We start from the raw sequence: 46,774 nt of genomic DNA, 5'->3' as shown, positions 1-46,774 counted from the left end.
TTCCAGGCGCTCGCCGGGCAGCCTACCGGTGCGCGACAGACGCCGATGACCGGCCCCGGTCGTCGGCGCCGGCCGGGTCAGGCGTGGGGACGCAGCGTCCAGACGATGGTCATCTCACCGGTGACGGCGCCGTCCTCGCGGGTGAAGACGACGGTGACGGGGAATTCGGGACGTCCGCCCCCGTCGAGTTCGGCGACGACCTCCGCCACCAGCCGGTCCACGGTGGCGGTCGCCGTGACGACTCCCTTGGCGAGCTTCTTGTAGCCGATCTCCGCCTTGACGACGAGCGGTACGGCGCGGCTCAGCTGGTCGCCGAAGGCGGCGAGCACGACGGCGCCGCTGACGGTGTCGCCGAGGGTGAACATCGCGCCCGCGTGCGGGCCTCCCACATGGTTGTGGAAGGCGGGCTGGTCCGGCAGCCGTACGACGGCACGGTCGGCGGAGGTCTCCAGGAACTCGATGTTGAGGGTCTTCGCCATGGGAACGGTGGCGGCGAGCATCTCGCCGACGGTCATCCGATCAGAAGTCATACAACCTGATATTACTCACGGGTAGCATCAGTTGCCATCCTGCGACAGGGCGGCCGTAGCAGCGCGGGGACGGCCCCTCTATCGTTACTCGCCATGTGGCCAGGACAGCAGCCGCCCGGGGGCGAGCCAAACCCGCAGGATCCGAATTCGAACCCGTACCAGCAGCCGGGGTACCAGCAGCCGAATCCCTATCAACAGCCGGGGTACCAGCAGCCTGGTTACCAGCAGCAGCCCGGGTACCCGCAGCAGCCGGGACCCCACCAGCCCAACCCATACCAGCAGCCGACCGTGCCGCAGTACGCGGTCCCGGGGCAGCCGGGCGGGCCGGGCGGCCCCGGCGGTCCCGATCCCTCGCAGGACAGGAAGCGCACGAGGACGGTCGCGATCATCGCCGTGGCCGCGGTCGTCGTGGCGGCCGCCGCCACCGGCTTCTTCGTGATGCAGGGCGACGACGAGAGCTCGAACGTCGCCGAGGACCCCAAGGCGTCCGAGTCGAAGGAGCCGAAGACGAAGCCGTCGGCCCCGGACAACCCGCGCGACGGTTCGAGTGTCGGCAAGCCCACCATCGCGGGCTGGAAGGTCGTGACCAACCCCAACCACGGGACGCAGTTCGACGTTCCCGCCGACTGGGTGGTCGAGAAGCCCGACACCTTCTCGGGCTTCGAGGATGTCGAGAAGGGCGACGGCTCGCCCGCCATCACCTTCTCCGCTCCGGCTTTCCTCAAGACCAACTGGTGCGAGCAGGACAGCGACCAGGACGGCACGATGGAGGACGTCGGCCTCGGCGGTACGGGCACCAAGGGCGGCAAGGGGGCCAAGGACACGGCGACCGCCGCCAGCAACGAGTCCGGCAGCTGGGTCTGGGCCGCGTACGCCCAGGAGGCCAGCAAGGCCGAGCAGCAGAAGGCGATCAAGGTCGAGAAGTCCAAGGCCTACACGACCAAGGCCGGACTCAAGGGGCACTACTCGACGGCCGCCAGCACGGGCCTGCCGAAGAAGGAGAAGTGCGACACCGACGGCAAGTCGATCGCCTTCACCTTCACCAACGCCAAGGGCGACTTCACGACCTGGGTGCTGTACGGCGCCAGGGGCGTCGAGGACGAGATCCCGGACGAGACACTGATGAAGATCATGAGCACCGTCCGGCTGGCGAAGTAGCCGACGGGCCCCGCCCGAGGGCGGGGCCCGCGCTCTCAGCCGATGCTGAACGCCCCTTCGGGCGGCTCGGGCGACGCGACCGCGTCGGCGTCCCGTACGACCCGCGCCGCTCCGGTGAACCGCCGCAGGGACGCGCCGTGTTCGACACGCGCCGGGAAGGCGTCCGACGCGGTCCGCCGGGCCAGCGCCGCCGTGTCGATCGGCGCGTGCGAGGCGAGGAGTACGGCGTTGCCGAACCGGCGTCCGCGCAGCACGGACGGTTCGGCGATGAGCGCCGTCTCCTCGAACACCGAGGCGAAGGTGGCCAGTTGGGAGGTAAGAAAGGTGAACGGCGCGCCGTCGGCGAGGTTGGCCGCGTAGAGGCCGTCGGCCCGTAGCACCCGCTCGGCGAGGCGGGCGTACTCCACGGACGTCAGATGGGCGGGCACCCGCGAGCCCCCGAAGACATCGGCGACGAGCAGATCCACCGAGCGGTCCGGCGCCGTGGCGAGCCAGGCGCGGGCGTCGGCGTCGTGCACGGCGATCCCGGACCCGTCCGGCAGCGGCAACTCCTCGGCGACCAGGGCGAGGAGCGCCCCGTCGGCGTCGACCACGTCCTGCGTCGAGCCGGGCCGGGTGGCGTGCACGTAGCGGGGCAGGGTGAGGGCTCCGCCGCCGAGATGGAGGACGGCGAGCGGGTCGCCCTCGTCGGCCGCGCAGTCGAGGACGTGCCCGAGGCGCCGGGTGTACTCGAATTCGAGATGGGTCGGTTCGTCCAGGTCGACGTAGGACTGGGGCGCCCCGTCGACCGTCAACAGCCAGGCACGCTCGCGGTCCACGTCGGGCAGCAGCCGGGCGGTGCCGTGGTCGACGGTCCGGATGACGGGAATGGCTTCGCTCACCGTCCCATTGTGCGTGCCGGGTCCGACGGGGCCGACCGCGCCCGCCCCTCCGGGTGGAGGAGACGGGCGAGGCCCGGCCGGGCCGGTCAGATCAGCTCGGTCACCGTGCCCGCGCCGACCGTGCGCCCGCCCTCGCGGATCGCGAAGCCGAGACCCGACTCCAACGGCACGTCCCTGCCCAGCTCGACGGTCAGGGAGACCGTGTCACCGGGTCGGGCGACCGCGAGTTCGCCGAGGTCGATGTCGCCGACCACGTCCGCCGTGCGGATGAAAAACTGCGGCCGGTAGCCCGTCGTGACCGGGGTGGTGCGTCCGCCCTCCTTCGCCGACAGGACGTACACCCGCGCGGTGAATCGCCGGCTCGGTACGACGCTGTCCGGCGCGGCCACCACATGCCCCCGGCGGATCGCGTCGCGCGCCATGCCGCGCAGCAGAAGCGCCACGTTGTCACCGGCCTCGGCGGACTCCATCGGCTTGCCGAAGGTCTCCAGCGAGGTGACCGTGCTGAGCTGCGGGCCGGACTCGGCGCCGAGCACCTCGATCCGGTCCCCCACCCGTACCGTGCCGCGCTCGACGGCGCCGGTGACGACCGTGCCGCGCCCGGTGATGGTGAGGACGTTCTCGACCGGGAGCAGGAACGGCGCGTCGGTGTATCTGACGGGGATCGGCACATAGGTGTCGACCGCGTCGAGCAGCGCCACCACGGCCTCGGTCCAGCGGGGGTCGCCCTCCAGCGCCCGGAGTCCGGAGACCCGGACGACGGGGACGCTCTCCCCGCCGTACCCGTGCGCGCTCAGCAGTTCGCGTACTTCGAGCTCGACCAGGTCGGTCAGCTCGTCGTCGCCCGCGTCGGCCTTGTTGAGGGCGACGACGATGTGGTCGACGCCGACCTGGCGGGCGAGGAGCACGTGCTCGGAGGTCTGCGGCATGATCCCGTCGAGCGCGGACACGACGAGGATCGCGCCGTCGAGCTGGGCGGCGCCGGTGACCATGTTCTTGATGTAGTCGGCGTGTCCGGGCATGTCGACATGGGCGTAGTGCCGGGTGTCCGTCTCGTACTCCACGTGCGCGATGTTGATGGTGATGCCGCGCGCCGCCTCCTCCGGGGCCCGGTCGATCCGGTCGAACGGCACGAAGGTGCCGCTCCCGCGCTCGCTGAGGACCTTGGTGATGGCGGCGGTCAGGGTGGTCTTGCCGTGGTCGACATGGCCCATGGTGCCGATGTTGAGGTGTGGTTTGGTGCGCACGTATGCCGTCTTGGGCATGGCTGACGTGTTCCTTCCGGGAACTCGAAGCGTGTAGAGGACCCCCGGGGCCTTGCCGACCCTCCCCCTGCGGGGTCCGCCGGACGATCCGGGAAGGGTCAGCTTCGGGCGCCGTCGAGGGGCGCCGCCGCGGCAGCTTCCGCTGCCGCCGCTTCGGCGTCCGCTGCGAGGAATGCGGCAGCCTTCGGCGCGTCCGCGACCGCGGACGACGCTGCGTGGAAGGCGTACCGGAACATGTCGTCGATGATGTCCGACCGGTGGCGGGCCGTCGACAGGTTTTCCTCCGGCCGCGGCTCAGAGGTGTTTCAGCGCCTCGCGTACGGAGAGGGGCGAGAGCCGGTCCCTGGCGCCCGCCACGAAGTTCTGGACGGCCGCCGGGTCCGTTTTCGCGTACTCGCGCAGGGACCAGCCGATCGCCTTGCGGATGAAGAAGTCGGGGTGCCCGGACTGCCGGAGGCAGTAGCGGAACAGCCGCTCGGTGTCGGTGGCCTCTCTGTAAGCGAGCTGGTGCAGCAGCGCCGTGCGGGCGATCCACAGGTGCTCGTCCTCGATCCAGGCGTCCATCTCCCGCACCAGCGCGTGGTCGGCGGCGACGAGCCCGCCGGCGAGATGGACGGCGAGGAGGTCGACGGTGTCCCACCAGGGGACCGTGGAGACCAGGTGCCGTACGACGGGGAGGAAGCCGGACGACAGACGCCCGACGTACCGGCGGAGATAGTCGATCGCGAAGTACTGGTACTCCCGCTCGGGCAGCTCCCAGCAGCGCAGCGCGATCGCCACGCAGTCCGTCTCGTCGGGAGCGGGCAGCGAGTCGAGCACCTGCCGTGACAGCGCGCGCCGTTCGGGCGCGGGAATGCCGAGGAAGGGGGCGACGCCCTTGAGATATGCCGCCGACCGCTCGGCCCGTACGGGATCGGCGGCTGTGGCGTACGCGACGGTGAGCCGTCCGAGAACGGTGTCGGCGAGCGCGCTGGGCGGCGGTGCGAGCGTCATGACATGCAGGTTATGCGCCGCCACCGACAACGCGTGGCGGAGCGTGTACGTCCTCGGCCGGACCGCCCGGTGCCCGAGTGGCCCTTGTCTCCCGGCCCTTGACGACGATCACCACTCTTCGTCGGTTAGTCTCCCCGCATGCTCGACCCTGTCGACAGGTCGTTCGCCGGCCTCACGGTCCGCTGGACAAGGGTGCTGCTCTCACCCTGGTCCAGACTCTCTCTTCTGGTTCTCGTGCTGGCGTGCGCGGGGGCCGCTGTGCTTGTCTACGAGCCACAGAAGCTCGTATCGGCCGGCTGGCCGGAGCTGAGCGGCGGCGCCGCCGTGGTGCTGTTCTCCCTCGCGTACGGGCTCTGCACGGCGGCCTTCGTCCCCCGTCCGCTGCTGAACCTCGCGGCGGGCGCGCTGTTCGGTTCGCAGTTGGGCCTCCCGGCGGCGATGGCGGGCACCGTGCTGGGCGGTGCCATCGCTTTCGGACTCGGCCGTTTCCTCGGTCAGGAGGCGCTGCGTCCGCTGCTGCGGGGCCGCTGGCTGACGGCGGCGGACGGGCAGTTGAGCAAGCACGGCTTCCGTTCGATGATGGTGATCAGGCTGTTCCCCGGTGTGCCGTTCCAGGCCGCCAACTACTGCGCGGCGATATCGCGCATGCGCTGGGGGCCGTATCTGCTGGCGACGGCCCTCGGGACGATCCCGAATACCGCGGCGTACGTGGTCGCGGGGAGCCAGGCGGGGTCGCCGACGTCGCCGGCGTTCCTGTTCTCGATGGGGTTCATCGTGCTGACGGGGGCCGCCGCGGCGGTGGTCGCCTGGCGCAAACGCCACCGTCTGCGCCCCGCAGCGGCGCCCCGGCCTCCTACGGAGGAACGGGTTCCGGAGCCGGTGCCGTAGGGGATGTGCGGCGTCCCGTGTGACCTCCTGCGCGCGCTGGGGGGCGTGGGGCGGGGAGCGCAGTGACCCGTTCGGTACTCCGCGCGCCCTGCCGGTGCTGATCGCGCTCCGGCGATGATGAGCGGACCGCACGTGATCCAGACGACTCCGCGGCCCCGGCCCTTCGGCAGAGGGACACGCGGTGGAAGGAATCCACGGTGTTGCTCCTCATCTCTCCCGACAGTGTCGAAGAGGCCCTCGACTGCGCGAAGGCCGCCGAACACCTCGACATCGTCGATGTGAAAAGACCTGCCGAGGGCTCGCTCGGCGCCAACTTCCCCTGGGTGATCAGGGCGATCCGTGACGCGGTCCCGGCGGACAGGCCGGTGTCCGCGACGGTCGGGGACGTACCGTACAAGCCGGGCACGGTGGCCCAGGCCGCGCTCGGCGCGGTGGTCTCCGGCGCCACGTACATCAAGGTCGGCCTCTACGGGTGCACGACGCCCGAGCAGGCCACCGATGTCATGCGCGGGGTCGTCCGGGCCGTGAAGGACCACCGGCCGGACGCGTTCGTCGTCGCCTCCGGTTACGCGGACGCCCATCGGATCGGCTGCGTCAACCCGCTCTCGCTGCCCGACATCGCCCGGCGGTCCGGCTCCGACGCCGCCATGCTCGACACCGCGGTCAAGGACGGGTCGCGGCTCTTCGACCACGTACCGCCCGACGTCTGCGGGGAGTTCGTCAGACTGGCCCACGAGTCCGGTCTGCTCGCCGCCCTCGCGGGCAGCGTCAAGGTGGCCGACCTCGGCGAGCTGACGCGCATCGGCACGGACATCGTGGGGGTACGCGGGGCGGTCTGCGAGGGAGGTGACCGTACGACCGGGAGGATCCAGCCGCATCTGGTGGCCGCCTTCCGGGCGGAGATGGACCGGCATGCCGAGGAACACGCGGCCACCGTCGCCGCCGCGAGCTGACCGCCGGCATGGCGACCGGACGCCCCGCCCGCGCGACGGCGGCCGGCGGTGAGCGCTTCAGCGTCATCGATCCGGCGACGGGCGAGGCCTTCGACGACGCTCCCGCCCAGCGGCCGGACGAGCTGGACGCCGTGGTCGACCGGGCTCATGAGGCCTGGCTCGGCTGGCGGTCCGACCCCGTAGCCCGTTCCAAGGCACTGCTCGCGGCCGTCGACGCCGTCGAGGCGGCCGGGTCCGATCTCGCTCCCCTGCTCACCCGGGAACAGGGCAAACCCCTGGCGGAGTCGTACGCGGAGATCGCCCGCACGGCCGCGCGCCTGCGCTACTTCGCCGAGTTGGTGCCCGGGCCGCAGAGGATCACGGACGGCCGGCCGGTGCGGAGCGAGATCCGCTGGCGCCCGCTCGGGCCCACCGCCGCGATCGTTCCCTGGAACTTCCCGCTCCAGCTCGCGTCGGCGAAGTTCGCGCCGGCGCTCGCCGCGGGGAACACGGTGGTGCTCAAGCCCTCCCCGTACACGCCCCTCGCCACCCGTCTGCTGGGGTCCGTCGTCGCCGGCGCCCTCCCCGAGGACGTACTGACGGTCGTCACCGGTCCTGAACCGCTGGGCGCCCGTCTCGCGTCCCACCCGGGGATCCGTCATGTGACCTTCACCGGTTCGGTCCCCACCGGGCGGGCCGTCGCGGAGGGCGCGGCGGCCTCCCTGGCCCGGGTCACCCTGGAGTTGGGCGGCAACGACGCCGCCGTCCTGCTGGACGACGTCGATGTGGAGCGGATCGCGGAGCGGCTGTTCTGGGCGGCGTTCCGCAACTGCGGTCAGGTCTGTATGGCGGTCAAACGGGTCTACGCACCCGCCCGGCTCTACTCACGTGTCGTCGACGCGCTGGCCCAGCAGGCCCGGGCGGTCGTCGTGGGACCGGGGCTCGACCCGGACTCGCGGCTGGGGCCGGTCAACAACGCCGCCCAACTGACCAGGGTGGAGAGGTGCGTTGACCAGGCCCTGTCGGCGGGCGCCCGTGCCGTGGCCGGTGGTCACCGGCTGGAGCGGCCGGGCTACTTCTACGCGCCGACGATCCTGGCCGATGTCCCGGCCGACTGCGCCGTGGTGACGGACGAGCAGTTCGGCCCGGTCCTGCCGGTGCTCCCGTACGGGGACGTCGACGAAGCCGTCGAGGCGGCCAACGGCACCGGCTTCGGGCTGGGCGGCTCCGTCTGGGCCACCGATCCCGACCGGGCCGAGGCGGTGGCCGACCGGCTGGAGTGCGGGACGGCGTGGATCAACCACCACGCGGAACTCTCCCTCGCCCAGCCCTTCGCGGGCATCAAGGACAGCGGTGTCGGCGTCGCGGGCGGGCCGTGGGGGCTCTACGGGAATCTCCGGCCGTTCGTCGTGCACCGTCCGGGGGCGGCGTGAGGAGGCGTTTCGGCGCGGCGGTCCTGCGCTCGTACGAGAGGCGTTTCGCCCTTGAGGAGGTGATCCTCGACTCGGGACCGGCGGACGGCGAGATCCTGGTGAGGATCGCGGGCTGCGGGATGTGCCGGACCGATCTCGCGGTCCGCCGTTCGGCCGGCCGCTCGCCGCTGCCCGCCGTGCTCGGCCACGAGGGGGCGGGCGTCGTGGTGGAGACGGGCGGCCCGGGCACCGGTCTGAGCATCGGCGACCATGTCGTGCTGAGCTTCGACTCCTGCGGACACTGCCGGAGTTGTACGGGCGCGGCCCCCGCCTACTGCGACTCCTTCGCCGCGCTCAACCTCTTCGGAGGGCGCGCGGAGAACGCGGCCCGGTTCACCGACGCGGCCGGGGGCGTACTGGCCCCCCGCTGGTTCGGCCAGTCCTCCTTCGCCCAGTACGCGATGGTCCCGGCCCGCAACGCGGTGCGGGTCGACCGCTCGCTGCCCCTCGAACTGCTCGGACCGCTCGGCTGCGGCTTCCTCACCGGCGCCGGAGCGGTCCTGAACTCCTTCCGCGTCGGCCCCGGCGACACGATCGCGGTCTTCGGCGTGGGAGCCGTCGGCCTGGCCGCGGTGATGGCGGCGACCGCCGCCGGGGCGGTCACCGTGGCCGTCGACCGCCATCCGGAACGGCTGGCCCTCGCCGAGCGGTTGGGCGCGGTGCCGCTGGAAGCGGCGCCGACCGGTCTGCCCGGCCGTGTCCAACGGCTGACCGAGGGCGGGGCGCGGTACGCGTTGGACACCACCGGCTCCGCCCGGCTGATCAACGACGCGCTCCGGGCGCTGCGCCCGACGGGCCACCTCGGCCTGGTGGCACGGCTCCACACCGCGCTGCCGCTCGAACCGGGGACGCTGGACCGGGGCCGGCGAATCTCCCACATCTGCGAGGGGGACGCGGTGCCGGGGCTGCTGATCCCACGGCTGACCGGGCTCTGGCGGGCCGGGCTGTTCCCCTTCGACCAACTGATCCGTACGTATCCGCTCGCCGACATCAACGAGGCCGAACGCGATTGCGAGGCGGGCCGTGTGGTCAAGCCCGTCCTCATTCCGGAGGGCGGCGGTGCGACGGACGCGCGGCTTCCGCGCACGCCCCGTCCTCGGTCCCTGCTCGTACCCACGGAGGACGCATGACCGGCACACTGCATCGGAGCACCGGTACGGAAGGCGTGGACGGGGGTGTCGGGGTGACCGCCCTGCTGGTCGCGGCGGCGCGGGCGATCGAGACCCATCGCCCCGACAGCCTGGCGCAGGACGTGTACGCGGAGCACTTCGTGCGCGCCGCGCCGGCGTGCGCGGGCTGGCCCGTCCATATCCGGCAGGTACCGGACGGGGACGCGAACCCGTTGTGGGGGCGCTTCGCGCGCTACTTCGGTCTGCGGACCCGGGTGCTGGACGATTTCCTGCTCGACTCGGTGCGCGCGGGAGGCGCCCGCCAGGTCGTGCTGCTCGGGGCGGGGCTGGACGCGCGGGCCTTCCGGCTCGACTGGCCCTCCGACTGCGTGATCTACGAGATCGACAGGGAAGGCGTCCTGGCGTTCAAGCACCAGGTGCTCGGCGCGCTGTCGGCCACCCCGAGCGCGACGCGCGTGCCGATCCCGGTGGATCTGCGTGCCGACTGGGTGAGCGCGCTGACCGGCGCCGGGTTCGACCCGACCGCGCCGAGCGTCTGGCTGGCCGAGGGGCTGCTGTTCTATCTGCCGGTCACCGCCGAGACCTATCTCATCGACACGGTGGACCGGCTGAGTGCGGGCGGAAGCGCTCTCGCGTACGAGGTCAAGCTGGAGAAGGACCTGCTGGCGTACCGCGACAGCGCGCTCTACACCGCCACGAGGGAGCAGATCGGTATCGACCTGCTCACTCTGTTCGACGGCGAGCCGCGGCCCGACTCGGCGGCGGACCTGGTGGGCAAGGGCTGGTCCGCGGAGGTCCACACCCCGTTCCACTTCACCCACCGCCACGGGCGCGGCCCGCGGCCCGAGCGGAACGACGCGCTGGAGGGCAACCGCTGGGTGTTCGCGAACAAGCCCCGGCCCTGATTCCACGCGTCCTCCTTACAGAGGACGCGTGGACGAAGGCCGAGAGGCCACGCGAGGGCGAGGAGGGAAGCGAGGGCCGGGAGTGCACAGAGGCTAGGAAACGGCCTCCGGCCGTGCCAGCCCCAGGTCTCCCCCCGCCGGTACGGCGGAGAAGCGGGCCACGTCCGCGTCGGTGACCAGTTCCAGCTCCGCCGGCGCCCAGTGCGGCATCCGGTCCTTGTCGATCACCTGAGCCCTGATCCCCTCCACCAGGTCCGGCGTGCGCAGCGCCGCGCAGGACGCCCGGTACTCCGCGTCCAGCACCTCTTCGAGCGTGCCCAGCGCCCGCGCGCCCCTCAGGGCGGCGAGCGTCGCCTTCAGGGCCGTGGGGGACCTGGTGAGGATGGTCTCCGCCGTCTGCTTCGCCGCCCGGTGACCGCAGCCGAAGAGCCGGTCCACGATCTCCTCCACCGAGTCCGCCGCGTAACACGTGTCGATCCAGGCGCGGTCGGCGGCCAGTTCGCCCCCGGGCGGCGGCGCCGCGTGGCGCCCGAGCGCCACCGGCACCTCCGTGGAGGCGAGTTCGGCCGCCAGGGCGGGCAGCCGGTCCGAGGGGACGAAATGGTCCGCGAGACCGCAGAGGATGGCGTCGGCCGCGCCCACCGCCGCACCGGTGAGCGCGAGATGCGTGCCGAGTTCGCCGGGTGCCCGGGAGAGCAGATACGTACCGCCGACGTCCGGTACGAGGCCGATGCCGGTCTCGGGCATGGCGACCCTGGAGCGTTCGGTGACGATCCGGACGTTCCCGTGCGCCGAGACGCCGACGCCGCCGCCCATCACGATGCCGTCCATGAAGGCGACGTACGGGCCCTCGTGGCGGGCGATCCGGGCGTTGAGGCGGTACTCGTCGCGCCAGAACGCGGGCGAGGCCGTACCGCCCGTAAGCGCGTCCTCGTGGATCGCGCGGATGTCGCCGCCGGCGCACAGCCCGCGCTCCCCGGCGCCGTCCACGACCACCGTGTGTACGGAGGGGTCGCCCTCCCACGCGGTGAGCGCGGCGTCGATACGGGACACCATCGTGTGGGTGAGCGCGTTGAGCGCGCGTGGCCGGTTGAGCGTGAGACGCCCGGCGCGGCCCTCCCGCCGTACGAGAACGGTGTCGTCCTCCTGGGGAAGGCCGCCCGTCGAAGGCGCGTCGGGGGCCCCGGCAGCGCCCGTGGTCACCGTGCCCCTCCTTCGGCGTCCACCGGCAGCTCCAGCGCCTCGACGATCCGCTCGGCGGCCAGGGTGGCCGTCAACGTGCCCTCCCGTACCGCCTGTTCGAGCCCGGGGGCCAGGGACCGTACGCCCGGATGGCTCCGCAGCCGGTCCAGCAGATGGTCCCGGACCATCGACCAGGTCCAGTCGACCTGCTGGTCGCTCCGCTTGCCCTTGAGGCGCCCGCTGGTGTCCAGGACCTTGCGGTGCTGTTCCAGGCGCTCCCAGACGGCGTCCAGCCCCGTTCCCTCGCGGGCGCTGCAACTCAGCACGGGCGGCGTCCAGGCAGCGTCGACCGGGTGCATCAGCCGCAGGGCGCCCGCGAGTTCACGCGCGGCCGACCTGGCGTCCTTCTCGTGCGGCCCGTCCGCCTTGTTGACGGCGATGAGGTCGGCCAGCTCCAGCACGCCCTTCTTGATGCCCTGGAGCTGGTCGCCGGTGCGGGCGAGGCTCAGCAGCAGGAAGGAGTCGACCATGTTGGCGACGGCTGTCTCCGACTGGCCGACGCCGACGGTCTCGACGAGCACCACGTCGTAACCGGCCGCCTCCATCACGATGATCGTCTCGCGGGTCGCCTTCGCGACGCCGCCCAGGGTGCCCGCCGTGGGTGAGGGCCGGACGAAGGCCGCCGGGTCGACGGCCAGGCGCTCCATGCGCGTCTTGTCGCCGAGGATGGAGCCGCCGGTCCTGGTGGAAGAGGGGTCGACGGCGAGGACGGCGACCCGGTGCCCGAGGCCGGTGAGCATGGTGCCGAGGGCGTCGATGAAGGTGGACTTGCCGGCGCCGGGCACACCGCTGATGCCGATCCTGCGCGCCGTGCCGGAGTACGGCAGCAGCGCGGTCAGGAGCCGCTGGGCGAGTTCGCGGTGGTCGGCCCGGGTGGACTCCACCAGGGTGATGGCGCGCGCGACGGCCGAACGGGAGCCGTCGAGCACGCCCTTGGCGTAGGCGTCGATGTCGATGGTGTTCCGAGGAGCCACCGGCTCACCGCTCGTGGCCGAGAGCGCCGGCCAGGGTCGTGAGCAGGTCCTGCGCGGCGTCGGGGATGACCGTGCCGGGCGGGAAGACGGCCGCGGCGCCCGCGCGGTGCAGTTCGTCGATGTCACCGGGCGGGATCACACCGCCCACGACGATCATGATGTCCTCGCGGCCCTCCTTGGCGAGTTCCTCGCGCAGGGCGGGCACCAGCGTGAGGTGTCCGGCGGCCAGCGACGACACCCCGACGATGTGCACGTCGGCCTCGACGGCCTGCCGCGCGACCTCGCCGGGCGTCTGGAACAGCGGGCCGACGTCGACGTCGAAGCCCAGGTCGGCGAAGGCGGTGGCGATCACCTTCTGGCCGCGGTCGTGGCCGTCCTGGCCCATCTTGGCGACCAGGATGCGCGGGCGGCGCCCCTCGGCCTCCTCGAACTCCTCGACGGCGACCCGGGTCTGCTCGACGGCCGGTGACGTGCCGGCCTCGTTCCTGTACACACCGGAGATGGTACGGATCTGGCCGGAGTGGCGCCCGTACGCCTTCTCCAGGGCGTCGGAGATCTCACCGACGGTGGCCATGGCGCGGGCCGCGTTCACGGCGAGGGCCAGCAGGTTCCCGTCGAGGCCCCGGGTCGATCCGGCCTCGGCCGCGCCGGTGAGCGCGCGCAGCGCGTCCTGGCAGGCGGCCTCGTCGCGCTCGTCGCGGAGCCGACGCAGCTTGGCGATCTGCTGTGTCCGTACGGAGGAGTTGTCGACCGACCGGACCTCTATCTGCTCGTCGGTCTCGACGAGGTACTTGTTGACGCCGATGACCGGCTGGCGTCCGGAGTCGATCCGGGCCTGGGTACGGGCCGCCGCCTCCTCGATCCGGAGCTTGGGGATGCCCGCCGCGATGGCCTGCGCCATGCCGCCGGCCTCCTCGACCTCCTCGATGTGCTGCCAGGCGCGGCGCGCGAGGTCGTACGTCAGCTTCTCGACGTACGCGCTGCCGCCCCACGGGTCGATGACACGGGTGGTGCCCGACTCCTGCTGGAGCAGGAGCTGGGTGTTGCGGGCGATGCGCGCGGAGAAGTCGGTGGGCAGGGCCAGCGCCTCGTCGAGCGCGTTGGTGTGCAGCGACTGGGTGTGGCCCTGGGTGGCCGCCATCGCCTCGACACAGGTGCGCGGGACGTTGTTGAAGACGTCCTGGGCGGTGAGCGACCAGCCGGAGGTCTGCGAATGGGTGCGCAGCGAGAGGGACTTGGCGTTCTTGGGGTCGAACTTCTTGACGAGCCTGGCCCAGAGGAGCCGGGCCGCGCGCAGTTTCGCGATCTCCATGAAGAAGTTCATGCCGATGGCCCAGAAGAAGGAGAGCCGGGGCGCGAACGCGTCGACGTCGAGGCCCACGTCGAGTCCGGCGCGCAGGTACTCCACGCCGTCGGCGAGGGTGTAGGCGAGCTCCAGGTCGGCCGTCGCGCCGGCTTCCTGGATGTGGTAGCCGGAGATGGAGATGGAGTTGTAGCGCGGCATCTTCTGCGAGGTGTACGCGAAGATGTCGGAGATGATCCGCATCGAGGGCGCGGGCGGATAGATGTAGGTGTTGCGGACCATGAACTCTTTGAGGATGTCGTTCTGGATGGTCCCGGCCAGCTTCTCCGGCGGTACGCCCTGTTCCTCGGCCGCGACGATGTAGAGCGCGAGCACGGGCAGGACGGCGCCGTTCATCGTCATCGACACGGTCATCCTGTCCAGCGGGATGCCGTCGAAGAGCTGGCGCATGTCGTAGATGGAGTCGATGGCGACGCCGGCCATGCCGACGTCACCGGTCACACGCGGGTGGTCGCTGTCGTAACCGCGGTGCGTGGGCAGGTCGAAGGCGACGGAGAGGCCCTTCTGCCCGGCGGCGAGGTTGCGCCGGTAGAAGGCGTTGGACTCCTCGGCGGTGGAGAATCCGGCGTACTGACGGATCGTCCACGGCTGGTTGACGTACATCGTCGGGTAGGGGCCGCGCAGATACGGCGCGATGCCGGGGTACGTCCCGAGGAAGTCGAGGCCCGCGAGGTCCTCCCGGGTGTACAGCGGTTTGACGTCGATGCCCTCGGGGGTGTTCCAGACGAGGTCGGCGTCGCTCCTGCCGGTGGTCTCCTTGACGGCGGAGCGCCACTGGTCCTCGGTGGCGCCGGTGGCCGCGGCGGGGCCCAGGTCGATGCCGGTGAAATCGGGGACGGTCATGGCGCCACTCCAAGGTGGTCGAGGGCGGCGGAGAGTACGGCGACGGCGTCGACGCCCATGGCGACGAACTCGTCGACTCCGGCCCGGGTGAGGGTCTCTCGCTGTTCGCCGGGGCGGCCCGCGAGGTACACGCGGGTGGCTCCGGCCGATTTCAGTGCTTCGGCGACCTCCGCGGCCTGCTCGGCGTAGAGCGGGTCGCTGGAGCAGAGGCAGGCGATGGTCGCGCCGCTGGCGGTGAGGGCGGCCGCCACGGTGGTGGCGTCGACGGTGACCGGGTCGTGGACCGGTTCGATGCCGCCGGACTGGAAGAGGTTCGAGGCGAACGTGACGCGGGCGGTGTGCGCGGCGGCCGGTCCGAGCGCGGCCAGCAGGACGCGCGGGCGGGCGCCGGTCGCGGCGAGATGGGCGTCGGAGCGGGACCGCAGCGCCTCGAAGGCGTCGTCGCGGTGGACGGTGGGCAGTCCGCCGACGGGGGCCGGGGGCGGTGTGTCGCGTACGACGGGGACCTCGGCGAGCTGGGGGAACTCGCTGACACCGGTGACCGGTTCGCGTCGGCGGGCCAGCTTCTCGGAGCGGGTCGCCCAGGTCGCGGCGAGGCGTTCGGCGACGAGGCCGCCCCGCAGCGCGGCGCGCTGGCCGCCGGCCCGCTCGATCTCCTGGAACCAGGCCCAGGCGGCGTGCGCGAGGTCGTCGGTGAGCTTCTCGACGTACCAGGAGCCGCCCGCCGGGTCGATGACCCTGCCGAGGTGGGACTCCTCGATGAGGATGGTCGAGGTGTTGCGGGCGATGCGCCGGGCGAAGCCGTCCGGCAGCCCGAGTGTGTGGTCGAAGGGCAGCACGGTCACGGAGTCGGCGCCGCCGACCCCGGCGGCCAGCGAGGCGACCGTGGTGCGCAGCATGTTCACCCACGGGTCGCGGCGGGTCATCATCACCGAGGAGGTGACGGCGTGCTGGCGCTGTGCGGCGCCGGCCGGTCCCGCTCCGGCGACCTCGGCGACACGGGCCCAGAGCCTGCGCGCGGCGCGCAGCTTGGCGATGGTCAGGAACTGGTCGGCGGTGGCCGCGTACCTGAACTCCAGCTGGCCGCAGGCGGCTTCGACGGAGAGCCCCGCGGCGTCGAGGTCGCGCAGCGCGGCGACACCGGCGGCGAGCGAGCAGCCGAGTTCCTGGGCGGCCGAGCCGCCGGCCTCGTGGTAGGGCAGCGCGTCGACGACGAGGGCGCGCAGTCCGGGGTACTCCTGGTCGCACAGCCGGGCGAGTTCGGCGGCGGCGTCCTGGAGGCCGGGGGTCTCCTCGCCGGTGCGGGCGAGGCGTCCGAGCGGGTCGGCGCCGAGGGTGCCGCGCGCCTGGTCGCGCGGGACGTCGCGTTCGTCGTAGAGACGCAGCAACTCGGCGGCGGCGCCCGGGAATTCGTCCCCCGCGTCGAGCGCGACGGGGGCGAGGTCGAGATAGACGCCGTCGAGGGCGTCGCCGAGTGCGGAGACCGGCACGCCCGTCTCTCCGACGGCGATCCAGAGCGAGGTGGTGCCGTTCGCCAGGTCTTCGAGTACGGCCTCGTTGGTGCGCGCCGCGTCGGTGCGCGCGTGGCGCTGGCGTACGTCCCAGCCGCTCGGTGTCGGGCCGCCGGGGGTGCCGCCCCGGGTGAACGGGGCGAAGCCCGGCAGGCCGCCGTCCCCGGGATCGTCGGCGGCGGTGTAGAGGGGACGGGTGGTCAGCCCGTCCTCGATGGTTGTCGAGAGTGCGTCCTCGGCGTCGGTCCCCGAGACGTTCCGACCGGTTTTCCGGAGTACCCCCTCCACCAGACCCTGCCATTGGTCATGGGTCGGTTCGGGGAACTCAGCTGCCAGCGATAGCCCGCTGTCGGGCAGGAGCGTCATGGCCGAGATGGTAGGGCAGGGCCTTCAGGAGCCATCAGGTTGGACCCGTGTGACCTTGCCCTCTCTGCCGTACGCCCCCTGAGTGCACCCCTATGCGCCCCCTAGCGACCCCCTCAACAACCCCTTTCCGACCCTCGTTTTCGAGCCAGGTGTCGCCCTCGGTGCGGCGCCGGTCGCGGTGCGTCCCGCGGCCGGGCGGCCGGGCGTACGGCGTCCGGGCAGGGGGTTGGCGCCGTCCCATAATCATCAACGGCTACGCTGCCCCAGACCGGCGCGTGATGGGCACCCCCATACACCCGCGCAGACGAGCGATTCCGCGCGCCAACTTATCCAGTCCGCAACCCGCCACTGCCCCGTGTTCACACCGGCCGGTGCACGATCTTTTCTTGGATGGCGTAGCACCCAATGTCTTGGTTCGAATCACTCATCCTCGGACTCGTCCAGGGGCTGACCGAGTTCCTGCCCATCTCCTCCAGCGCGCATCTGCGGCTCACCGCGGCGTTCGCCGGATGGCACGACCCGGGTGCGGCGTTCACCGCGATCACCCAGATCGGTACGGAGGCGGCGGTCCTCATCTACTTCCGCAAGGACATCGCCCGGATCGTCTCGGCCTGGTGCCGCTCGCTGACGAACAAGGCGCTGCGCGCCGACCACGACGCGCAGATGGGGTGGCTGGTGATCGTGGGCTCGATCCCCATCGGTGTGCTGGGGGTGACGTTCAAGGATCAGATCGAGGGGCCGTTCCGTGATCTGCGGCTGATCGCGACGACGTTGATCGTGATGGGCATCATCCTCGGCATCGCGGACCGGCTGGCGGCGCGCGACGAGGCGGGCGGTAAGCACCGCGCCGTCAAGGAGCGCAAGACGCTGAAGGAACTGGGCGTCAGGGACGGTCTGATCTTCGGGTTCTGCCAGGCCCTTGCGCTGGTTCCGGGTGTCTCGCGGTCGGGCGCGACGATCAGTGGTGGTCTGCTGATGGGCTACACGCGTGAGGCGGCGGCGCGTTACTCGTTCCTGCTGGCCATCCCGGCCGTACTGGCCTCCGGCGCCTTCGAGTTGAAGGACGCGGGCGAGGGGCATGTCTCCTGGGGGCCGACGATCTTCGCCACCATCATCGCCTTTGTCGTGGGATATGCAGTTATCGCATGGTTCATGAAGTTCATCACCACCAAGAGCTTCATGCCCTTCGTGATCTACCGGGTCCTGCTCGGCATACTGCTGTTCGCCCTCGTCGGTACGGACACCCTGAGCCCGCACGCGGGCGAGTCCGCCGGCTGACCGGGCGGGGCCGGCTCTCCGGCCCCCTCTCCCAAACAGCGCCCCAAACCCCGTCCCAAACCCTCGTCCGGGCCGTCGTACGGGCCCGGTGTGCTCAAGGACACGTCCCGGCCGTCACCCGGTCCCGAACCGCCGGGTGACGGCCGGAACCCTTGCCACGACAGGGCTCCGAGCTGACGCACCGTGGGGTTGCGCTGTCCCCGTGTGAGCTATCCCGCTCCCGGAACGGCCCGGGAGCGGCGCGGGGGCCCGTACGGTTGCCGTATGTCCACAACTTCCTCCCCCGCGTCCGCGGCGTCCGGCGCCGTCGCGGCCAACGAGCGCATCCGCGCCCTGGTCGAAGCGGCCGACGGCACGTGGCCGGCCGAGGAGTACGAGGTCCTGCTGCTGGAATGGGCGGCGGCCCTGCACGACGCGGTCGACGAGGCCGCCTAGGACGTACGCCCAGGGGCGCGTTTCGACAGTCGGGAGTCGGGCCCGGTCTCGCGGTGACACCGCGGGCCCGGGCCTTTCGCATGGTCCGAGCCCCCGAATCGGTGACGGGCGCGGCCGACCGGACGACCGGCGGATGCGCCCACCCCTTGGCCTGGGGCCCGCGCTGCCGGAGACTGATCAGATGACGCAGCGTGTGGATCTCGCGACCGTGATGGACCGGCTGGCTGTCGACGAGGTGATCAGCGGCTACGCGACGGCCATGGACGACGGCGACTGGCCCGGCTTCCTCGCGCTCTTCACCCCCGACGGACACGCCGACCACCGGGCCGCCGGCGGGATCGAGGGGTCGGCGGCGGAGGTGGCCGACTGGCTGGCCGGCGTCCTCGGCGGCTTCCCCGTACGCCAGCATCTGATCGGCAACCGCCGCGCGACCTTCGAGAACCTCGACGGATATCCGGGCGGCGACCGCGCGGACGTACGGGCCGACTGCCTGAGCACGATGTTCCCGGTGTCCGGCGAGACGACGCTCGCCATCAGCCGCTACACCTTCGGCCTCGTCCGCACCGAGGACGGCTGGCGGCTGCGCACCGTCGTGGCCGGGGAGAAGGCGCGGCGCGGCCCCGGTGGTACGGCAGGCGGCTGACCCCCCGGCGGCGACCGCCGCCTTCCCCCCGGTGCTCCCCCGGGGGCCGGTACCTCCCCTGGCCGATGTGACAACGGGCGGACACACCGGGGTGCGCTCTGTCTCCCCGCGCCTTCTCTCCCTCACACTGATCCGGAAGGCACTGCCCACCGGCACGTTCAGTGACCCCGACCGGCCCGAGGCCGATCGGCGCCGTTGACCCGTACCGCTGATCTGCACCGCCCACGGGCGGGACGAGGGGGCGCGGCATGCAGGTTTCCGTCGGCCGGCGGGAGACATGGGTCCGGCGGCTGGAATCGCCGGTGTGGCGAGGATGCGTGGTCCTGGTGGCCGGTGCGCTGCCGGCGTTCGCCTTTCCGGAGGCGAACTTCGCGTGGTTCGCCTACATCGCCCTCGTGCCGTGGATGATGCTGCTGCGCACGGCTCCGACCGGCCGCCGCGCGTTGCTGGACGGCTGGATCGGCGGGCTGGGCTTCATGCTCGCCGTCCATCAGTGGCTGATCCCGAGCCTGCATGTGTTCATCGTGGTGCTGGGCGGGTTCCTGGGGCTGCTGTGGGCGCCCTGGGGCTGGCTGGTCCGCATGCTGCTGCGCGGGCGTCCGTCGGTCCGGCGTGCGCTCGCCGCCGTGGTGGTGATCCCGTCGGGCTGGCTGATGATCGAGACGGTGCGCTCCTTCGACGGTCTGGGCGGTCCCTGGGGGCTGCTGGGCGCCAGTCAGTGGGACGTGCCGCCCGCGCTGCGGCTCGCCTCGGTGGGCGGCGTGTGGCTGGTGACCCTTCTGGTGGTCGCCGTGAACACCGCGCTGACGGTGCTGCTGACGGTCACCTCGGCCCGTGCGGTCGGGGTGGCGGGTCTCGTGGGGTGCGCCTTCGCGGTCTCCGTCGCCTGGGTCTGGGCACCGCTTCCCGGGAACGCCGGGCACGCCCGGATCGCCGTCGTCCAGCCCGGTGTCATCGACGGGGTCGAGCGCCGTTTCGTCCGCAGCGAGGAGCTGACGCGCACGCTCGGCGGGCGGAGTCTCGATCTCGTGGTGTGGGGCGAGAGCAGCGTCGGCCGCGATCTCACCCTCCGGCCCGATCTGGCGGACCGTCTCGCCACGCTCTCACGCCGGGTGGGCGCGCCGATCCTGGTCAACATGGACGCTCCCGGCTCCGACCAGGCGGGGCGTACGGGGATCTTCAAGAGCGCCGTGCTGGTCGGTCCCGACGGCCTGACCGGCGATCGCTACGACAAGATGCGGCTGGTGCCGTTCGGCGAGTACATCCCGATGCGCGACGCGCTCGGCTGGGCGACATCGGTCGGCAAGGCGGCGTCCCAGGACCGCAGGCGCGGCGAGCATCAGGTGGTGATGGTGCTGCCCGTGCCGGGTCAGGGGGAGAGACTGCGGATCGGCCCGCTGATCTGCTTCGAGTCGGCCTTCCCCGACATGAGCCGGCAGTTGGTTCGGGACGGCGCGCAACTGCTCGTGGCGCAGTCGTCGACGTCGACCTTCCAGCAGAGCTGGGCGCCCGAGCAGCACTCCACACTGGCCGCGCTGCGGGCGGCCGAGACCGGCCGCCCGACGGTGCACGCCACACTGACCGGTGTCAGCGCGGTGTACGGCCCGGAGGGGACGCGGGTCGGACCCGAGCTCGGCACGGACCGCAGCACCAGCGCCGTCTACGACGTTCCGCTGGCGCGCGGCACGACCGCGTTCGTCGATCTGGGCGCCTGGCCGCTCTACGGCGCGCTGGCCGTGCTCGCCGCCCTCTGCGCCTTCGAGGGGACCCGGGCGCTCAGACGGCCTGGGCGCGGGCGGCAAGAACCACCCGCTCACACAGCTCATGTGTCGAAAGAGCGTCCCGGGCGCTGAGCGTCTTCCCTGCGCGTACGGCGTCGAGGAACGCCAGTACGCACTGCTCGATGCCGCGCTGCTTGGCCACCGGCACCCAGTCGCCCCGCCTGCGGACGCTGGGCTGGCCCTTGTGGTCGACGATCTCGGCGATGTTGTGGACGGCCCGCTTGGTGTCCTGCCCGGAGACTTCGAGGATCTCCTCGGTCGAGCCGTTCATCCGGTTCATCATGCCGATCGCGGTGAAGCCGTCGCCGGAGAGCTGGAGCACGACGTGGTGCGTCAGCCCCTCGCGGATCCGGGCACGGACGTCGACGTGCTCGACGGGGCCGGGGAGCAGGAAGCGCAGGGTGTCCACGACATGGATGAAGTCGTCCAGGACGAGGAGGCGGGCGTCCTCGGGCAGTCCGATGCGGTTCTTCTGCATGAGGATCAGCTCGCGGGGATGTTCCAGGCACTGCGCGTAGGCGGGCGCGAAGCGCCGGTTGAAGCCGACGGCCAGGCTCGTCCCGCGCTCCTCGGCGAGGGTGACGAGACGCTCGGAGTCGGCCAGTTCGTACGCGAGGGGCTTGTCGACGAAGGTCGGCACACCGGCCTCCAGCAGCCGGGTGACGATCTCGGCGTGGGCGGAGGTCGGAGCGTGGACGAAGGCGGCGTCCAGGCCCTCGGCGAGCAGCGATCCGAGGTCGGTGTGGCGTCGCCCGGCGGGGACGCGGTGGATCTCGCCGACCCGGGTGAGGGTGGCGGGGGTCCGGGTCTGCAGGTGGAGCTCGATCCCGGGCAGCGTGGTGAGCACCGGCAGATACGCCTTCTGGGCGATGTCCCCGAGCCCTATGCAGCCGACCTTCACGTGGGTCTCCCTGTCGCCTTGCCGCGGTCCGGATCTCGCGCGCCGGTGTGCGGGGGTCCGCCTCGCGGACCCTGATCCGCAGCATACGGGCGGTACGCCGGCGGCAGGTGGGCGACGCCCGGGTGGGGGCGGCAACCCACGGGCGGGCGGTGTCACCCGTGCGGGTCACACCGGGCCGTTACGTCCCCGACTCGGCGGCGGGTCAGCAGAGTTGGCCCGGTGACGCGGCGAACGAGAACGACAGCGGTCCTCCTGCTCGGTGTGGCGGTCGGCGGGGTGTCGGCCTGTGTGGCGGTGGAGCCCGTGGCCGGGGCGGGCGGGGGAGCCGTACGGGAGGCATCGCCCGCGGTCACCGTGGCCCCGCGGATCGCGCAGCCGCCGGCGCGCGAGGCCCTGGAGGCGGCGGGGGCGCCGTACGCGCGTACGCCGCCCCCGAAACCGCCCGCCGTGTCGGAAGCGGTCCGGCCGCCGCCCGAGCCGCCACGTCGGCGTGCGGCCGTACAGCGGTCCGTACCGCCGGCCCCCGCGCCGTCCGTCCCGGCTCCCCCGGTGGCGCTGCCGGACACGGGCGCGGAGCTGTGCGCGCTCGGTGAGCGGTACGGGGGCTGGACGCCGGACAGCCAGGTGAGCCGCGTCTGTGCGCGGACGTACGGCGGCTGACTCCGGTCAGTCGTCGAGCAGCTGCCGCTCCAGTCGGCCGATGGCGGTCCGGACCCCGTTCCCGTACCCGTCGTCCCCGAGCGCGTTCACGGCCGCGCGTGCCCGGGAGAGATGGAGCCGCGCCGCGTCGGGGCGCTGGAGTTTCATGTAGTCGGCGGCGAGGTTGAGATGGAGCGAGGGGTAGAAGGCCCGTACCGCCGGGGAGGCGCGGGACGGGGCCGGGCCCTCGGCGGCCGTGAGGGCGCGCAGGTCCCAGGCCAGTTCGTCGCCGGGATCGTCCTGGGTGTCCGCCATGTAGTGCGCGAGTGTGCAGCGGTGGAGCGGGTCGCCGGACTCGCCGATCTCGGTCCACAGGTCGCCGAACCGGTTGCGGGCCTCCTCGCGGTCACCGCCGTGGAGCAGTATGACCGCCTGCCCGATCCTGGTCAGGACGGCGTCCTCCGACACCTCGCGCCGCTCCATCGCTGCCGCCTCCCGCGCCCGTCCGGTCGATCCCGTCCGGCCCGACGCTAACCGCCCCGACCTGCAATTCCGTACAGGCTCACCCGCCCGGCGCGGACCGCCGGGCGGGGCCGGGGACGGGGGCGCCGGGCGGGGCGGGACCGGATCAGCCCAGGTCGGGGACGCGCCAGTCGATCTCCTTGTGCCCCTGTGCGGCGATCGCCTCGTTGATCTGGGTGAACGGGTGCGAGCCGAAGAACTTCTTCGCCGACAGCGGTGAGGGGTGCGCGCCCTTCACGACCACATGCCGCGACTCGTCGATCAGCGGCAGCTTCTTCTGGGCGTAGGCACCCCAGAGCACGAAGACGGCGGGGTCGGGGCGGGCGTCCACCGCGCGGATCACCGCGTCCGTGAACTGCTCCCAGCCCTTGCCCTTGTGCGAGTTGGCCTCGCCGGCCCGTACCGTCAGAACGGCGTTGAGCAGCAGCACGCCCTGCTCGGCCCAGGGCATCAGATAGCCGTTGTCGGGCACCGGGTGGCCCAGCTCCTCCTTCATCTCCTTGTAGATGTTCCGCAGGGAGGGAGGCGTGCGCACACCGGGGCGCACGGAGAAGCAGAGGCCGTGTCCCTGGCCCTCGCCGTGATACGGGTCCTGGCCGAGGACCAGGACCTTCACGTCGTCGTACGGCGTGGCGTCGAGCGCGGCGAACACCTCGTCGCGCGGGGGGTAGACCGGCCCCTTCGCCCGCTCCTCCTCGACGAACTCGGTGAGCTCCTTGAAGTAGGGCTTCTGCAGTTCCTCGCCGAGGACACCGCGCCAGGACTCGGGCAGCATGTCGGTGTCGGTCACGTCAACAACCTCCGGTAAACGATCAGTTGGGCCACTTGAGAACCTACCGGTGACCACTGACAATCGCCGCTACCAGCTGGCTTTGCGGCTGAACTCCCAGAGCTGCATGACCGTCTGCGGGTCGAGCGCGCGCTCGCCGCCGCTGATCTCCTGGGACGCGGCGACGTAGAGCTTGCCCTGCCAGAGCGGCAGCAGCCGCACGTCGTCGACGAAGATCTCCTGGGCGCGCTCGAACTGCTCGATCACCGCGCCCCGGTCGCTCTCGCGCCGCGACTGGGGCAGCAGCTCGGAGGTGATCTCGGGGCTCTCGTAGGGGGTGCTGAGCGCGTTGTTCTTGCCGACGAAGGGGGCCACGAAGTTGTCGGGGTCCGGGAAGTCGGGGAACCAGCCGCGGCCGAAGACCGGGTACTCGCCCTTCTGGAAGCCCGCCTGGAAGTCCTTCCAGGGCTTGCTCTTCAGGGTGATCTTGAAGAGGCCCGACGCCTCCAGCTGGCGCTTGAGCTCCGCGAACTCGGCGACCGTGCCGGAGCCGTAGCGGTCGGTGGTGAACCAGAGGGTCAGCTCCACCGGCGTCTCGATGCCCGCGTCCTGGAGGATGCCGCGGGCCTTGTCGATGTCCGGGTCGCCGTATCTGTCGAAGAAGCTCGTGGCGTGTCCGGAGATGCCCTTGGGGACCATCGAGTACAGCGGCTCGGCGGTGCCCTGGTAGACCTTGGCCACCAGCGCGTCGCGGTCGACGACCTGGGCCACGGCCTGCCGTACGGGCAGCTTCGCCGCCGACTCGTCCTTGGGGTTGAACACCAGGTACCGGATGTCGGCGCCGACGGTCTCGATCAGCTGGAGGTGCTCGTTCTCTTCGGTCTTCTGTTCGAGCTCGACGACTTCCTCCGAGGTCAGTCCTCGGTAGATGACGTCGATCTCCTTCTCCTTCAGGGCCTGGAACATCTTGTCCGAGTCCTGGAAGTACTGGATCTTGACGGCCGGGTTCTTACGGTCGGCGAAGCCCTTGTAGCGAGTGTTCTCGGCCAGTTCGGCGTCGCTGCCCGCGTTGTACGACTCAAGTGTGTAGGGGCCGGATCCGGTCAGCTCGCCGTCGTCCCTGAGCTTGTCGGCCGGGTACTCCGCCGGGTCGACGATGGACATCGCGGGGGCGGCGAGGACGAAGGGGAACGTGGCGTCGGGCTTGTTCAGATTGAACGTGACGGTCAGGTCGCCGGTCGTCTTGACACTGTCGAGGGAGGCGAGGAGTCCGTTGGGACCGCCGTTCACGTTGATCTTCACAATGCGGTCGAACGAGTGCTTGACGGCGGCGGCGTCGAGCTTGTGACCGTTGGAGAACGTGAGTCCATCGCGGAGTTCGCACCGGTAGACGCGGTTCGTCGTGTCGGTGAACTCGCAGCCGTCGGCGGCGTCGGGCTGCGGGGTCGTACTGCCGGTGGGGAAGGCCACCAGGGTCTGGAAGACGTTCCGGTACAACTCCCAGGAGTTGTCCCACGCGGCTGCCGGGTCGAGCGTGCTCGGCGCACTGGTGGTGCCGATCGTGATCGGGTCGTCCTCGCCGGCGCTGTCTGCGGAGAACAGGCCACATCCGGCCACCAGGGATATGGACGCGAGGGCTGCAGCCGCCTGCAGACTGGTCCGGTTGAACACGTGCACACTCCTTGTTCAGCCACGGGTCGGGCGACCATACCGCAGTGCCCCATCGCTTCAATATGCATCTGCGATGGGGCACTTGGATCATTCACCGACAAAATATGTCAGTGCACACTCGCGTTGAGAAAGATTCCGCCATCCACGACGAGTGTCTGCCCGGTGATCCAGTCCGATTGGTCGGATGTGAGGAAGGCGGCGGCGCCCCCGACATCCTCTGGCACCCCGAGGCGCCCCAGCGGGTACGAGGCCGCGGCCTCGGCCTCCCGGCCCTCGTAGATCGCCGTGGCGAACCTGGTCTTGATCACGGCGGGCGCGATGGCGTTGACCCGTACCCCCGGCGCGAACTCATGGGCCAGCTGAAGGGTCAGATTGACCATCGCCGCCTTGCTCATCCCGTACGCGCCGATGAACGGCGACGCGGACACCCCCGCGACGGAGGCGATGTTCACGATCGCACCACCGTGGTCCTTCTGCCAGGCGCGCCAGGTCAGCTGGGCGAAGCCGAGGGCCGAGACGACGTTGGTCTCGAACACCTTGCGCGCCACGTTGAGATCCAGATCGGCGATCGGGCCGAAGACCGGGTTGGTGCCGGCGTTGTTCACGAGGAAGTCGACGCGGCCGAACGCCTCCATGACGCGGTCGACCGCGGCAACCTGGTGGGCCTCGTCGTGGGCCTTGCCGGGGAAGCCGATGGCCCGGTCGGGGCCGAGGCGCTCCACGGCCTCCTTGAGCGCCTCCTCGTTCCGTCCGGTGATGCACACCCGGTCACCGCGGGCGACGAGCGCCTCGGCGATGCCGTAACCGATGCCGCGGCTGGCGCCCGTGATCAGCGCGACCTTGCCGCTGTCGGGCCGGGCCGCCTCGTTCGGCTGTTCCGTCATCTCCGCCACCTTCCGGTTCAGTTGAGGGGTCCGCCGGCGACGTACAGGACCTGGCCCGAGACGAACCCGGCGTTCTCGCCCGTGAAGAAGGCGATCGCGTTCGCGATGTCGTCGGGTACGCCGACCCGCTGGACGGGGATCTGGGTGGCCGCCGCCGCCTGGAACTCCTCGAAGCCCATGCCGACGCGGGCGGCGGTCTGCGCGGTCATCTCGGTGACGATGAAGCCCGGGGCCACGGCGTTGGCCGTGACACCGAACTTGCCGAGCTCCTTGGCCAGGGTCTTGGTGAAGCCCTGGAGGCCGGCCTTGACCGCGGCGTAGTTCGCCTGGCCCCGGTTGCCGAGCGCCGAGCTCGACGACAGGTTGACGATACGGCCGAACGTGGCCTCCACCATGTGCTGCTGGCAGGCGCGGGCCATCAGGAAGGCGCCCTTGAGGTGCACGTTCATGACGGTGTCCCAGTCGGACTCGCTCATCTTGAAGAGGAGGTTGTCCCGGAGGACGCCCGCGTTGTTGACGAGGATCGTGGGCGCGCCCAGCTCGGCGGTGACGCGCGCGACGGCGGCCTCGACCTGGGCGGAGTCGGAGACGTCACCGCCGACGGCGAGAGCCCTGCCGCCCGCGGCGGTGATGGCGCCGACGGTCTCCGCGCAGGCCGCCTCGTCCAGGTCGAGTACGGCGACGGCCCGGCCCTCGGCCGCGAGCCGTACCGCGGTCGCGGCGCCGATCCCCCGCGCCGCCCCGGTCACGACGGCGACACGCTGCTCGGTGGTGGACATGCTGCTTCTCCTCGTCCTTGGATCGCGGTGTTCGGCACGAGTGCTCTGAGCGACCGCTTAGTATTCAGCTGCCGTGACGCTAGAAGCCCTGACACCCGGTGTCAACGGCACACGGGGGCGGCGAACGTATGTCACACCGCGTGTGTACGGCCCCGATCCGGCGGCCCGTCCCGGACGGGCGGACGGGCCGGGCGGACGGGTGTCAGCGGACCAGCAGGTCCAGCAGCCGCTCGGCCTCGGACTCCGGGTCCAGCGTCAGCCCCGTGTGTACGGGGCCCGGCTGGACGACCGTCGAACGCGGCGCGATCAGCCAGCGGAACCGCCGCCCCGCGTCGTCGCGCGCCGCCTGTCCTGCGGGGTCGCCGCCCGCGCAGACGTTCTCGACGGCGCGCAGGGCGGCCCGTACGCCGGCGACGTCGGCGTCGGGCGCCAGCGCCTTGAGCCGGGACTCGTCGAGATGCGTACGGGCGGCCACGAACGACCGGGCGCGGCAGTAGACCAGCACACCCGCGTTGATGAACTCCCCGCGCTCGACCCTCGGTACCACGCGCAGCGGCGCGTACTCGAACACATCGCGTCCGTTCATCGGCCCTCGCCTCCGCCCTTCTTGGTGGGATGCGGCCAGGGGGCGAGGTGTTCGGTCAGCCAGCCGGGGGCCCGCGTGGGGCGTGGCTCGGCGGGCGCGTCGAGGGTGAGGCGTTCATGGATGGTCGCCGCGCGCGGCAGCAGCGCCGCGACGTAGGCGCGCCGCACCTCGTCGGTGGTCCCGAACCCGGGCTCGTCCACGAGCCATTCGTCCGGTACGTCGGCGGTGACCTCGGTCAGCAGCTCCTCGGTGACGAGCGGCGCGAGTTCGGCGGCGGCCGAGGCGATGTCCGGCCCGAACCGGGCGAGGACATGGTCGGAGGCGTCGTACGGCTTCGCGGCCGAGGCCTGGGCGCCGGGCCAGTTGTGGTGCCAGATCATGGTGGCGCCGTGGTCGATGAGCCAGAGATCCCCGTGCCAGACAAGCATGTTGGGGTTGCGCCAGGACCGGTCGACGTTGTGGATGAGCGCGTCGAACCACACGATCCTGCCCGCCTCGGCCGGACCCACCTCGTACGCGAGCGGATCGAAACCGAGCGACCCGGGCAGGAAGTCCATCCCGAGATTCAGCCCCCCGCTCGCCTTCAACAGGTCCTGCACCTCCTCGTCGGGCTCCCCGAGACCGATCACGGGATCGAGCTGCATACCCACCAACTCCGGCACCCGCAACCCGAGCCGCCGCCCCAACTGCCCGCAGATGACCTCCGCGACGAGAGTCTTGCGCCCCTGCCCGGCACCGGTGAACTTCATGACGTACGTCCCGAGATCGTCGGCCTCGACGATCCCGGGGAGCGATCCGCCTTCACGCAGGGGCGTGACATAGCGGGTCGCAGTGACCTCACTCAACATCTTCCCAGGCCATCCATCTCATCAACCTTGCAATCCACGGCCACCTTTGGAGGGGTGTGGCAGCGGGAATCACCCGTCGACGGGCCTGCGGAGAGTCTGGGGAGTTTCGGCCGGCCCGCCGATCTCCCCGCTTCCCGAGCAGTCCGTCGATGGCGGTGCGCCCCTTGCCTCCGGCCTCCGGCATGAAGTGAGCATAGTAACCGAGGGTGATCGCGGGCGAGGAGTGCCCGCGCCACCGCGCCAAGGCCATGACAGCCTCCGCGGCTTCGAGCATGATCGAGGCACAGGTGTGCCGCAGCACGTGGAAGCCGTCCTTCGGGCCCGCCGCCCATTGCCGGGCTTTCGCTCCCTCGGCACGCGGCGGGATGATGTCGGCCGAACGCTTCGACGTGGCGCTTCAGCTCCTCGGCCACCGAGGAAGGCATGTCGACGGTACGGGTCTTCTTCCCCTTGGGCAGGGCGAAGTACAACCATCCACGGATCGCCTGTACTTGCCGGCGGACGTGGAGGACGCCCACGATCACCGGTTTGGCTAACCGGCGATCGTGGTCCATGTTCCGCTCGCGCGCCGCTAGAGGCTCTTGTGTCCGCGCTGCCAATCCTGCCCCAATGCACCACGAAGCGCTCAGGGATTCCATTGGTGTGAACCAGGTGGCAAGTTGAACCTCCGGGGTGCGTCGCCTCCCTGCATAAGGGTGGCCCCCGGGATTGCGGCCAGGTTGCGGCAGGTTCTCGCCGAACAGGTTGGCTACGGACGCCCAGCACGTCGCGCACGGCGTCGTAATTCCTGCCCCTTGACCGAACCAGGCGTTCAGTGTGCCGAGTGCCCAGGGGGTAAGGGAAGTTCAGCGGGCGGATTGAATAGCGGAATCGGAATTCGCCCACGGATCGACATCGAGCCTCGTGAGCCCTTCCTTGCCGCAGCACACTTCTTCGCGCTTTGGCGCGCGCTCCGCTGCCCACCTGGAACCACTCGGAGGACGGCCTCGTGGTCACCTCCAGGCCGGTGGACGTGCGGGCCCGAGCGACGGTGCGCTTGACGCCGGTCGCCTGAATACCGTTCGGCGGCAGCACTGGTGAGGTGGCCACCGGACCGGACTTCAGACCCCGTTTCGGACCCACCTTCTTCTCAGATTCCTGGCTCTACAGAACACCTACAGCTCCGCGTTGATTGGCCTCCTAGCAGGGCTGGGAATGGGACAAGGGTGGCGGATCACCGGAGTACGGACGGGAACGCACGCAAGGCCGCGGCCCCGGGCATCGATGTACACCCGGGGCCGCGACCGCGCTGCGGGAGCGATCAGTTGAAGACCGTGTCCGCCGGGAGGCCTGACTGCGCGAGGACCTCCGCGCGGTTGTAGTAGTCGTCGTTCGCGACGATTTTGTCGCCGCGCATCTTGAGGATGGTGGAGGCCGGCACCGAGAACGGCTTCGGCGCGCCCTGGAGGTGGCCGCTGAACGTCCAGACGATCGCGACCTGCCCGTCGTCGGCGAACGCGCTGTTGACCTTGACGTTCGCGTCGGCGACGAACTGCTTCGTGGCGGCGGCCCACTGGGTGACCCCGTCGCGGCCCTTGAAGGTCTGCATCAGGGCGTGGTCGCTGTAGCGGCCGTCGGTGGTGAAGAGGGCGGCGAGGCGCTTGGGGTCGTCGTTGTTCCACGCGGCCTCCCACGCCTTGGCGATGGAGGGACGGCCGTGGTGGTGGTCGTGGCCGTGCCGGTCGGACTTGTTCGAGCCGGACGAGCCCGTGCCGGACGCCGTCGTGGCCGATATCCCGGCGATGCCGACCACCGCGAGAGCGAGGGCGATGGTCAGGGTCTTCTTCATGGTCTCTCCAGAGCTGTGGGTCGTACGCGTGAGTTACGTCGTGGGGTCCGGGCCCGGGTGGGCCATGCCGGCGGTGAGCACCCGCGACCAGGCAGGTTCCTCCCCGCCGTCCCGGGCCGGGCCGGTGAGCCCGGCGGCCACGATGAGATGACAGAGTTGCCCGTAAGCCATGAACTGCTGTACGGACTGGTCCGGGGCCCCGGTCCGTTCCTTGGCAAGCGTGACCACCCGCTCCAGCCCCCGCCGGGTTGCGGCGGCGATCTCCGGGACGTCCACCGCGCTGAGCGCGTGGACCTGGAGCATCAGCAGGTCGCGGTCGGAGATCAGGTGGGCGTACGCGTCGCCCATCGCCGACAGCATGGCCTCGGGTTCCTCGCCGGGCATCCGGTCGGCCGCCTCGCTCATCGCCGCGACGATCAGGTCGTGGCAGTGGTCGAGCGCCGCCAGGAAGAGGCCGAGCTTGCCGTCGAAGAGGCGGAACACGTACGCCTGCGAGATCCCCGCAGCCTCGGCCACCTCCGTGACCGGTGTTGCGCGATAGCCGCTGCGGGCAAAGACGGAGATCGCGCACGAGGTGATGTTCGCGCGGCGGGCGTCTGCTGTGGAACGGAACGTGCCGGGTTCAGGGGTCATCTGCCACCTCCTTGTGAGTGGTCGCTCAGTAAGTATGTGAGTGCGCACTCACAACTGTCAAACGTGGGTCGTTCGACGCCGCACGGCCGGCGCGACCGGGACCGGCGGCCCAGGTGTCGTACGTCGGGCCCGCAACTTCGCCACGGGCGGCCCTCCCTGCCGTGTGCTCCAGCGTGGTCTGGTCGTCCGGACATCTGCCGGGCCGCGCGCCAGGCTCCAATCGCCGTCGGCGAACATGGCGATGGCATCCACCGTCCAGCCTCCCGGCCGTACGGATCTTGCGCGCCAACCCGACTCCCTCCCGAATCTGTGATCCGTCGTCATACCAGCTGCGTTTCGGTCCCGTGCGGCGCGTCGCCGCGACCCACGTACGACAACCGCGTTCACCAATCGATTCACGCGGGCCGCCCGAACGACCACGCACTTCCGCAGACCGCATGCCAACGTACGGGGTACGAGGAACAACCGCAGGTCAAGGAAAGGTTCGTCCACTCAGGGAATCCTCCACCGCCCTTCTGCCGGCCGCCGTCGCCCGTGCCTGGAGAACCATCCGTGGATCTCCTCCGACGCAACGCGGAGCCGGTACTGGACTCCTCGAAACCCTTCGCTGGGCGATCGTCGCCGCCCAGGACACCCGCCGTCCACGCGACCAGCCACGGTCGCGGGTTGGACGATGCCGATGCCGTAGCCGCGCGGGCCATCACCGGGCTCGGCCGGGAAGAGCGGCCGGGACGGCGTCGACTCTCTGACCCGGGGCATGCCCCACCTGTCGCTGAAGCAGCGGAGACGGCACTACTGCCGACGGGACGGCCGCCGGTCCTCTGCTTCAGGCCATAACGCGTTCGAGCAGCGCGGCGTCGGCCGAGCCCGGGGGCGCGGAGTAGACAAGGACGTTCACGGCCGGATCCGGGGACTGGAGGACGTCACAGTCGAGGAGCAGCTCACCGAGGTGCGGGTGGAGCACGCGCTTGCGCTCCGTGCGGTGGCGGGCCGTGTGTCCGGCCGTCCACTGCTGTGCGAATAGCGGGCTCGCGGCACGCAGGGCGGTGACGAGGTCGGCGACCCGGATGTCCTCGGGGTGCTCGGCGACGGCGATGCGGAGGTCGGCCGTGAGCGCCTGCTGGAACTCGGCCAGCGGGCGGTCGGCGGGCGCGGCGCGCCAGCGGTCGTCGGTGAAGACCTGCCAGACGAGATTGCGGTTCCGTCCGGTCTGGTCGGCCGGATCGCCCAGCAGTGCGGCCCATCGGGCGTTCCAGCGCAGCAGCCACCAGTCGGCGGAGTACACGGCGACGGGGAAGGCGCCGAGCCGTTCGGTCAGCCGGCTGATGCTGTCGGGCACCTGACGCAGGATCGGGCCACGGGGCGCGACCAAGCCGGCGACCCGGTACAGGAGTTCGATCTCGTCGGGGGAAAGTCCGAGGGTACGTGCTATCGCACCCAGCACCTGCGGCGAGGGATGCGTCATCCGGCCCTGTTCCAGTCGGATGATGTAGTCGACGGACAGACCGGCGCGCTGTGCCAGCTCCTCGCGGCGCAGCCCGGGCGCCCGCCTGCCGCGAGCCGTGGGGTCGGCGGGCGCCGCTCGATCACGCCAGGTGCGGATCAGCGCCGCGAGTCCGACCAGTTTCTCCGTGGGTTCCTCCACAACGGGAATCCTGCCACGGCCCAGGGTGGTACCGACCGTCCTATGGATCGAGGAAGCGCTGGTTGGCGCCACAAAGGCGCCCCATGCTGGCTCCATGATCTCTGCCGCCACAAGCACCACCACACCCACTACGACCACAACCACGGGAACCACCGCGACCCATGACGTGGACGATCGGGTCGCGACGGTTCTCGACGAGTTCGCCGGTCACTTCATCGCCTCGCTGCGCGCGCCGGTCCTGCACCACCCCTCGGAGTACGGGATGGCGGCCGAGACGGTCACCTTCCCCGCGTCCGACGGTGTCCCTCTGGAAGGCTGGTTCATTCCGGCTGAGGGGTCCGACAAAATCGTCATCGCCAACCATCCGATGACCTTCAGCCGGTCCGGTCAGCCCACTCACCGCGAACCCTGGCTCTCGATGTGGGGTTCGAGCGGCAACACCATGGAAGTCGACTTCGTCCAGGACTACCGCATCCTCCACGACGCCGGCTACAACGTCCTGGCCTACGATCTGCGCAACCACGGCCTGTCCGGGGCAGCGCACGGCGGCATCCTCGGCAGCGGGCTGCTGGAGGCCCGCGACGTGCTGGGCTCGCTGAAGTACGTGCGCGAGCGGGCGGGCACCCCCTCGATGACGATCGGGCTCTTCAGCCGCTGCCTCGGTGCCAACTCGACTTTCGCGGCGATGACTCAGCAGCCTCGTGCCTTCGATGGTGTGCGCTGTCTGGTCGCCCCGCAGCCGGTCACCACCGGCATCATCCTGCAGCACCAACTGGAGCTCGCCGGCGTCTCCCGTAACCACATAAGCTCCCTCGACGAGCGCCTCGTCCTGCGTACCGGGATCTCGCTCGCCGAGCGCGACGCCCGCGAATGGGCCAAGAACGTCACCATGCCCACATTCGTCTACCAGGTGCGTGACGACATCCTCACCGAGCCCGAGGATGTGCAGACGATGTTCGACAACATCCCCCTCGACGACAAAAAGCTGCACTGGGTGGAAGGGACCACGGTGCGCTGGGACGGCTACCTCGAGTTCCAGCGCCGCCCGGAGCCGATGCTGGCCTGGTTCCGGGAGCACATGGGATGACCGGCGCCAGAAGTCCGGCGTCGCGAACGGGCCGAAGCCCGAGGGCACCTGGATGACCACTGAACCTGCATGTGCTCGGCGTGATGGCGGCCGGCCGCCCATGTTCAACCGAGCAAGCCGGAGCGGGTGCGCCCGGAGAGCTACCGAAGCCCTTCGGGCGTGCCCTTGGGTGGGCGTGTCCGGAACCGCTCAGGTACTCGACCAGTACGCGAAAAGCATCCGCGAGGATCTCCAGGCGAATCTGCGGCAACAGGAACAGCGCTGTCGTCGGCAGCCCCGGGCGACGCGGCTGCCAGCCGGGAGGGAACGCGCACCGCGTTCCCTCCCGCCGTCGCGAGCCGGAGGAGTGGGAGCCCGCCGCAGCGCGCCAGCCCGGTCGTCGGAGTGCGGGAATGCGGCGGGAGGGGGACGCGTCGTTGATCGAGATCGTCGGCAGACTGCTGAGCGGCCGGCAGGAGCCGTGTTCCGTGGTGGAGATGGTCGCCGATGTCGTCCGAGAGCGGCCGTCCACGGAACAAACGGTGCGGAACACGCTCGACCCCGGAAGAGTCGCGACGCCAGTCGGAAGCCAGGGGCTCGAACCCGGCTCAGTGGTCCATCGCCACGCCGGGACACGGTCCCCGATCGCTGGCACCGACTCCGTTCCGGCGTGATCCACGAGGCGTTCCCGCAGAGGTCCTCGACAGGAAGAAACCGTCAAGAAGTACTCAGGCTCGCTGTTGGGTGACCGTCAAGTCCGCCGATCAAGCTGTGACACGTCGGCTTCCTACCAGCGAGGGACATCTGTCATGGCTAGTTCTCTGTACCGGTTGGGCGCGTTCGCCGCCCGCCGATGGCGGGCGATGGTGATCGGGTGGCTGCTCGCCCTGGGCACGGTGGTCGGTCTGGGGCTGTCGTTCGCCGGCACCTTCACCGACAGCGGTTCCATTCCCGGCTCGTCCGCCCAGACGGCACTGACCAGGATGGACCATCACTTCCCAGCGCCGGACGCGCAGTCCGCCCGGCTGGTGTTCCAGGCGGAACCCGGCCGCGAGGTGACGGAGACGGACCTGAGCGCCGCACTGACCGACGCGCGCGAGGCCATGAGCCGGGTGCCCGGGGTGAGCGAGGTCGGCAACCCGGTCGAGAGAGGAACCGTCTCGGATGACGGCCGCACGGCCGTGGCCGAGATCACGTTCACGGCCAAGGAGGCGGACGAGGTGCCGGCCCGCACCCTCGACGCGGTGCGGACCGCGGGGGAGGGTGCCGAGCGAGCGGGTCTCAGGGTCGTGTACGGCGGCGAACCCTTCGAGACGTCGCACTCGCCCGTCGGACCCAGCGAGCTGATCGGGCTGGGAGTTAGCCTGACCGTCCTGGCACTCACGTTCGGGTCGCTGCTCGCGGCCGGACTCCCGCTGCTCACCGCGGTCCTCGGAATCGGCGGCACCCTCGCCGCGATGGCCGGCCTCGCGACCATGCTCGACATCTCCGACAACGCGCCCACTCTTGCGATCATGCTGGGGCTCGCCGTCGGCATCGACTACGCCCTGTTCATCGTCTCCCGGCACCGTACCCAGCTCGCGACCGGCATGCCGGTCCGGGAGTCGGTCGCCAGGGCCACGGCCACCGCGGGCAGTGCCGTGGTCTTCGCCGGCGCCACGGTCCTGATCGCACTCGCGGGTCTGTCCGTCGCCAGAGTACCGATGCTGACGTCGATGGGACTGGCGTCCGCCGGATCTGTCGCCGTCTCGGTCGTCACCGCTGTCACCCTGCTGCCCGCACTCCTGGCGGCTGCCGGTCGCCACCTGGTCCCCAAGGCACGTACAAGGAGGGGACACTTGGCGGCTACGGGCGGCGGACCGCCCACCACCTGGGGCATACGCTGGGTACGGGGCGTCCTTCGCCACCCCGTGCGCAATCTGCTGCTCGGCACCCTCACGCTGCTCGCCCTGTCCGTCCCGGCCACGGAGCTGAGGCTGGCGCTCACCGACGAGGGCTCCGCCGTCACGAGCGACTCGAGCAGACAGGCGTACGACATCATCAGTGACGCCTTCGGTCCGGGCGCCAACGGCCCCCTGATCGTGCTCGTCGAGGACGATGACCCGGCCACCGTCACCTCCACGGCCTCGGCCGTGGAGGCACGGCTGAGCGGGCTGCGGGGTATCGCGGACGTCAGCGGCGTAGACGTGGCCGGGGACCGAACGGCGGCACGAATCCAGGTCGTCCCGGAGGCGGGGCCGAGGTCCCAGGAGACAAGCGATCTCGTCTCGCGGCTGCGGACGCAATTGCCGCCCCTCACTCAGTCGTACGGCGGCTCCGTCGCCGTCACCGGTACGTCAGCATCGATCTGTCCGACAAGCTCAGCGGTGCGCTCGCTCCGTTCCTGATCGTCGTCGTCGGGCTGTCCCTGCTGCTTCTGATGATCGCTTTCCGGTCCGTGGCCATCCCGCTCAAGGCCACCGCCGGATTCCTGCTGTCCGTCGGTGCCGCCTTCGGCGCCACGGTCGCGGTCTTCCAGTGGGGCTGGCTCGCCGACCCGCTGGGTGTGCCCAGCGAGGGTCCTCTGGCCAGCTTCGTTCCCATCATCGTCATGTCCGTACTCTTCGGGCTCGCCATGGACTACGAGGTCTTCCTCGTCTCCGCGATGCGAGAGGACTACCTGCGCCATCACGACGCCCGAAGGGCAGTCCTCGGCGGAGTCCGCTCAACCGCCCGCCTGGTCACGTCCGCCGCCGTTATCATGATCGCGGTGTTCGTCAGCTTCCTGTTCTCCCGCGACCCCGACATCATGCCGATCGCGTTCGCCCTGGCCTTCGGGGTCCTCGTCGACGCCTTTCTGGTGCGCTTGACCCTCGTACCTGCGGTCATGGCCCTCCTCGGCGACAGAGCCTGGCGGCTGCCCCGGCGCCTGGACCGTGTCCTGCCCCATGTCGATGTCGAGGGCGGGGGCCCGTACGCCACCGACGACGCGGCCGGCCCCGGTCCGTCTTCTGCGGACAGCCGCCTTGCCGGAGCTGTCACACGATGAACGCGAGTCCGATCGGGGAAGCAGCCTGCGTCCGCCGCCCCCGGCGCCCGGACCTGACAGCGGACCGCCGACGCCGACGCCGACGCCGACAACAGGAGGACAGATGAGGGCTGTCGTCCACCGGCCCGACGCCCCCGACCGCGTACTCGTGATCGATGACGATCCGGGTATCCGACGCCTACTCGTCTCGGCCCTTCAGTTCGCCGGCTTCGAGGTGGACGCGGTGGGCGACATGACCACGGCTCTCGACGAGATCGGCCGCAGGCTCCCCGACGTCATCGTCCTGGACGTGATGCTGCCCGGCGCGGACGGCTTCGAGATCCTGCAACTGCTGCGCGACCGCGGCGTCGACGCGCCCGTTCTCTTCCTCACGGCTCGCGACGCGGTCGAGGACCGAGTCCGGGGACTGCGCCTGGGGGGCGACGACTACGTCACCAAGCCCTTCAGCGTGATCGAGGTCGGCGCCCGACTCCAGGCACTGCTCCGCCGCGCGCGCGGCGGGGCGGTGCCCGCGGTCGAGGACTCCCGCCTGCGCTGCGGAGACCTCACCCTCGACGACCTGCGGCACGAGGTGTACCGCGCAGGCGAACTGGTGGACCTCTCCCCCACGGAGTACCGCCTGCTGCGCTACCTGCTGAGCCACCAAGGACAGGTCCTCTCCCGGGCCCAGATCCTGGAGGCGGTCTGGCAGTACGACTTCGGCGGGAACTCCGTCGTGGTGGAGCGCTTCGTCTCCAACCTCCGACGCAAGATCGACCACGGTCGCACGCCCTTGCTGCACACCGTCCGCGGCGTCGGCTACACGCTGAAAGAACGGGCAGGCACATGAAGGCGCGACTTCCCTGGTCCCTCTCCAGCGTCCGCCTGCGCCTGCTCGCCGGCCTAGCCCTGCTGCTTGTCGGGGGCCTGGTCGCGAGTGCCACCATCAGCGCCATCCTGCTGGAGAGCTTCCTGGACGAACGCGACCACGACACGTTGCGGTCCAACGCCGAACGTGTCGCTCGGGTCATGGAGCGGGCGCCGCAGACTGTCGACGCAGACCAGCTCGGTGCCCTGCTCGACGCTCCGCTGGGCACGGTGCTCGTCGACAACGAGAACCAGGTCCTGCTGAGTACCGGCTCCGCGAAACGAGCCGCCGACGCGCTGGCCGTGCTCAGCACGACCGTGCCAACGGGCAGCGTATCCACGCTGGACGGAGAGAATCTCAGCCTCGTCCGTATCCCCAGCCCTGGGCTGACCGTCCCCCGCGGCTCGTACGGCGTCATGAGGCCCGCTGCGGTCGTCCTCAGCATCGACACCTCCGTCGACGACGCCACCACCAACGCACTGATCGCCCGGCAACTGAGCCTCATCGGACTCGCGCTCGTCGTGTTGCTGGCGCTGTCCATAGCCGTGCTGAGATTTGGCATGCGTCCACTGGCACAGATGGCCCGCACCGCCGACGCCATCGCGGCGGGATCCCTGACCGAACGCCTCCCCACGCACCGCAACGGCAGTGAGGCCGACCAGCTGGCCAGGGCGGTCAACCAGGCGTTCGACGCCCAGGCCCGTGCTGAAGCCGGCATCCGGTCACTGGCCGCCGATACCTCCCACGAACTGCGTACCCCACTGTCCACGATTTCCGGCTGGCTCGATCTGCACCGCCAGGGCGGCCTGTCGGGACCCGGTCTGGAATCCGCGCTGGAGCACATCGAGACCGAGGTGGGGCGCATGCGCCTGCTCGTCGAGGACCTCGCGCTGCTTGCCCGCCTGGACGCCGGCAGGCCGGTCGAGCAGGAGGCCGTGGACCTCGCGGCACTGGCAGACGGAGTGATCGACGACGCCCAGATCATCTACCCACAACGGGACATCGCGATGGCCCCCGCACCGCCCGCGCCCGTGGTCGGGGACGCACTCCGCCTCCAGCAGGTCCTTCGCAACCTTGTCGGCAATGCTGTCCAGCACACCCCGGAACACACCTCCGTCCGCGTCGAGATCACCGCTGGTCCTCAGCATGTACGGCTGAGCGTCACCGACGACGGGCCCGGCATCGCCCCTGAGGATCTGCCCCGTGTCTTCGAACGCTTCTGGCGGGCCGAGGCGAGTCGCAGCCGTGCGTACGGTGGTTCGGGACTCGGCCTGGCCATCGTCGAGGCCATCGTCCACGCCCACCGGGGGGACGTGACCGTGCGATCGGCCCCCGGGGCCGGGACTACCGTCACAGTCCATCTGTCCAGGGCATGACGTCAGCGTTAGCTACTAGGTTCAGGGACTCCAGGGATCGGTAGGCCTCCGGACCGCACGGAGCGCCCCCTCCCACACACGTCCCCAGAACCACTGACGTGGCTTCGCCGGAAGCCCATGAGCAGTGCGAGGGAATTGCGGGTGAAGAACCCCGCTCCCCCCCCCCGCCAGATCACAGAAGCGACCGGCTCTGCTCCGGCACCACGAGAAAGAGGACCCTGCCGCGCCGGGACGGGAGCAGCACCGGCCTGCCCTGGACCCGGTAAAAAAGCAAGGCCCGGTAGCCGTCATGGCCCGTGTCTACCACCAGGATCCGACACACCGTCACCAAGCGGCCGGTGCCCCGGAGAACGTCACGCGCCGCCGCTGCCCTTGCCGCTGTTGCGGTCGTCGGCCGAATGCGCCCGCGAACCCAACCGCGTACGGGCCCAACGCAACTCCTTCGGCCCTGACCTGCTGCATCCTGGCGTCGCGAGCGGCACCACACCGAACCAGCGACGTCGTCTGCTTGTGCTGGTGATTGACGAGCAGGATGCCCCTCCGGCCTGCTGGTCGCCGAGCAGGCACCGCGTCTCGTGCAGCGCGAGGGTGGCTCGTGGTGTTGAGCGGTACGCGGATGCTGTCGCGGGGCGGCGGGGACCTTGTGTCCGGTCTCCAGCTCGATCAGGGCGGCTTCCGAGGCGACTGCCATGATCAGACGGGTGCTGATCCGCGTGAAGGGGACATGCCCAATGTGCGCACGCTCGGCTCGGCCAGTTCGCGAACTGGATCACACGGTCGTCCATCGTGGTCGTCAGGTTGCCTCGTGCCCGCGTCTCCAGAATGAGTGCCTTGAGGCTTTGTTGGCGAGACATACGTCAAGGTAGGCATCGATCGCGACAGCCAGGCATTTCACGCCGGGTTCGAGGCCGGCGGTGGCGATCGAGACGGCGTTCGCGGCCGTGACACGGTGAGTGCACGGATAATGCATTCGGCCTAACAATCGGCCGTGATCTCGTCGCTGTGGCCCTCGAATCAGATCAATGTGGAAGAGCGGTCCGTGCCTCCGCGGAGGCGGTAGCTGCCAGGACGTACTTCGTCCGACAGGGCATACACCATTTCCAAGAACCCGTCAGGCCAGGTCGTGTCCAGATTCCACAAGATCCCTGACACTAGCCTGAGGTGGCGCGCTTCTGTCAGGTTTGCGCCGGTCAGGTTTCCCCGTTCCACGTTCGCGTGGGCCAAGCCCGCGTCGGTCAGGTCCGCCTGGGCCAACGTTGCGTGGTCCAGCTTTGCGTGGTCCAGGTCTGCGTCGGTCAGGTCCGCACTGAGGAGTGACGCGTAGGACAAGTCTGCCCGACTCAGCTTCGCACTGCTCAGGTTCGCGTGATTCAGCCTCGTGTCGGTCAGCTTCGCGCCGGTGAGATCAGCGCGGCTGAGATTGTGGGGTGGGCCGCTGCCGCTGCGGTGGGTGGTGGTGAGGCGTGCGGCTTCAGCGACGGCAGAGGTGGGCGGGGTCCGGTCGCCAGAGCGTTCTGCGATGGCCCGGGCCGTGTCGCTGATCGCGGTGGGTGGGGCATCGGAGCACGCGAGATAGAGCAGGCCGCGCAAGGCGTCGGCCTGTCGTTGGATCTCGGGGTCGTTCACCACACTCCCCAGGGTAGGGCGGTCACGTGGTCGCTGGGCGGCGTCGGCAGATCGGACAGCAATGGCCGGCGTCGGGGTCAATGGCGAGGAGAAGGTCAGTAGCCGCGTTCTCCGCCCGATGCTCCTGCTCCCGGGCATTCCCCCCGGGCAGGGTCATTGGGCGGCCCATGAGCAGAACCTGAATGTCCAGGAAGTGACGCTCAGCGGTCTTCCAGTTCGCTGTGGGCGCTTGGCCGGGGCTTGTGGTGGTCTGGTGGAGTGTGCCGAACGCGGTGACGGCTTTGGCGACGTCTCCCCCTCGCTGGTGGAGTTCGTGGAGAGTGATCACGCGCCGTCTCCCGGACCCGGCGGGGGTTGGATCAGGGCGCGGAGCTCGTCCATGACGGCGTCGAAGTCGCGGGACTGGTGCGCCTGGATCTGCGCGGTTACGAGGTAGCCGACGGTGCCGCCGACGAACGCGGGGACCGCGCCCCAGCCGACCACGGAGAGCGGCCATGCCGCCCATTGCGGGTGGGCCTCGGCCGGCGACATGGTGCCGATGAGAACGTCGTACGCGTCAGCCCAGCCGAGCAGCACCCCGTTCACCGCGAACCGCGATCAGGTCAGACGGTTGAGGGGAGACAGGGCCGATGGGGGCTGCGTCGGCGTGGCGGGTTCAGCAGAGCTGCGATGTCGCTCGCCGGCCGCGCGCGTGTTGTTCCAGCCGCTGGACAGCGGCAATGATGCCCCCGCTCCGCTTGAGGCGGGCCGGACCCTCGTCGGCGATACTGGGTCCATGGATTACGTCGGCTGGGTGCCCGCCCCGCCGCTTGACCGGTTCATCGACGACGTCTACTGCCTGACCGGGGTGCCGGGCCATCGCCGGATCAGCGTCTCGCCGATGCCGTCGGCGCACCTGTACATCAATCTGGGTGAGCCCGCACGCCTGTGGGATTCCGACCCGTCGGTGCCTCCGGCAGCGTTGACGGACGGGTGGTTCATGGGCCTGTGGACCAGGCGTTTCGTCCTTGAGTACCCCCTGCGGGTACACCTCGTCGGGGTCCACTTCAAGCCTTGGGGATTGTCATCGTTCGCCGGTGTGCCGACGAATGAGCTGCGGGACCGATGGGTGCCGGTCGACGCCCTCTGGCATCGGTCCGTGGACCGGATTCGCAACCAGGTCGGCGACGCCGCTTCGGCCGCCGCGACGCTGCGGGTCCTGGAGAGAGAGCTTCGATCGCGGCTCGTCGAGGCGCCGGCGCGCGGTCTCGACCTGGTCCAGCACACAGGCGGGTGGCTGGAAGCCTCGCACGGCGCGATCCCGGTCGGTGCGCTGAGCGATGCCGCCGGGGTGAGCAACAATCACCTGGCGGCGCAGTTCAAGGCTCATGTCGGGGTCACTCCGAAACGGGTTGCCCGCATCTACCGCTTCGCGCGGCTGATCGAGTCCGTGGACTCCCTGGGCCCGGTCGACTGGTCGGAGCTCGCGCTTACGGCGGGCTATTTCGACCAGGCCCACTTCAGCAAGGAGTTCAAGGACTTCACCGGCCGCACTCCCACGGAGTACCTGGCGCTACGGCGCCGGTTCAGCGCGGAGCAGGGATTCTCGCAGCCTGGTGGCCCGATGCCCGTCGAGTGATTTTTTACAAGCGCGGCTGTCCCTGGGCTGAAAATATCGGACGCGTCCGCTCCGAGTGACGTAACAGGGAGACCCTCATGGGCACAGTGATCATGCACAACGTGGTGTCAGTAGACGGCTTCATTGCCGACGAGAACGACGGAGTCGGTCCGCTCCACGACTGGTACTTCAGCGGGGATACCAAGCTTACGGAAACCGGCGCCGGGGACGGGGATTACGACCACTCCAAGGGGGGAGGCGGCTTCAAGCTCTCGCGTGCATCGGCGGCGTACGTCCAGCCGGTGTGGGACTCGATCGGCGTGATCGTGATGGGTCGCGGCTTCTTCGACCTGATGAACGGCTGGGAGGGACAGCCGCCCGTGGGTGACCACGTGGTCGTGGTTTCCCACCGGCCTAAGCCCGAGGGCTGGCACCCTGAGGCTTCGTATCACTTCGTCGATGGTGTGAAGGCCGCGATCGAGAAGGCCCAGGAGCTCGCCGGTGACCGAGTTGTCGCCGTGAGCGCCGGCGAAGTAGGCGGCCAGATCCTCGCGGCCGGTCTTGTGGACGAGGTCGCGATGGACGTGGCACCGGTGGTATTTGGATCAGGCAAGCGCTTCTTCGGCAGCTTCGACGGGCAGCAGCAGCTGGAGGATCCTCACGTGGTCGTCCAGGGCAACCGGGTACTGCACCTGAAGTTCAAGGTGCGCCGCTGGTGAAGCTCATCTGCGTCCGGATGCCGGTGCCCGGCCCGCAGCGTGTGGCGTCACACCGGACGACCTCGTCGGCGCCGTCGTCGTGTACCGCGCCACATGCAAACTAGACAGAGCCGTCCTCGGAGGGCCGCTGGGCTCGGGCCTTCTTCAACGAGGCTGGGGTCACCGTCCGACAGGTCCTGACCGACAACGGCTCCTGCTGTCGCTCGCGCACTTGGGCCAACCCACTGGCCACCGCGGGGATCGCCCACAAACGCACCCTGCGTACCTAGCAAGGCAGGCTCACGAGAAGGGGCCCTTCGCGCCGACCGCGAGCACGCCCGGTCGCAGCCTGCGGGCTGCCTGCTGATCAATGATGAAGGTGCCGCGAAGGTTGATGCGGATGGCATGGTCGAGTTGGTCAAGGTCGAAGTCGGCTACCGTGCCCCTGGACAGGGCGCCAGCAGCGTGTACGACCACGTCCACGCCTGGGAAAGCCTCTTCCGCCGTGTCGAAGAGCGCCGCCACCCGGCGCCTGCTGCACGTCATGGGCACACCTGGGCTGGTGCTCGGCCGGCACCTCGACGTACTGGCCTGGAACCCCCTGGCGGAGACCCTGCTGGGGGATCCCGCCGACCGGCCGCCGGCGGAGCGCAACATGGTCGCCGTCCTCTTCCGGGACCCCGAAGCCCGCCGGCTCTGCCAGGGCTGGGAGACCATGGCCCGCCAGTACGTGGCCATGCTGCACGCCGCCGTCGCCGACGACCCGGGCAGGAGCACCGAACATGCGGGCCGTTAGAAGCCGTTTCAGCCCATCTGCCTCCCGCTGAGCTGCCGACCGCGCCCACACCCGTTCACCTTCGGCTGCCTGGTCCTCCTCACGGGGTATCCCGAGAGCGCCCAGCTCTGGTGGCAGCTCGCGGCCGGCGCCGGGAGCCGTCTCGCCGCGTACTGCCTGCACCATCTGGCGCTCGGGAAGACGGAGGAGTCCGGGCACTCCGGCCGGCCAACTGCCGGGCCGTCGCCCGCTTTTTCACCTACTCGTCATGCCGCTGGTCACCGTTCGCGCTGCTCAGCAGCCATGTCGTCGGCAAGGAGCGTCAGCTCCCACGCCTGCTGGGCAGCGTCTCCACGATCTCTTCGAGCTTCTTCTCCCGCTTCGGCCCGTCCTGGCTCCCGCGCTCGTCCTCGTCGGCCTCACGGAGGAACCGGGCCAACTGCTCCAGGCCCGCCGCACCGGGCATGAGGCGGCTCACCGGCTCCAGGTCTGCCTCTGCCACCGGCTCATGCCGGGTTGCTGCGTTACGCCCTCCGGAACGCCTGGGGTAGCGATCCGGAACGGCTCCTGCGCACGGTGTGGTGCCGGGCGGGCCCGGCACCCTGTGGACCGGTTCGTTACGAGGCGGTGGTGGTGTCGGTCAAGGCAGCGCTGGCCTCCTGCGACTCGATGTCGGTGAGGCGCTCGCGGAGTGCGTCTCGGATGTACCGGTACGCGTCGCTCCCGGTGACCAGGCGCAGAGGGGCGGTCTCCTGGTCTGCCGTGGCGATGATCTCTGCGGCGACCTTGGCGGGGTCGCTGACGGACGGCAAGGCTGGGTTCCGGATGCCGCGAGGCATGGCCGCCGGGGTGTCGTCGTAGACCGCCATCGGTGATGCGAGACGCGAGCCGCTCAGACGGAAGCCGGTCGCGGCGCTTCCGGGCTCGACGATGGTGACACCGATCCCGAAGGGCGGGAGCTCCTTCGCCAGCGACTCCATGAATCCCTCGACGCCCCACTTGCTGGAGTGGTAGAGCGATGCGCCGGGGTGGGTGACCTGACCACCGTAGGTCGAGATCTGGATGATACGGCCGCCGCCCTGCTCGCGCAGGTGGGGCACCGCGGCGCGGACGATCTGGATGGGGCCGACGAGGTTGGTGGCGAGCTGGTGCTCGATCTGCTCGTCCGTGAGCTCCTCGGCCGCACCGAACAGTGCGTAGCCGGCGTTGTTGACTATGACGTCGATCCGGCCGAGGTCCGCGAACGCCTTCTCGACGACGGCGCGGATCTCGGCGGTGTCGGTAACGTCGAGGTGCGCGGTCCACAGCAGGTCGCGGTAGGTGGCCTTCAAGTCGTCCAGCGATGACGTGTCACGGGCGGTCGCCGCGACGCGGTCGCCCCTCGCGAGCAGCCGCTCCGTCATCTGGCGGCCGAAGCCGCTGTTCGAGCCGGTGATGAACCAGGTGCGCTGAGTCATGACGCCTCCTTGCATTTGACTAACTAGTTACCCAACTTACGACTGGATAACTAGTTAGTCAAATGCTAGGGTCCGCACCAAGGGAGGAACCATGGCTGCGGAAGAAAGCCGGGCGCGCATCCTGGATGCCGCACTGGCGGAGTTCTCCACCTTCGGGGTGGCAGGAGCACGGGTCGATCGCATCGCGAAGGCTGCGGGCGTGAACAAGAACCTGATCTACGTCTATTTCAAGAACAAGGAGACCCTGTTCTCGACGGTCCTGGGGTCGAACCTGGCGAAGGTCTACGAAGGCCTCGCCTTTACCCCCGAGGATCTTCCGGGCTACGCCGAGCGCGTCTTCGACTTCGCCATGGCGAACCCGGCGCTGATGCGCTTGATCGCCTGGAACGGGCTGGAAGGCGGCGCCGGCAACCCCAGCATTCGGGACGAGGCCCACGCGGCGAAAGTGGCTGAGATCGACGCCATCCGCTCCGAAGCGAATGGCGCGGAGTTTCCGAGCGCCTTCCTGCTCACCGGCGTGATGGCGCTGGCGACAGCGTGGAGCGCCGCCGGCCCGTTCGGTTCGAGCCCGGGCGACAGACAGCTCGATCCTGCACTGCTCCGCAGGAGCGTCGCACGAGCGGTGGAGGTCCTCGCCGCTGCCTAGCCCGCCCGACCAACTCGCATCGAACCCACGTATCCCCGATCACTCACGAACTCCCTGTTCGTGCGGCGGTGCGTCTCGGCGGCACCGCCATGGCCGTGCGCCGCGGACCTCGCAAAAGAGAGCGAGGTGGCGGCGCTCTTCGACACGGCGGAAGAGGCTTTCGGAGGCGTAACCGTGGTCGTACACACTGCTGGGCCATGTCTGACACATGGCGTCCGCTCCCTCCGCCCGGCGGGTGACGCTGGCCCGAATGCCGAATCGGCGGCTACGACCGATCACGCACGCGGCATTAAGGTGCGGAATATGGCAAACGCGCAAATCGCGGTCGAAGAACCTCTTCCGGGCTACTGGCGGGCAACGTTCGACCACGCCCCGATCAACCTCATCGACTATGACACCGTCCGCGAGCTCTCCGAGTTCGTGACCCGGCTCGAACAGGACCCGGATGTACGGGTCGTCATGTTCGACAGCGCGAACCCCGACTTCTTCCTGGCTCACTTCGACATCGCCGCATCCGCGCCGGAGACGCAAGAACCCACGCGCACCGGAATGCACCCGTGGTTGGACGTGCTCAGCCGTCTCAGCCGGGTGCCGGTCGCCACGATCGCGTCCGTTCACGGACGGGCGCGCGGTGCAGGCTGCGAGTTCGTGCTCGCCTGCGACCTCCGGTTCGCATCACGTGACCACAGCCGGTTTAGCCAACCCGAAGTCGCGTTCGGCCTCGTGCCGGGCGGCGGCCCGATGGCCCGGCTCCCCCGGCTGATCGGCCGTGGCCGCACCCTGGAGTTCCTGTTCTCCGGCGACGACCTCGCGGGCTCCGAGGCCGAGCTCTACGGCTTTGTGAACCGCGCGCTCCCCGATGGACAACTGGACGCGTTCGCCGATGCGTTCGCGCGGCGGATCGCCCGATTCGACAAGCGTGCGATCGCCGAGATCAAGCAGTACGTGGACATCGCGAGCTTGCCCGACGACGCGGAACTCGCGCCCACCATGGACGCCTTCATGACTGCCGCGGCCAGGCCGACTACCGTCGCACGCGTGCAGGCGATGATGCGGCGGGGACTGGGGCGGCCCGGTGAGGTGGAGTTCGACCTGGGCGCGCACCTGGGCGCCGACGACCTCCCCTCCGCCAACTGAAAGCCTTCCCGGGCGCTCGCCGGGCCGCTCCGGCCACCGGCACGGGTATCCGTCCGGTCCCACGTGCACGCTGCGGCGGCAAACGGGGGCCGGGCCGTTTCGTTTGGATCATCTGGGGCCGCCGGCGCGGGAGGGATCCGGGTCCGGTCGGCATTGTGGGCGCTGCCACGGCAGCCGTTGCTGTCGGGTACGCGCCAACGCGGCCTGTGCTGCGGCGAGGTTGTTG

45 protein-coding genes and 2 pseudogenes (1 of these 47 only partly in view) are annotated in these 46,774 nt (G+C 70.3%); 22 read left to right on the top strand and 25 right to left on the bottom strand.

Features of this window, described 5'->3' with window-relative positions:
- Window positions 1-77: 77 nt before the first annotated feature.
- Complete coding sequence (locus ACFWU9_RS24030) at window positions 78-515, bottom strand: DUF4442 domain-containing protein (RefSeq protein ID WP_384321660.1); 438 nt, start codon at window positions 513-515, stop codon at window positions 78-80.
- A 108-nt stretch (window positions 516-623) separates the two neighbouring features.
- On the opposite strand from ACFWU9_RS24030, the gene ACFWU9_RS24025 reads away from it, so the two are divergent.
- The gene (locus tag ACFWU9_RS24025; RefSeq protein WP_384321642.1) at window positions 624-1,688 is read left to right on the top strand and encodes a hypothetical protein; all 1,065 of its coding nucleotides are present in this window, start codon (window positions 624-626) and stop codon (window positions 1,686-1,688) included.
- A gap of 35 nt (window positions 1,689-1,723) precedes the next feature.
- On the opposite strand, the gene ACFWU9_RS24020 is transcribed toward ACFWU9_RS24025, so the two are convergent.
- The 3 genes from ACFWU9_RS24020 to ACFWU9_RS24010 all read right to left on the bottom strand — a co-directional run bounded on the left by ACFWU9_RS24020 (window position 1,724) and on the right by ACFWU9_RS24010 (window position 4,827).
- On the bottom strand, window positions 1,724-2,569 hold the full coding sequence (locus ACFWU9_RS24020) for a spermidine synthase (RefSeq protein WP_384321640.1): 846 nt from the start codon (window positions 2,567-2,569) through the stop codon (window positions 1,724-1,726).
- Between the two features lie 86 nt (window positions 2,570-2,655).
- Window positions 2,656-3,834 (bottom strand): elongation factor Tu, encoded by a 1,179-nt coding sequence (gene tuf / locus ACFWU9_RS24015; RefSeq protein WP_384321638.1) that lies wholly within the window; start codon window positions 3,832-3,834, stop codon window positions 2,656-2,658.
- A 294-nt stretch (window positions 3,835-4,128) separates the two neighbouring features.
- Window positions 4,129-4,827, bottom strand: coding sequence for a DNA alkylation repair protein (locus ACFWU9_RS24010; protein WP_384321636.1), 699 nt, complete (start codon window positions 4,825-4,827; stop codon window positions 4,129-4,131).
- Between the two features lie 138 nt (window positions 4,828-4,965).
- Between ACFWU9_RS24010 and ACFWU9_RS24005 the strand changes: the two genes are divergently transcribed.
- From ACFWU9_RS24005 to ACFWU9_RS23985, 5 genes and pseudogenes are all read left to right on the top strand, one after another.
- A complete protein-coding gene (locus ACFWU9_RS24005) occupies window positions 4,966-5,715 on the top strand; it encodes a TVP38/TMEM64 family protein (protein ID WP_384321634.1) in 750 nt (249 codons plus the stop codon).
- 197 nt (window positions 5,716-5,912) lie between these two features.
- The gene (locus tag ACFWU9_RS24000) at window positions 5,913-6,668 is read left to right on the top strand and encodes a (5-formylfuran-3-yl)methyl phosphate synthase (RefSeq protein ID WP_384321632.1); all 756 of its coding nucleotides are present in this window, start codon (window positions 5,913-5,915) and stop codon (window positions 6,666-6,668) included.
- A gap of 8 nt (window positions 6,669-6,676) precedes the next feature.
- Window positions 6,677-8,080 (top strand): aldehyde dehydrogenase family protein, encoded by a 1,404-nt coding sequence (locus ACFWU9_RS23995; RefSeq protein WP_384321630.1) that lies wholly within the window; start codon window positions 6,677-6,679, stop codon window positions 8,078-8,080.
- A pseudogene (locus ACFWU9_RS23990) lies at window positions 8,077-9,168 on the top strand (NAD(P)-dependent alcohol dehydrogenase); the annotation flags it as partial. The gene ACFWU9_RS23995 and the pseudogene ACFWU9_RS23990, both read left to right, overlap by 4 nt.
- 77 nt (window positions 9,169-9,245) lie before the next feature.
- On the top strand, window positions 9,246-10,154 hold the full coding sequence (locus tag ACFWU9_RS23985) for a class I SAM-dependent methyltransferase (protein ID WP_384321628.1): 909 nt from the start codon (window positions 9,246-9,248) through the stop codon (window positions 10,152-10,154).
- Between the two features lie 93 nt (window positions 10,155-10,247).
- On the opposite strand, the gene ACFWU9_RS23980 is transcribed toward ACFWU9_RS23985, so the two are convergent.
- From ACFWU9_RS23980 to mutA, 4 genes are read right to left on the bottom strand one after another with little or no spacing between them, the layout of a single operon-like run.
- On the bottom strand, window positions 10,248-11,357 hold the full coding sequence (locus ACFWU9_RS23980) for an enoyl-CoA hydratase/isomerase family protein (RefSeq protein ID WP_384321625.1): 1,110 nt from the start codon (window positions 11,355-11,357) through the stop codon (window positions 10,248-10,250).
- Entirely contained in the window at window positions 11,354-12,370 is a 1,017-nt protein-coding gene (meaB, locus tag ACFWU9_RS23975) for a methylmalonyl Co-A mutase-associated GTPase MeaB (RefSeq protein WP_384321622.1), read from the bottom strand. Before meaB ends, ACFWU9_RS23980 begins: the two co-directional genes overlap by 4 nt.
- A 4-nt stretch (window positions 12,371-12,374) precedes the next feature.
- Window positions 12,375-14,576, bottom strand: a complete 2,202-nt coding sequence (gene scpA / locus ACFWU9_RS23970) for a methylmalonyl-CoA mutase (RefSeq protein WP_384321619.1) — start codon at window positions 14,574-14,576, stop codon at window positions 12,375-12,377.
- On the bottom strand, window positions 14,573-16,453 hold the full coding sequence (gene mutA, locus ACFWU9_RS23965) for a methylmalonyl-CoA mutase small subunit (RefSeq protein WP_384321617.1): 1,881 nt from the start codon (window positions 16,451-16,453) through the stop codon (window positions 14,573-14,575). Before mutA ends, scpA begins: the two co-directional genes overlap by 4 nt.
- 405 nt (window positions 16,454-16,858) lie before the next feature.
- Between mutA and ACFWU9_RS23960 the strand changes: the two genes are divergently transcribed.
- The 4 genes from ACFWU9_RS23960 to lnt all read left to right on the top strand — a co-directional run bounded on the left by ACFWU9_RS23960 (window position 16,859) and on the right by lnt (window position 20,662).
- Complete coding sequence (locus ACFWU9_RS23960) at window positions 16,859-17,731, top strand: undecaprenyl-diphosphate phosphatase (RefSeq protein WP_384321616.1); 873 nt, start codon at window positions 16,859-16,861, stop codon at window positions 17,729-17,731.
- Between the two features lie 264 nt (window positions 17,732-17,995).
- Window positions 17,996-18,166, top strand: a complete 171-nt coding sequence (locus ACFWU9_RS23955; RefSeq protein WP_384321614.1) for a hypothetical protein — start codon at window positions 17,996-17,998, stop codon at window positions 18,164-18,166.
- Window positions 18,167-18,347: 181 nt separating this feature from the next.
- Window positions 18,348-18,809, top strand: a complete 462-nt coding sequence (locus ACFWU9_RS23950; RefSeq protein ID WP_384321612.1) for a nuclear transport factor 2 family protein — start codon at window positions 18,348-18,350, stop codon at window positions 18,807-18,809.
- 248 nt (window positions 18,810-19,057) lie between these two features.
- Window positions 19,058-20,662, top strand: coding sequence for an apolipoprotein N-acyltransferase (gene lnt, locus ACFWU9_RS23945; RefSeq protein WP_384321610.1), 1,605 nt, complete (start codon window positions 19,058-19,060; stop codon window positions 20,660-20,662).
- Here lnt and ACFWU9_RS23940 read toward each other — a convergent pair.
- On the bottom strand, window positions 20,586-21,491 hold the full coding sequence (locus ACFWU9_RS23940; RefSeq protein WP_384321608.1) for a Gfo/Idh/MocA family protein: 906 nt from the start codon (window positions 21,489-21,491) through the stop codon (window positions 20,586-20,588). The two genes, lnt and ACFWU9_RS23940, sit on opposite strands and share 77 nt — an antisense overlap.
- A gap of 219 nt (window positions 21,492-21,710) precedes the next feature.
- Here ACFWU9_RS23940 and ACFWU9_RS23935 point away from each other — a divergent pair, with 219 nt between their 5' ends.
- Entirely contained in the window at window positions 21,711-22,151 is a 441-nt protein-coding gene (locus ACFWU9_RS23935; RefSeq protein ID WP_384321606.1) for a hypothetical protein, read from the top strand.
- A 6-nt stretch (window positions 22,152-22,157) separates the two neighbouring features.
- On the opposite strand, the gene ACFWU9_RS23930 is transcribed toward ACFWU9_RS23935, so the two are convergent.
- From ACFWU9_RS23930 to ACFWU9_RS23885, 10 genes are all read right to left on the bottom strand, one after another.
- Entirely contained in the window at window positions 22,158-22,613 is a 456-nt protein-coding gene (locus ACFWU9_RS23930; protein ID WP_384321604.1) for a hypothetical protein, read from the bottom strand.
- Window positions 22,614-22,758: 145 nt separating this feature from the next.
- Entirely contained in the window at window positions 22,759-23,442 is a 684-nt protein-coding gene (ung, locus tag ACFWU9_RS23925) for a uracil-DNA glycosylase (protein WP_384321602.1), read from the bottom strand.
- 69 nt (window positions 23,443-23,511) lie between these two features.
- The gene (locus ACFWU9_RS23920) at window positions 23,512-25,092 is read right to left on the bottom strand and encodes an ABC transporter substrate-binding protein (protein ID WP_384321600.1); all 1,581 of its coding nucleotides are present in this window, start codon (window positions 25,090-25,092) and stop codon (window positions 23,512-23,514) included.
- A gap of 107 nt (window positions 25,093-25,199) precedes the next feature.
- On the bottom strand, window positions 25,200-25,976 hold the full coding sequence (locus ACFWU9_RS23915) for an SDR family oxidoreductase (protein WP_384321598.1): 777 nt from the start codon (window positions 25,974-25,976) through the stop codon (window positions 25,200-25,202).
- 17 nt (window positions 25,977-25,993) lie between these two features.
- Window positions 25,994-26,755: an SDR family oxidoreductase gene (locus ACFWU9_RS23910; RefSeq protein WP_384321596.1), complete on the bottom strand. Its 762-nt coding sequence runs from the start codon at window positions 26,753-26,755 to the stop codon at window positions 25,994-25,996.
- 202 nt (window positions 26,756-26,957) lie between these two features.
- Window positions 26,958-27,341 carry a DUF3037 domain-containing protein gene (locus ACFWU9_RS23905; RefSeq protein WP_384321594.1) on the bottom strand — a complete coding sequence of 128 codons (384 nt, stop codon included), beginning with the start codon at window positions 27,339-27,341 and terminating at the stop codon, window positions 26,958-26,960.
- Window positions 27,338-28,189, bottom strand: coding sequence for a HipA family kinase (locus ACFWU9_RS23900; protein WP_384321592.1), 852 nt, complete (start codon window positions 28,187-28,189; stop codon window positions 27,338-27,340). Before ACFWU9_RS23900 ends, ACFWU9_RS23905 begins: the two co-directional genes overlap by 4 nt.
- Before the next feature lie 1,300 nt (window positions 28,190-29,489).
- Window positions 29,490-30,017 (bottom strand): nuclear transport factor 2 family protein, encoded by a 528-nt coding sequence (locus tag ACFWU9_RS23895; RefSeq protein WP_384321590.1) that lies wholly within the window; start codon window positions 30,015-30,017, stop codon window positions 29,490-29,492.
- 33 nt (window positions 30,018-30,050) lie between these two features.
- The gene (locus ACFWU9_RS23890; protein WP_384321588.1) at window positions 30,051-30,650 is read right to left on the bottom strand and encodes a TetR/AcrR family transcriptional regulator; all 600 of its coding nucleotides are present in this window, start codon (window positions 30,648-30,650) and stop codon (window positions 30,051-30,053) included.
- Between the two features lie 826 nt (window positions 30,651-31,476).
- Window positions 31,477-32,295 (bottom strand): helix-turn-helix domain-containing protein, encoded by an 819-nt coding sequence (locus tag ACFWU9_RS23885; RefSeq protein ID WP_384321586.1) that lies wholly within the window; start codon window positions 32,293-32,295, stop codon window positions 31,477-31,479.
- A 94-nt stretch (window positions 32,296-32,389) separates the two neighbouring features.
- On the opposite strand from ACFWU9_RS23885, the gene ACFWU9_RS23880 reads away from it, so the two are divergent.
- From ACFWU9_RS23880 to ACFWU9_RS23860, 5 genes are all read left to right on the top strand, one after another.
- A complete protein-coding gene (locus tag ACFWU9_RS23880; protein ID WP_384321584.1) occupies window positions 32,390-33,382 on the top strand; it encodes an alpha/beta hydrolase in 993 nt (330 codons plus the stop codon).
- 788 nt (window positions 33,383-34,170) lie between these two features.
- Window positions 34,171-35,748 (top strand): MMPL family transporter, encoded by a 1,578-nt coding sequence (locus ACFWU9_RS23875; protein ID WP_384321582.1) that lies wholly within the window; start codon window positions 34,171-34,173, stop codon window positions 35,746-35,748.
- Window positions 35,646-36,389, top strand: a complete 744-nt coding sequence (locus tag ACFWU9_RS23870) for an MMPL family transporter (protein ID WP_384321658.1) — start codon at window positions 35,646-35,648, stop codon at window positions 36,387-36,389. The genes ACFWU9_RS23875 and ACFWU9_RS23870 overlap by 103 nt, the downstream gene beginning before the upstream one ends.
- 103 nt (window positions 36,390-36,492) lie before the next feature.
- The gene (locus ACFWU9_RS23865; protein ID WP_384321580.1) at window positions 36,493-37,218 is read left to right on the top strand and encodes a response regulator transcription factor; all 726 of its coding nucleotides are present in this window, start codon (window positions 36,493-36,495) and stop codon (window positions 37,216-37,218) included.
- Entirely contained in the window at window positions 37,215-38,612 is a 1,398-nt protein-coding gene (locus ACFWU9_RS23860; RefSeq protein ID WP_384321578.1) for an ATP-binding protein, read from the top strand. Before ACFWU9_RS23865 ends, ACFWU9_RS23860 begins: the two co-directional genes overlap by 4 nt.
- A 1,014-nt stretch (window positions 38,613-39,626) precedes the next feature.
- Here the strand turns inward: ACFWU9_RS23860 and ACFWU9_RS23855 are convergent.
- Together ACFWU9_RS23855 and ACFWU9_RS23850 are read right to left on the bottom strand one after the other, a co-directional pair.
- Complete coding sequence (locus ACFWU9_RS23855; RefSeq protein WP_384321576.1) at window positions 39,627-40,238, bottom strand: pentapeptide repeat-containing protein; 612 nt, start codon at window positions 40,236-40,238, stop codon at window positions 39,627-39,629.
- Window positions 40,239-40,562: 324 nt separating this feature from the next.
- The gene (locus ACFWU9_RS23850) at window positions 40,563-40,823 is read right to left on the bottom strand and encodes a DUF6313 family protein (RefSeq protein WP_384321574.1); all 261 of its coding nucleotides are present in this window, start codon (window positions 40,821-40,823) and stop codon (window positions 40,563-40,565) included.
- 61 nt (window positions 40,824-40,884) lie between these two features.
- Here ACFWU9_RS23850 and ACFWU9_RS23845 point away from each other — a divergent pair, with 61 nt between their 5' ends.
- The 3 genes and pseudogenes from ACFWU9_RS23845 to ACFWU9_RS23835 form a co-directional block, all read left to right on the top strand.
- A complete protein-coding gene (locus ACFWU9_RS23845; RefSeq protein ID WP_384321572.1) occupies window positions 40,885-41,856 on the top strand; it encodes a helix-turn-helix domain-containing protein in 972 nt (323 codons plus the stop codon).
- Window positions 41,857-41,933: 77 nt separating this feature from the next.
- Window positions 41,934-42,554 (top strand): dihydrofolate reductase family protein, encoded by a 621-nt coding sequence (locus tag ACFWU9_RS23840; RefSeq protein WP_384321570.1) that lies wholly within the window; start codon window positions 41,934-41,936, stop codon window positions 42,552-42,554.
- A 128-nt stretch (window positions 42,555-42,682) separates the two neighbouring features.
- A pseudogene (locus ACFWU9_RS23835) lies at window positions 42,683-42,811 on the top strand (IS481 family transposase); the annotation flags it as partial.
- Between the two features lie 22 nt (window positions 42,812-42,833).
- Here the strand turns inward: ACFWU9_RS23835 and ACFWU9_RS23830 are convergent.
- Complete coding sequence (locus ACFWU9_RS23830) at window positions 42,834-43,079, bottom strand: SDR family oxidoreductase (protein WP_384321568.1); 246 nt, start codon at window positions 43,077-43,079, stop codon at window positions 42,834-42,836.
- Between ACFWU9_RS23830 and ACFWU9_RS23825 the strand changes: the two genes are divergently transcribed.
- Complete coding sequence (locus ACFWU9_RS23825; protein WP_384321566.1) at window positions 43,078-43,329, top strand: hypothetical protein; 252 nt, start codon at window positions 43,078-43,080, stop codon at window positions 43,327-43,329. The two genes, ACFWU9_RS23830 and ACFWU9_RS23825, sit on opposite strands and share 2 nt — an antisense overlap.
- Before the next feature lie 301 nt (window positions 43,330-43,630).
- On the opposite strand, the gene ACFWU9_RS23820 is transcribed toward ACFWU9_RS23825, so the two are convergent.
- Together ACFWU9_RS23820 and ACFWU9_RS23815 are read right to left on the bottom strand one after the other, a co-directional pair.
- A complete protein-coding gene (locus ACFWU9_RS23820; protein ID WP_384321565.1) occupies window positions 43,631-43,810 on the bottom strand; it encodes a hypothetical protein in 180 nt (59 codons plus the stop codon).
- A gap of 115 nt (window positions 43,811-43,925) precedes the next feature.
- Window positions 43,926-44,765 carry an SDR family oxidoreductase gene (locus tag ACFWU9_RS23815; protein ID WP_384321563.1) on the bottom strand — a complete coding sequence of 280 codons (840 nt, stop codon included), beginning with the start codon at window positions 44,763-44,765 and terminating at the stop codon, window positions 43,926-43,928.
- Window positions 44,766-44,856: 91 nt separating this feature from the next.
- Between ACFWU9_RS23815 and ACFWU9_RS23810 the strand changes: the two genes are divergently transcribed.
- Both ACFWU9_RS23810 and ACFWU9_RS23805 read left to right on the top strand, forming a co-directional pair.
- A complete protein-coding gene (locus tag ACFWU9_RS23810; RefSeq protein ID WP_384321561.1) occupies window positions 44,857-45,411 on the top strand; it encodes a TetR family transcriptional regulator in 555 nt (184 codons plus the stop codon).
- Window positions 45,412-45,714: 303 nt separating this feature from the next.
- Window positions 45,715-46,548: an enoyl-CoA hydratase/isomerase family protein gene (locus tag ACFWU9_RS23805; protein WP_384321559.1), complete on the top strand. Its 834-nt coding sequence runs from the start codon at window positions 45,715-45,717 to the stop codon at window positions 46,546-46,548.
- 108 nt (window positions 46,549-46,656) lie between these two features.
- Here the strand turns inward: ACFWU9_RS23805 and ACFWU9_RS23800 are convergent, their stop codons facing one another.
- A protein-coding gene (locus ACFWU9_RS23800) for a tetratricopeptide repeat protein (protein ID WP_384321656.1) crosses the window boundary here: on the bottom strand, window positions 46,657-46,774 show its 3' portion. 284 nt of this gene lie beyond the right edge of the window; the window shows 118 of its 402 coding nt (coding positions 285-402); its start codon lies off the right edge, out of view — the gene reads right to left on this strand; its stop codon occupies window positions 46,657-46,659.

Origin of the sequence: Streptomyces sp. NPDC058653 (genome assembly GCF_042716895.1) — a bacterium.
In the GTDB taxonomy this organism is placed as follows: Bacteria; Actinomycetota; Actinomycetes; order Streptomycetales; family Streptomycetaceae; genus Streptomyces.
The sequence above is the reverse complement of the archived record's forward strand: the minus strand, read 5'-3'. Positions and strand labels throughout refer to the sequence as shown.

Excerpts from the sequence above, each read along its gene's own strand:
- ACFWU9_RS23810 (WP_384321561.1), top strand. The coding sequence starts at position 44,857 with ATGGCTGCGGAAGAAAGCCGGGCGCGCATCCTGGATGCCGCACTGGCG.
- ACFWU9_RS23815 (WP_384321563.1), bottom strand. The coding sequence starts at position 44,765 with ATGACTCAGCGCACCTGGTTCATCACCGGCTCGAACAGCGGCTTCGGC.
- ACFWU9_RS23905 (WP_384321594.1), bottom strand. The coding sequence starts at position 27,341 with ATGAACGGACGCGATGTGTTCGAGTACGCGCCGCTGCGCGTGGTACCG.
- ACFWU9_RS23985 (WP_384321628.1), top strand. The coding sequence starts at position 9,246 with ATGACCGGCACACTGCATCGGAGCACCGGTACGGAAGGCGTGGACGGG.
- ACFWU9_RS23860 (WP_384321578.1), top strand. The coding sequence starts at position 37,215 with ATGAAGGCGCGACTTCCCTGGTCCCTCTCCAGCGTCCGCCTGCGCCTG.
- ACFWU9_RS23880 (WP_384321584.1), top strand. The coding sequence starts at position 32,390 with ATGATCTCTGCCGCCACAAGCACCACCACACCCACTACGACCACAACC.
- ACFWU9_RS23895 (WP_384321590.1), bottom strand. The coding sequence starts at position 30,017 with ATGAAGAAGACCCTGACCATCGCCCTCGCTCTCGCGGTGGTCGGCATC.
- ACFWU9_RS23805 (WP_384321559.1), top strand. The coding sequence starts at position 45,715 with ATGGCAAACGCGCAAATCGCGGTCGAAGAACCTCTTCCGGGCTACTGG.
- tuf (WP_384321638.1), bottom strand. The coding sequence starts at position 3,834 with ATGCCCAAGACGGCATACGTGCGCACCAAACCACACCTCAACATCGGC.
- ACFWU9_RS23915 (WP_384321598.1), bottom strand. The coding sequence starts at position 25,976 with ATGACGGAACAGCCGAACGAGGCGGCCCGGCCCGACAGCGGCAAGGTC.
- ACFWU9_RS23955 (WP_384321614.1), top strand. The coding sequence starts at position 17,996 with ATGTCCACAACTTCCTCCCCCGCGTCCGCGGCGTCCGGCGCCGTCGCG.
- ACFWU9_RS23900 (WP_384321592.1), bottom strand. The coding sequence starts at position 28,189 with ATGTTGAGTGAGGTCACTGCGACCCGCTATGTCACGCCCCTGCGTGAA.
- ACFWU9_RS23840 (WP_384321570.1), top strand. The coding sequence starts at position 41,934 with ATGGGCACAGTGATCATGCACAACGTGGTGTCAGTAGACGGCTTCATT.
- ACFWU9_RS24005 (WP_384321634.1), top strand. The coding sequence starts at position 4,966 with ATGCTCGACCCTGTCGACAGGTCGTTCGCCGGCCTCACGGTCCGCTGG.
- ACFWU9_RS23910 (WP_384321596.1), bottom strand. The coding sequence starts at position 26,755 with ATGTCCACCACCGAGCAGCGTGTCGCCGTCGTGACCGGGGCGGCGCGG.
- ACFWU9_RS23950 (WP_384321612.1), top strand. The coding sequence starts at position 18,348 with ATGACGCAGCGTGTGGATCTCGCGACCGTGATGGACCGGCTGGCTGTC.
- ACFWU9_RS24030 (WP_384321660.1), bottom strand. The coding sequence starts at position 515 with ATGACCGTCGGCGAGATGCTCGCCGCCACCGTTCCCATGGCGAAGACC.
- ACFWU9_RS24025 (WP_384321642.1), top strand. The coding sequence starts at position 624 with ATGTGGCCAGGACAGCAGCCGCCCGGGGGCGAGCCAAACCCGCAGGAT.
- ACFWU9_RS23875 (WP_384321582.1), top strand. The coding sequence starts at position 34,171 with ATGGCTAGTTCTCTGTACCGGTTGGGCGCGTTCGCCGCCCGCCGATGG.
- ACFWU9_RS23995 (WP_384321630.1), top strand. The coding sequence starts at position 6,677 with ATGGCGACCGGACGCCCCGCCCGCGCGACGGCGGCCGGCGGTGAGCGC.
- ACFWU9_RS23830 (WP_384321568.1), bottom strand. The coding sequence starts at position 43,079 with ATGACGTGCAGCAGGCGCCGGGTGGCGGCGCTCTTCGACACGGCGGAA.
- ACFWU9_RS23930 (WP_384321604.1), bottom strand. The coding sequence starts at position 22,613 with ATGGAGCGGCGCGAGGTGTCGGAGGACGCCGTCCTGACCAGGATCGGG.
- lnt (WP_384321610.1), top strand. The coding sequence starts at position 19,058 with ATGCAGGTTTCCGTCGGCCGGCGGGAGACATGGGTCCGGCGGCTGGAA.
- ACFWU9_RS23960 (WP_384321616.1), top strand. The coding sequence starts at position 16,859 with ATGTCTTGGTTCGAATCACTCATCCTCGGACTCGTCCAGGGGCTGACC.
- ACFWU9_RS23890 (WP_384321588.1), bottom strand. The coding sequence starts at position 30,650 with ATGACCCCTGAACCCGGCACGTTCCGTTCCACAGCAGACGCCCGCCGC.
- ACFWU9_RS23865 (WP_384321580.1), top strand. The coding sequence starts at position 36,493 with ATGAGGGCTGTCGTCCACCGGCCCGACGCCCCCGACCGCGTACTCGTG.
- ACFWU9_RS23825 (WP_384321566.1), top strand. The coding sequence starts at position 43,078 with ATGGGCACACCTGGGCTGGTGCTCGGCCGGCACCTCGACGTACTGGCC.
- mutA (WP_384321617.1), bottom strand. The coding sequence starts at position 16,453 with ATGACGCTCCTGCCCGACAGCGGGCTATCGCTGGCAGCTGAGTTCCCC.
- ACFWU9_RS24010 (WP_384321636.1), bottom strand. The coding sequence starts at position 4,827 with ATGACGCTCGCACCGCCGCCCAGCGCGCTCGCCGACACCGTTCTCGGA.
- scpA (WP_384321619.1), bottom strand. The coding sequence starts at position 14,576 with ATGACCGTCCCCGATTTCACCGGCATCGACCTGGGCCCCGCCGCGGCC.